Source organism: Streptococcus sp. Marseille-Q6488 (genome assembly GCF_946902925.1).
Classification (GTDB): domain Bacteria; phylum Bacillota; class Bacilli; order Lactobacillales; family Streptococcaceae; genus Streptococcus.
The window spans coordinates 226,754-271,275 of sequence record NZ_CAMPPZ010000008.1; the positions used below are offsets into that span (position 1 = coordinate 226,754).

The 44,522-nt window shown below is 42.1% G+C and carries 29 protein-coding genes and 1 riboswitch (1 of these 30 cut by a window edge); of the genes, 23 read left to right on the plus strand and 6 right to left on the minus strand.

Going from position 1 to position 44,522, the window contains the following annotated elements:
- From mapZ to tig, 15 genes are all read left to right on the plus strand, one after another.
- Positions 1-499: the end of a cell division site-positioning protein MapZ gene (gene mapZ, locus OVN23_RS04325; protein ID WP_267240665.1), read on the plus strand. Its footprint begins 890 nt before the window's first position; the window shows 499 of its 1,389 coding nt (coding positions 891-1,389); its start codon lies beyond the left edge, outside the window; the stop codon is at positions 497-499.
- 75 nt (positions 500-574) lie between these two features.
- Positions 575-1,999, plus strand: a complete 1,425-nt coding sequence (gene gndA, locus OVN23_RS04330; RefSeq protein WP_000158778.1) for an NADP-dependent phosphogluconate dehydrogenase — start codon at positions 575-577, stop codon at positions 1,997-1,999.
- A gap of 11 nt (positions 2,000-2,010) precedes the next feature.
- A complete protein-coding gene (locus OVN23_RS04335; protein WP_173253055.1) occupies positions 2,011-2,700 on the plus strand; it encodes a DNA-binding response regulator in 690 nt (229 codons plus the stop codon).
- Between the two features lie 99 nt (positions 2,701-2,799).
- Complete coding sequence (gene cbpF / locus OVN23_RS04340) at positions 2,800-3,765, plus strand: choline-binding protein CbpF (protein ID WP_173253056.1); 966 nt, start codon at positions 2,800-2,802, stop codon at positions 3,763-3,765.
- 369 nt (positions 3,766-4,134) lie between these two features.
- Positions 4,135-7,518, plus strand: a complete 3,384-nt coding sequence (locus tag OVN23_RS04345) for an SHIRT domain-containing protein (protein ID WP_173253057.1) — start codon at positions 4,135-4,137, stop codon at positions 7,516-7,518.
- Positions 7,519-7,693: 175 nt separating this feature from the next.
- A complete protein-coding gene (gene mvk, locus OVN23_RS04350) occupies positions 7,694-8,572 on the plus strand; it encodes a mevalonate kinase (protein ID WP_267240666.1) in 879 nt (292 codons plus the stop codon).
- On the plus strand, positions 8,554-9,507 hold the full coding sequence (gene mvaD, locus OVN23_RS04355) for a diphosphomevalonate decarboxylase (protein ID WP_173214184.1): 954 nt from the start codon (positions 8,554-8,556) through the stop codon (positions 9,505-9,507). The genes mvk and mvaD overlap by 19 nt, the downstream gene beginning before the upstream one ends.
- Entirely contained in the window at positions 9,494-10,501 is a 1,008-nt protein-coding gene (locus OVN23_RS04360; RefSeq protein ID WP_173214186.1) for a phosphomevalonate kinase, read from the plus strand. Before mvaD ends, OVN23_RS04360 begins: the two co-directional genes overlap by 14 nt.
- The gene (gene fni, locus OVN23_RS04365) at positions 10,485-11,495 is read left to right on the plus strand and encodes a type 2 isopentenyl-diphosphate Delta-isomerase (protein WP_173214188.1); all 1,011 of its coding nucleotides are present in this window, start codon (positions 10,485-10,487) and stop codon (positions 11,493-11,495) included. The genes OVN23_RS04360 and fni overlap by 17 nt, the downstream gene beginning before the upstream one ends.
- Positions 11,496-11,571: 76 nt before the next feature.
- Complete coding sequence (liaF, locus tag OVN23_RS04370) at positions 11,572-12,270, plus strand: cell wall-active antibiotics response protein LiaF (protein WP_173214190.1); 699 nt, start codon at positions 11,572-11,574, stop codon at positions 12,268-12,270.
- Positions 12,267-13,262 (plus strand): sensor histidine kinase, encoded by a 996-nt coding sequence (locus tag OVN23_RS04375; protein WP_173214193.1) that lies wholly within the window; start codon positions 12,267-12,269, stop codon positions 13,260-13,262. Before liaF ends, OVN23_RS04375 begins: the two co-directional genes overlap by 4 nt.
- 13 nt (positions 13,263-13,275) lie before the next feature.
- Positions 13,276-13,908 (plus strand): response regulator, encoded by a 633-nt coding sequence (locus OVN23_RS04380; RefSeq protein WP_173214195.1) that lies wholly within the window; start codon positions 13,276-13,278, stop codon positions 13,906-13,908.
- 274 nt (positions 13,909-14,182) lie between these two features.
- Positions 14,183-15,082 (plus strand): C40 family peptidase, encoded by a 900-nt coding sequence (locus OVN23_RS04385; RefSeq protein ID WP_173253064.1) that lies wholly within the window; start codon positions 14,183-14,185, stop codon positions 15,080-15,082.
- A 94-nt stretch (positions 15,083-15,176) separates the two neighbouring features.
- Positions 15,177-16,361, plus strand: a complete 1,185-nt coding sequence (locus tag OVN23_RS04390) for an N-acetylmuramoyl-L-alanine amidase family protein (RefSeq protein WP_173253065.1) — start codon at positions 15,177-15,179, stop codon at positions 16,359-16,361.
- Positions 16,362-16,582: 221 nt separating this feature from the next.
- Positions 16,583-17,866 (plus strand): trigger factor, encoded by a 1,284-nt coding sequence (gene tig / locus OVN23_RS04395; RefSeq protein WP_173253066.1) that lies wholly within the window; start codon positions 16,583-16,585, stop codon positions 17,864-17,866.
- Positions 17,867-17,913: 47 nt separating this feature from the next.
- Here tig and OVN23_RS04400 read toward each other — a convergent pair whose 3' ends face one another.
- From OVN23_RS04400 to rnhC, 3 genes are all read right to left on the minus strand, one after another.
- Positions 17,914-20,280 (minus strand): ATP-dependent RecD-like DNA helicase, encoded by a 2,367-nt coding sequence (locus tag OVN23_RS04400; protein ID WP_173253067.1) that lies wholly within the window; start codon positions 20,278-20,280, stop codon positions 17,914-17,916.
- 279 nt (positions 20,281-20,559) lie between these two features.
- On the minus strand, positions 20,560-21,174 hold the full coding sequence (gene lepB / locus OVN23_RS04405) for a signal peptidase I (protein ID WP_001083986.1): 615 nt from the start codon (positions 21,172-21,174) through the stop codon (positions 20,560-20,562).
- A 3-nt stretch (positions 21,175-21,177) separates the two neighbouring features.
- Complete coding sequence (gene rnhC / locus OVN23_RS04410; protein WP_173233463.1) at positions 21,178-22,059, minus strand: ribonuclease HIII; 882 nt, start codon at positions 22,057-22,059, stop codon at positions 21,178-21,180.
- Positions 22,060-22,145: 86 nt separating this feature from the next.
- On the opposite strand from rnhC, the gene zapA reads away from it, so the two are divergent.
- The 6 genes from zapA (at position 22,146) to OVN23_RS04440 (ending at position 28,979) form a co-directional block, all read left to right on the plus strand.
- Positions 22,146-22,448, plus strand: a complete 303-nt coding sequence (gene zapA, locus OVN23_RS04415) for a cell division protein ZapA (protein ID WP_000002019.1) — start codon at positions 22,146-22,148, stop codon at positions 22,446-22,448.
- The gene (locus tag OVN23_RS04420) at positions 22,445-22,993 is read left to right on the plus strand and encodes a CvpA family protein (protein ID WP_173233465.1); all 549 of its coding nucleotides are present in this window, start codon (positions 22,445-22,447) and stop codon (positions 22,991-22,993) included. Before zapA ends, OVN23_RS04420 begins: the two co-directional genes overlap by 4 nt.
- 103 nt (positions 22,994-23,096) lie before the next feature.
- Positions 23,097-25,433 (plus strand): endonuclease MutS2, encoded by a 2,337-nt coding sequence (locus tag OVN23_RS04425; RefSeq protein WP_173214203.1) that lies wholly within the window; start codon positions 23,097-23,099, stop codon positions 25,431-25,433.
- 163 nt (positions 25,434-25,596) lie between these two features.
- Positions 25,597-25,685, plus strand: a riboswitch (glycine riboswitch).
- A gap of 90 nt (positions 25,686-25,775) precedes the next feature.
- A complete protein-coding gene (locus tag OVN23_RS04430; protein ID WP_267240668.1) occupies positions 25,776-27,098 on the plus strand; it encodes an alanine/glycine:cation symporter family protein in 1,323 nt (440 codons plus the stop codon).
- Between the two features lie 322 nt (positions 27,099-27,420).
- A complete protein-coding gene (locus tag OVN23_RS04435) occupies positions 27,421-27,969 on the plus strand; it encodes a carboxymuconolactone decarboxylase family protein (RefSeq protein WP_000206765.1) in 549 nt (182 codons plus the stop codon).
- Between the two features lie 110 nt (positions 27,970-28,079).
- Positions 28,080-28,979 (plus strand): TDT family transporter, encoded by a 900-nt coding sequence (locus OVN23_RS04440; RefSeq protein WP_267240669.1) that lies wholly within the window; start codon positions 28,080-28,082, stop codon positions 28,977-28,979.
- Positions 28,980-29,003: 24 nt separating this feature from the next.
- Here OVN23_RS04440 and serS read toward each other — a convergent pair whose 3' ends face one another.
- The 3 genes from serS to OVN23_RS04455 all read right to left on the minus strand — a co-directional run bounded on the left by serS (position 29,004) and on the right by OVN23_RS04455 (position 32,230).
- On the minus strand, positions 29,004-30,278 hold the full coding sequence (gene serS, locus OVN23_RS04445) for a serine--tRNA ligase (RefSeq protein ID WP_173214209.1): 1,275 nt from the start codon (positions 30,276-30,278) through the stop codon (positions 29,004-29,006).
- Positions 30,279-30,491: 213 nt separating this feature from the next.
- Positions 30,492-30,863: a DUF956 family protein gene (locus tag OVN23_RS04450; RefSeq protein ID WP_000079357.1), complete on the minus strand. Its 372-nt coding sequence runs from the start codon at positions 30,861-30,863 to the stop codon at positions 30,492-30,494.
- A gap of 2 nt (positions 30,864-30,865) precedes the next feature.
- The gene (locus OVN23_RS04455) at positions 30,866-32,230 is read right to left on the minus strand and encodes an aspartate kinase (protein WP_173214212.1); all 1,365 of its coding nucleotides are present in this window, start codon (positions 32,228-32,230) and stop codon (positions 30,866-30,868) included.
- 377 nt (positions 32,231-32,607) lie between these two features.
- Between OVN23_RS04455 and OVN23_RS04460 the strand changes: the two genes are divergently transcribed.
- Positions 32,608-33,501 carry a Fic family protein gene (locus OVN23_RS04460; RefSeq protein WP_267240670.1) on the plus strand — a complete coding sequence of 298 codons (894 nt, stop codon included), beginning with the start codon at positions 32,608-32,610 and terminating at the stop codon, positions 33,499-33,501.
- Between the two features lie 301 nt (positions 33,502-33,802).
- A partial coding sequence (locus OVN23_RS04465; RefSeq protein ID WP_267240671.1) for a YSIRK-type signal peptide-containing protein occupies positions 33,803-44,522 on the plus strand: 10,720 nt, incomplete at its 3' end.

Here is a 44,522-nt window from a genome sequence, read left to right on the forward strand (position 1 = left end):
TGGAAATACGGAGCTTGATAAAGTGCTAGATAAGGCTATCAGCCTTGGTAAGAGCCAGCAAACAAGTACTTCTAGCTCAAGTTCAAGTCAAACTAGCAGTTCTAGTCAAGCAAGTTCAAATACGACTAGTGAGACAAAACCAAGTAGTTCAAATGAGACTAGAAGTAGTCGCAGTGAAGTCAATATGGGTCTCTCGAGTGCAGGGGTTGCTGTTCAAAGAAGTGCCAGTCGTGTTGCCTATAATCAGTCTGCTATTGATGATAGTAACAACTCTGCCTGGGATTTTGCTGATGGTGTCTTGGAACAAATTCTAGCGACTTCACGTTCACGTGGCTATATCACTGGAGACCAATACATCCTTGAACGTGTCAATATCGTTAATGGCAATGGTTATTACAACCTCTACAAGCCAGACGGAACCTATCTCTTTACCCTTAACTGTAAGACAGGTTACTTTGTTGGAAATGGTTCTGGACATGCGGATGACTTGGACTACTAAGCAGTCGTTACAAAATTCTTTCTTTTCAAAAGTAAAAATGATAAAATAAAACAAATTAAACAAGAGGAGTGTCAAATGACAAAAGCTAACTTTGGTGTTGTTGGTATGGCCGTAATGGGTCGTAACCTTGCCCTTAATATTGAATCTCGTGGTTACACAGTTGCTATCTACAACCGTAGTAAAGAAAAAACGGAAGATGTAATTGCTTGCCATCCTGAAAAGAACTTTGTACCAAGCTATGACGTTGAAAGCTTTGTAAACTCAATCGAAAAACCTCGTCGTATCATGCTCATGGTTCAAGCTGGACCTGGTACAGATGCTACAATTCAAGCCCTTCTTCCGCACCTTGACAAGGGTGATATCTTGATTGACGGTGGAAATACTTTCTACAAAGATACCATCCGTCGTAATGAAGAATTGGCAAACTCAGGTATCAACTTTATCGGTACTGGAGTTTCTGGTGGTGAAAAAGGTGCCCTTGAAGGTCCTTCTATCATGCCTGGTGGACAAAAAGAGGCCTACGAATTGGTTGCTGATGTTCTTGAAGAAATCTCAGCTAAAGCACCAGAAGATGGCAAACCATGTGTGACTTATATCGGTCCTGATGGAGCTGGTCACTATGTGAAAATGGTTCACAACGGTATCGAGTACGGTGACATGCAATTGATCGCAGAAAGCTATGACTTGATGCAACACTTGCTAGGCCTTTCTGCAGAAGACATGGCTGAAATCTTTACTGAGTGGAACAAGGGTGAATTGGACAGCTACTTGATCGAAATCACAGCTGATATCTTGAGCCGTAAAGACGATGAAGGTCAAGATGGACCAATCGTAGACTACATCCTTGATGCTGCAGGTAACAAGGGAACTGGTAAATGGACTAGCCAATCATCACTTGACCTTGGTGTGCCATTGTCACTGATTACTGAGTCAGTGTTTGCACGCTACATTTCAACTTACAAAGAAGAACGTGTACATGCTAGCAAGGTGCTTCCAAAACCAGCTGCCTTCAAATTTGAAGGAGACAAGGCTGAGTTGATTGAAAAGATTCGTCAAGCTCTTTACTTCTCAAAAATCATTTCATATGCACAAGGTTTTGCGCAATTGCGTGTAGCTTCTAAAGAAAACAACTGGAACTTGCCATTTGCAGACATCGCATCTATCTGGCGTGATGGCTGTATCATCCGTTCTCGTTTCTTGCAAAAGATTACAGATGCTTACAATCGTGATGCAGACCTTGCCAACCTTCTTTTGGATGAGTACTTCTTGGATGTTACTGCTAAGTACCAACAAGCAGTGCGTGATATCGTAGCTCTTGCTGTTCAAGCTGGTGTGCCAGTGCCAACTTTCTCAGCAGCTATTACTTACTTTGATAGCTACCGTTCAGCTGACCTTCCAGCTAACTTGATCCAAGCGCAACGTGACTACTTTGGTGCCCACACTTACCAACGTAAAGACAAAGAAGGAACCTTCCACTACTCTTGGTATGACGAAAAATAAGTAGGTCTGCCATGGGGAAACGGATTTTATTACTTGAGAAAGAACGAAATCTAGCTCACTTTTTAAGTTTGGAACTCCAAAAAGAGCAATACCGAGTTGATCAGGTTGAGGAGGGGCAAAAAGCCCTCTCCGTGGCTCTTCAGACAGACTATGACTTGATTTTATTGAATGCTCATCTGGGGGATATGACAGCCCAGGATTTTGCAGACAAGCTGAGTCGGACTAAGCCAGCTTCAGTCATCATGGTCTTGGACCATCGTGAAGAATTGCAAGACCAGCTTGAGACAATCCAACGCTTTGCCGTTTCTTACATCTATAAACCAGTTATTATTGACAATTTGGTAGCTCGTATTTCAGCGATTTTCCGAGGTCGGGACTTTATCGATCAACACTGTAGTCAGATGAAGGTTCCAACGTCTTACCGCAATCTGCGTATGGATGTAGAACATCATACCGTTTATCGTGGCGAGGAGATGATTGCTCTGACGCGTCGTGAGTATGACCTCTTGGCTACTCTTATGGGAAGCAAGAAAGTCTTGACTCGTGAGCAGTTATTGGAAAGTGTTTGGAAGTACGAAAGTGCGACAGAGACCAATATCGTGGATGTCTATATCCGTTATCTACGTAGCAAGCTTGATGTAAAAGGTCAAAAAAGCTACATTAAAACCGTGCGTGGTGTTGGTTACACCATGCAAGAATAGAAAAGCAGTTGCAGTTGTGTAACTGCTTTTTTTGGAGGTTTTCTATATATTGACATGCAGTCGGGTCTTTGCTACAATCAGTTATGGAGGATAGGTCTAATGAAAATAATAAAAAAATTGATGTCAATCGCATTAGCAATCTTTTTCTTCAGTCTGCTAGCGACAAGTACAGTATTGGCGGATGATGCTGATTCAGAAGGTTGGCAATTTGTCCAAGAAAATGGTAGAACCTACTACAAGAAGGGGAACCTCAAAGAAACGGACTGGCGAGTGATTGATGGTAAGTACTATTATTTTGATCCTTTATCTGGAGAGATGGTTGTCGGCTGGCAATATATACCTGCTCCACACGAAGGGGTTACGATTGGTTCTTCTATAAGGCAAGATATTGCTTTTAGACCAGATTGGTTTTACTTTGGTCAAGATGGGGTACTACAAGAATTTGTTGGTAAGCAAGTTTTAGAAGCAAAAACAGCTACAAATGTCAACAAGCATCATGGGGAACAATATAATAGTCCAGCAGAGAAACGAGTCTATTATTTTGAAGATCAACGTAGTTATCACACCTTAAAAACTGGTTGGGTTTATGATGAGGGGCACTGGTATTATTTACTGAAGGATGGTGGCTTTGATTCTCGCATCAACAGATTGACTGTTGGGGAGCTAGCACGTGGTTGGGCTAAGGATTTTCCTCTTACATATGATGAAGATAAATTAAAAGCTGCTCCATGGTATTACCTAGACCCAGAAACTGGCATTATGCGAACAGGTTGGCAATATCTAGGTAATAAGTGGTACTACCTTCGTTCATCGGGGGCCATGGCAACTGGTTGGTATCAGGAAGGTTCAACTTGGTACTACTTAGACCAGTCAAATGGTGATATGAAAACGGGTTGGCAAAACCTTGGCAACAAGTGGTACTATCTCCGTTCATCAGGAGCTATGGCGACAGGCTGGTTCCAGATCGGTAGTAAATGGTATTACGCCTATAGCTCAGGTACTTTGGCAGTAAATACGACTGTAGATGGCTATTCTGTCAATTATAATGGCGAATGGGTTCAATAAATAATGATAGTATTTTGTAATTTGAGATAAATTTTAAGTAAGAGTGCAGCTTCACGAAGTGATACTGGATAAAAAGTTTTTAAAATCAGAAAACCGCATATTATCAGGCGTCAAAAAATTGGCAAAACCTTGATAATATGCGGTTTATTGTGGAAAGATTTACTTATTTTTAACAAAATTGAGTTTTGCCCAGTTTTACATGACATGTTTTAGAAAAAGGTATATAATGTTAGTGTAATATCAAGTGTTTTTTTGAAAGCATCACAACAATTACAATTTTAGGCTTAAAAATCGAACCTTCTTTAAATACTTAAATATTTAAGGGAGGGGGTATAAGTACCCATTTGTAAAAAAGAAATGAGGTTGAAAATGAACTTTAAGTCAAGAAAATGTGAAGAAAACGGGAAAAAAGTTTTACGCTATTCTATTAGAAAGCATCATTTGGGAGTAGCTAGTGTAGCAGTAGCTTCGGTATTATTTTTTGCAACTGGTGTGGCGACTGTGCAAGCGGATGGACCAGGAGCAGGTGAACCAGTATCAGGCACACCAGCCCCACCAAGTACACCAGGTTCAGCAAGTTCAGCAAGTACAACAAGCACACTAGGCACTTCTGGTGCTAATACTGGTGACACAGAAATAGAAAATACAAATACAGATACAAATACAGCTGCATCAACTGAGAGTAATGGAAATAATAGAGCTGCATTAACAGAAAATGGGCCTATTAAGCCAGAAGATAATGTTGAAGCAAGAAATAATAATGAGAAACCTAGAGGGCTTGAAAGAGCAACAGAACCAGCAAATTATGATGGTAAAGTAAGTCTTATCGGTCAATGGACAAGTGAATCACACGAAAAAAAAGATACTGAAAATACATATAAGAATGCTACAGATAAATTAGGGAGTCCCTTACCAAATACCGGTCTTTTCCGTGCTGCTGCAAAAACTTTTCTTGGTTGGTCTGACAAGCCGCCTGTAGATGGAAAAATTGCAGAAGGAGCAAGACTGTTCTCCCCAGAAGACACTTTAGCCACTGCCTTTCCAGATGGATTGAAAGCTGATTCCAAGCTGTATGGTGTTTATGCCAGTTTAAATGATCAAGATGAGCCTTTCCCTACAGATAAATTTTCTATGGGATTTGCGATTATAGGTGGAATGAATAAATTTAAAATTAACGATAATAAGGTTAATATTGATACAAATGTAAAATCGGATGATGTATTACCCAATACTAAGTTAAACAAAGACACAGAAGATAAAGAAAAAAATACACGTCGTATCATCGATGAGTATAAACCGGACAATAATGATACTACAAAAGTGAATGAAGTGGTTTTAAAAGCTGAGTTTGAAATGGATAAAACTACAGCGATGACTGTGTATAGAAATCCTCATATAGGATATGTTGGTCCTGTTTTATCTAATTCATATAAAGGGAATCAATTTGAATTGGGCGAAAGGAGAAAAACTTACACCTATGTAGACTTAAATGTGAATTTAGACAAAGATTTAGTTGTTCCGGAAAAATTATATGCAGAGTTTAATGGTTATTCATGGAGACCTTTATATGCTCTTGGAATTAAGGAAGATGGAACGAAGGAAATCTTAAATGTGTATTCAAAAGATGGAACAGCGTTAGGAAATGCAAAAGATAGCTTTAATTCAATCGTTAGTAATACGGACCCTAGAGTCACATTTGGTGTTGAAACTAAAGGTAACCATAATATAACATTTAGAATGATTCTTAGATCTTTAAACGGAAATGATAGTAATAGACCGGAAGGTGAACGTAATGAGCGTATAGCTGAGAGTGTAGTAAAACCGGATGAAGGGAAGTCTGTTGCTGAAACAATTATGCGCAATATGACACTTCGCTCTCTTACATCAACAGAACTTAAAGCTTTATTCCCTAATAAGAGTGATGAAGAAATCAATCAGATGGTTGTTCGTATTAATCAAGAAAAAGCCAAAGAGTTAGCAGATACAAATGGTACAACAGTTTTAAAAGTAACAGGTTCTGTTGAGGGTAATGTTCACCCAAATGCAGGTAAAATCGGTTGGTTTAATTCAGCTACAAATTTACCTATTGACAAAGTAGAAGCTAACGTTTTAGAACTAGGTTATGTTACATTTTATAATGTATCCTACCGATTCCAAAGTGGAACAGAGGGAAAAGTATTACCAGCAGTAATCGAAAACTATAAGCCAAAAGATACAGCTACTTACGAAAATGAAGCGAATGTAACACCAACACAACCGACAACTACAGAGTATATAGATGCAGAAAACGATGGGAAATGGGTCTTCAAAGATTATGATGAAGCTAAAAAACAAGTAAACAAAGCAGATGTGGAGTTCATTGGAACATGGGTATTCGAAGCTAATAAGTATGGTGTAACCTACAAATTCCAAAGTGGGACACCAGGTAAGACATTGCCAGCAGCAATAGAAGGCTATAAACCAACAGACCAAAACCGTTATGTAGATAAATCAAATGTAACAACAATTCAACCAACAAAAACAGAGTATGTTGATACAGAAAATGATGGAAAATGGGTATTCAAAAGCTACGATGCTGAAAATAAAGCAGTAAATAAGGCAGATGTAGAGTTTATAGGAAAATGGGTATTCGAAGCTAATAAATACAGTGTAACCTACAAATTTGAAAGTGGGACACCAGGTAAGACATTGCCAGAAGCAATAGAAGGCTATAAACCAACAGACCAAAACCGTTATGTAGATAAATCAAATGTAACAACAATTCAGCCAACAACTAAAGAGTACGTTGATACAGAAAATGATGGTAAATGGGTATTTAAAAAATACGATGCTGAAAATAAACAGGTAAATAAAGCAGATGTAGAGTTTATAGGAACATGGGTATTCGAGGCTAATAAATACGGTGTAACCTACAAATTCCAAAGTGGAACACCAGGTAAGACATTGCCAGAAGCAATAGAAGGCTATAAACCAACAGACCAAAACCGTTATGTAGATAAATCAAATGTAACAACAATTCAACCAACAAAAACAGAGTATGTTGATACAGAAAATGATGGGAAATGGGTATTCAAGAGCTACGATGCTGAAAATAAACAGGTAAATAAAGCAGATGTAGAGTTTGTAGGAACATGGGTATTCGAAGCTAATAAATACGGTGTAACCTACAAATTTGAAAGTGGAACCCCGGGTAAGACATTGCCAGCAGCAATCGAAGGCTATAAACCAACAGACCAAAATCGTTATGCAGATAAAGCAAATGTAACACCAACACAACCGACAACTAAAGAGTACGTAGATGCAGAAAACGATGGTAAATGGGTATTCAAGAGTTACGATGCTGAAAATAAAGTAGTAAATAAAGCAGATGTAGAGTTTGTAGGAACATGGGTATTCGTGGCTAACGCACCGACTCCTAAGCCAGAACCGAAACCAGAGCCTAAGCCAGAACCAAAATCGGAGCCAAAACCAGAGCCTAAGCCGGAGTCTAAGCCAGAACCGAAGCCGGAGCCAAAACCTGAACCAAAACCAGAGCCTAAGCCAGAACCAAAACCGGAGCCTAAGCCAGAGCCTAAACCGGAACCAAAACCAAGCCCAACTCCTTCAGAGAATTGGGATCAAGGAAGTACTGAAGTGCACAAGCGGGATGAACTACCTCAGACAGGTAGTCAACAAGATGAATGGTTGGTAGCTCTAGGTGGCTTATCTCTCCTAGGTGCTTTGACGGTATTTTCTAAAAAACGAGAAGAATAGGATATGATAAAAATCGTTTAAATAATAAAATGATGTAAATATATCCTTATAATGGGAAAAGCGATTGTGAATGGAAACAATCGCTTTTTTTGTGAAAATATAATAAAATAGATAGGAGAGAAGCAATACTTGTATGAAAAAATGAGACGGCTTTTTCGTCTAGTAAAAGGAAAATATGACAAAAAAAGTTGGTGTCGGTCAGGCACATAGTAAGATTATTTTAATAGGGGAGCATGCGGTCGTTTATGGCTATCCTGCCATTTCCCTGCCTCTTTTAGAGGTGGAGGTGACTTGTAAGGTGGTTCCTGCAGCGAGTCCTTGGCGCCTCTATGAGGAGGATACCTTGTCTATGGCGGTTTATGCCTCGCTCGAGTATTTGGATATCAAAGAAGCCTGCATTCGCTGTGAGATTGACTCGGCTATCCCTGAAAAACGGGGAATGGGTTCGTCAGCAGCTATCAGCATAGCGGCCATTCGTGCGGTATTTGACTACTATAAGGCAGAACTACCTCATGATGTACTAGAAATCTTGGTCAATCGGGCTGAGATGATTGCCCATATGAATCCGAGTGGTTTGGATGCCAAGACCTGTCTCAGTGACCAACCTATTCGCTTTATTAAAAACGTTGGATTTACAGAGCTTGAGATGGATCTATCCGCCTATTTGGTCATTGCAGATACGGGCGTTTATGGTCACACTCGTGAAGCCATCCAAGTGGTTCAAAGTAAGGGCAAGGATGCCCTACCGTTTTTGCATGCCTTGGGAGAATTAACCCAGCAAGCAGAAAAAGCGATTTCACAAAAAGATGCTGAAGGACTAGGGCAAATCCTCAGTCAAGCACATTTACATTTAAAAGAAATTGGTGTCAGTAGCTCTGAGGCAGATTACCTCGTTGAAACGGCTCTTAGGCATGGTGCTCTGGGGGCCAAGATGAGTGGTGGTGGTCTTGGAGGCTGTATCATAGCCTTGGCAGACAATTTGACACAAGCTCAAGAACTAGCAGAAAGATTAGAAGAGAAAGGAGCTGTTCAGACATGGATAGAGAGCCTGTAACAGTACGTTCCTACGCAAATATTGCTATTATCAAATATTGGGGAAAGAAAAAAGAAAAAGAGATGGTGCCTGCTACTAGCAGTATTTCTCTGACTTTGGAAAATATGTACACGGAGACGACTTTGTCATCTCTACCGATGGATGCGATAGCTGATGCCTTTTATATCAATGGTCAGCTACAAAATGAGTCGGAGCATGCCAAGATGAGTAAGATTATTGACCGCTACCGTCCAGTTGGAGAAGGATTTGTCCGTATCGATACTCAAAACAATATGCCTACGGCAGCGGGTCTGTCCTCAAGTTCTAGTGGTTTGTCTGCTTTGGTCAAGGCTTGCAATGCTTATTTCAAGCTTGGTTTGAATCGGAGCCAGTTGGCACAGGAAGCTAAGTTTGCTTCTGGATCTTCCTCTCGTAGTTTTTACGGACCTCTAGGTGCTTGGGATAAGGATAGTGGGGAAATTTATCCTGTAGAGACAGACCTGAAACTAGCTATGATTATGTTGGTGCTAGAAGACAAGAAAAAACCAATCTCTAGTCGTGATGGGATGAAACTTTGTGTGGAAACCTCGACGACCTTTGATGACTGGGTGCGTCAGTCTGAGAAGGATTATCAGGATATGCTGGTTTACCTTAAGGAAAATGACTTTGCCAAGGTTGGGGAGTTAACGGAGAAAAATGCCCTTGCTATGCACGCTACGACCAAAACTGCGTCACCAGCCTTTTCTTATCTGACGGATGCCTCTTATGAAGCCATGGACTTTGTTCGTCAGCTTCGCGAGCAAGGAGAATCCTGCTACTTTACCATGGATGCTGGTCCCAATGTTAAGGTCCTCTGTCAGGAGAAAGACTTGGAGCATTTGTCAGAAATCTTTGGTCAACGTTATCGCTTGATTGTGTCAAAAACAAAGGATTTGAGCCAAGATGATTGCTGTTAAAACTTGCGGAAAGCTCTATTGGGCTGGCGAATATGCTATTTTAGAACCAGGGCAGTTAGCCTTGATAAAGGCTATCCCCATCTATATGAGGGCCGAGATTGCTTTTTCTAAAAACTACCGTATCTACTCAGATCTGTTTGATTTCACAGTAGATTTGACACCAAATCCTGACTATAGCTTGATTCAAGAAACGATTGCTTTAGTGGAAGATTTCCTGACTTATCGAGGTCAAACCTTGCGACCTTTTTCTTTGGAAATTCGAGGAAAAATGGAACGGGAAGGGAAAAAGTTTGGTCTAGGTTCTAGCGGTAGCGTCGTTGTCTTGGTCATCAAGGCTCTGCTAGCTCTGTATAAGCTTTCGGTTGATCAGGAACTCTTGTTCAAGCTGGCCAGTGCTATCTTGCTCAAGCGAGGAGACAATGGTTCTATGGGAGACCTTGCCTGTATTGTGGCTGAGGATTTGGTTCTTTACCAGTCATTTGATCGCCAGAAGGTGGCTGCTTGGCTAAAAGAAGAAAACTTGGCGACAGTTTTAGAGCGTGATTGGGGCTTTTCAATTTCACAAGTGAAACCAACTTTAGAATGTGATTTCCTAGTGGGATGGACCAAGGAAGTGGCTGTATCGAGTCACATGGTCCAGCAAATCAAGCAAAATATCAATCAGAATTTTTTAAGCTCCTCAAAAGAAACGGTGGCTACTTTGGTAGAAGCCTTGGAGCAGAGGAAAGCAGAAAAAATTATCGAGCAAGTAGAAGTAGCCAGTAAGCTCTTAGAAAGCTTGAGCGCAGATATTTACACGCCTTCGCTTAGACAGTTGAAAGAAGCCAGTCAAGATTTGCAGGTTGTTGCTAAGAGTAGTGGTGCTGGTGGTGGTGATTGTGGTATTGCCTTGAGTTTTGATGAGCAATCAACTGAAACCCTAAAAAACCGTTGGGCCGATCTGGGGATTGAGCTCTTATACCAAGAAAGGATAGGACATGACGACAAATCGTAAGGACGAGCACATCCGCTATGCCCTTGAGCAGAAAAGTTCCTATAATAGCTTTGATGAGGTGGAGTTGATTCATTCTTCCCTGCCTCTTTACGATCTGGATGAAATCGATCTGTCGACAGAGTTTGCTGGTCGAAAGTGGGACTTTCCTTTCTATATCAATGCTATGACGGGTGGAAGCGATAAGGGAAGAAAAATCAATCAAAAGCTGGCTCAAGTGGCAGAAGCCTGTGGTATTTTATTTGTAACGGGTTCTTATAGCGCAGCCCTTAAAAATCCAACAGATGCCTCTTTTTCTGTCAAGTCTAGTCATCCAAATCTCCTTCTTGGAACTAATATTGGATTGGACAAGCCTGTTGATTTAGGCCTTCAGACTGTAGAAGAAATGCATCCTCTTCTCCTACAAGTGCATGTCAATGTCATGCAGGAATTACTCATGCCCGAGGGAGAAAGGAAGTTCAGAAGCTGGCAATCGCATCTGGCAGACTATAGCCAGCAAATCCCTGTTCCGATTGTCCTCAAGGAAGTGGGTTTTGGAATGGATGCCAAAACCATCGAGAGAGCCTATGAATTGGGCGTTCGAACCTTTGACCTGTCAGGTCGTGGTGGCACCAGTTTTGCCTATATTGAAAACCGCCGCAGTGGCCAACGTAACTACCTCAATCAATGGGGCCAGTCTACTATGCAAGCCCTTCTCAATGCCCAAGACTGGAAAGACAAGGTTGAACTCTTGGTCAGTGGAGGCGTTCGGAATCCGCTGGATATGATTAAGTGCCTGGTCTTTGGGGCTAAGGCTGTGGGATTGTCACGAACCGTTCTGGAATTGGTTGAAACCTATACAGTTGAAGAAGTAATCGACATTGTTCAAGGATGGAAAGCAGATCTACGCTTGATTATGTGTGCCCTTAATTGTGCCACCATAGCAGATCTACAAAAAGTAGACTATCTTCTTTATGGAAAATTAAAAGAAGCAAAGGATCAGATGAAAAAGGCGTAACCACCGCCTTTTTTCCATCTTCAGACCGAGGTGACTTTTTTGAATTGTGATAAAATAGAAGGGAGAGGATGAACCAATGAGAAAATTTAAAATCTTTTTATTTATTGAAACCTGTCTGTTGACAGGAGCTCTGATTTTGATGGTATCAGAGCATTTTTCGCGTTTTCTGCTGATTCTATTCCTCTTTTTGCTTTTGATTCGCTATTACACTGGTAAAGAGGGCAATAATCTTTTTTTAGTGGTGGCAAGCATTCTCTTCTTTTTCATCGTCATGCTCAATCCCTTTGTGATTCTAGCTATTTTTGTTGCGGTTATATACAGTCTCTTTCTTCTTTATCCGATGATGAACCAGGAAAAAGAGCAGACCAATTTGGTTTTTGAAGAGGTTGTGACGGTTAAGAAGGAGAAAAATCGTTGGTTTGGAAATCTCCATCATTTTTCAAGCTACCAGACTTGCCAGTTTGATGATATCAATCTCTTTCGTTTCATGGGCAAGGACACCATTCATCTGGAGAGGGTGATTCTAACCAATCATGACAACGTCATTATTCTCAGAAAGATGGTAGGAACGATCAAAATCATTGTACCTGTGGATGTGGAAGTCAGTCTCAGCGTTAATTGTCTATATGGGGATTTGACTTTTTTCAATCAGCCCAAGCGAGCCCTCCGCAATGAACACTATCATCAAGAAACAAAAGACTATCTCAAGAGTAATAAGAGGGTCAAGATTTTCTTGACCACTATGATTGGAGATATTGAGGTGGTTAGAGGATGAAAAAACAAGCCTATGTAATCATTGCTCTCACCTCCATCTTGTTTGTCTTATTTTTCTCCCACAGCTTGCTGGACATCCTTGACTTTGACTGGTCTATCTTTCTGCACGATGTCGAAAAAACAGAAAAATTTGTCTTTTTGTTGTTAGTATTCAGCATGTCCATGACCTGTCTCTTAGCCCTGTTTTGGAGAGGTGTTCAAGAGCTTTCTCTAAGAAAGATGCAGGCTAATCTCAAGTGTTTATTGGCAGGGCAAGAAGTGGTTCAAGTTGCAGATCCAGATTTGGATGCCAGTTTCAAGTCCTTGTCAGGTAAACTTAACCTTTTAACAGAAGCTCTTCAAAAGGCTGAAAATCAGAGTCTTGCTCAGGAAGAGGAAATCATCGAGAAAGAACGAAAGCGGATTGCTCGGGATTTGCATGATACAGTCAGCCAGGAGTTGTTTGCGGCCCACATGATTTTGTCAGGTATCAGTCAGCAGTCTTTGAAATTGGATAGAGAAAAGATGAAGATCCAGTTGCAGAGTGTCACAGCTATTTTAGAAACTGCCCAGAAGGACTTGAGAGTCTTGCTCTTACATTTGCGACCAGTTGAGCTGGAGCAAAAGAGTCTGGTTGAGGGAATCCAAATCCTCTTAAAAGAGCTTGAGGACAAGAGTGATCTCAAGGTTAGTTTTAAGCAAAATGTGACGAAATTGCCTAAGAAAATCGAGGAGCATATCTTCCGTATCCTGCAAGAATTGATCAGCAATACTCTCCGCCATGCCCAGGCATCTTGTCTGGATGTCTATCTCTATCAGACAGATTTTGAATTGCAGCTGAAAGTGGTGGATAATGGGATTGGTTTCCAGTTGGGTAGTTTAGATGATTTGAGTTATGGACTTCGCAATATTAAGGAGCGGGTTGAAGATATGGCAGGGACGGTTCAGTTATTAACAGCTCCCAAGCAAGGGCTGGCAGTTGATATCCGTATTCCCCTGCTCGATAAGGAATGATAAAGGAGTAAAGATGAAAATTTTACTGGTAGATGACCATGAAATGGTCCGATTGGGCTTGAAAAGCTACTTTGACCTCCAAGACGATGTAGAAGTTGTGGGCGAGGCGTCCAACGGATCTCAGGGGATTGACTTGTCCTTGGAATTGCGTCCAGATGTCATTGTCATGGATATTGTCATGCCTGAGATGAATGGGATTGATGCGACCTTGGCTATCCTCAAAGAATGGCCTGAAGCCAAGATTTTAATTGTGACTTCTTACTTGGACAATGAAAAAATCATGCCGGTCTTGAATGCTGGTGCTAGAGGCTATATGCTTAAGACTTCTAGTGCAGACGAACTACTCCATGCCGTCCGTAAGGTGGCTGCTGGCGAGTTGGCCATTGAGCAAGAGGTCAGCAAGAAGGTCGAATACCACCGCAATCACATAGAACTACATGAGGACCTGACTGCGCGTGAGCGAGATGTTCTCCAACTCATCGCCAAGGGCTACGAAAATCAGCGCATCGCTGATGAACTTTTTATCTCTCTCAAGACGGTCAAGACCCATGTGTCCAATATCCTAGCCAAACTTGAAGTCAGCGATCGTACCCAGGCAGCGGTCTATGCCTTTCAGCATCATTTGGTAGGGCATGAAGAGTTTTAGTAGTTATATAAAATAATGTTGGAGAAATGACTTGATTTAGTACCAAAGAAACGAGTAAGCACCTCTAGCGTGATAAAATAATTTTTTCACAATATTTTTATGTTATTTGTTGACATTCATTTTATAGAGGAGTAGAATAGAGTTAGAAATATTTAGATTAACATATATATTATAAAGTATAAAAAATCCAAAAGGAGGTTAAAATCATGTCTCCGTAAATTATCAAAATAAGGTCACTAGAGCGTTAAGGAATTTTGAAGAAAGGATTTTTGTCATGAAAAAATATATTACTTATGCAGCTTTATTACTTACTTCAGGAGCTTTGTTATCAACTACTTATGTAGTTAGTGCAGAAACTACAACGTCTACCACTAAAGTGACTACATCACAAACAACTTCACAGTATACAAGCGAGAAAGAAGCAATTGATCAACTTGTTAAAGAAGGTAAAATTAAGGTTGAAGATGCAGAACAAGTTAAGTTGGTAGGATTTTCTCCTAGAGAATTAACTCAAGAAGAAAGTAATCAAGAAAAAATAGCATTTAATCAAAACCGAGATGATAAAGGAACTTGGATGCTAACAGATGGTCGCTGGTGGTTCAAATATACTTCAGGTGGGTATGCTAAACATTGGGAATACTTAGATAAGAAATGGTATTATTTTGATGATCAAGGTTGGATGAAATCAAATGAGTGGATTAACCCAGATGGTAATTGGTACTATCTTTCAAATGATGGTTCCATACTAACTGATTACAATAGAGTTAATGGGAAACCTTATTTCTTCAGACCTAACGGTGTTTGCGTAGAAAATCAGGGGCAGGCAATCGCTGAGTGTGCAGAAACCTTTGTAGGTAAAATCCCATATGTTTGGGGTGGGGCAGACTTGGATAAGGGTGTAGATTGCTCAGGATTTACGATGGCTATTCATGCTAAGTTCGATATTTATATTGGTAGAACAACTGGAGAACAAGCTGAAGGAGGGAAATTTATATATAGTGGCTCACAACTTCCTGGAGATTTAATATTGTACAATACCGACCGAGGTTCAAATCAACATGTAGGTATCTACGTTGGAGGTGGAAAAGTTGTTCATGCCCCAATTGAAGGTCAGAAAGTTTCTTATATGAATCAATACGGAATGGATCAAAATACAATCCGTAGATATTGGTAATATTGTCTAATCTTTCATAATGAACAGTATTAGAATATAGCTAAATAAAGAGGGTAAGTCCTCCTATAGCTATTCAATAAAGGAGGAAATGGCTATGAAAAAATCTAAATTACTCACACTTGGTTTGCTTGCAGGTGCTGGTCTGCTTTTGTCAATCAACCAAGCACAGGCTGCAGATACTTGGGTTAAAAATGGCGCTGATTGGAATCTTTCTCAAGATGGCAGCCTAGCTAAAAATAAGTGGGTGCAAAATGCTGGCTCTTGGTATCATTTCGACGGTTCTGGTAACATGCAGACAGGCTGGTACAAAGAAGGTAATACATGGTACTCACTAGCAGATAGCGGGGCTATGCGTACTGGATGGTACAAAGAAGGTAGCACATGGTACTCCCTAGCAGATAGTGGCGCCATGCGCACTGGATGGTACAAAGAAGGGTCTACTTGGTACTATCTTCGTTTTAGTGGTTCTATGCAGACAGGTTGGGAGTGCATAGATAATAATTGGTATTATTTCGAACAATCAGGTGCAATGGCCTCTGATAGAGTTGTAAATTCTAGTGATGGCACAGGCTATATTCTCAGCAAGGATGGCCATATGTTCACTTTACAAAATAGCCCTTATAAAGATGATGATATTGTCCGTTTAGGTGATGGATATGAGTATCTGATTACATCAAAATTTGACGGAAATAACTTTACTGATGTTATCGTGGCTAAAAACACTTGGTATATCAAGCCTGAAATCAAGAAGTTTTCCGACAAATATGGGGATGAAGTTTCAAATACAATCTTAGCTTTAGTAGATAATAAAGAAGAAGGACAAGAAATTGATCCTAAAGCTGTTATTCGTAATTTCCAAAATCTACCAGGTCGATATTACTTTGGAGCAGATGGTCGTAGAGTATTACCACTTCCAGAGATGACAACTAGATCAGAAATCAAAAAAGTTGGCAATGATCTTTATCTAGAAGACCCAGGTGTACGACTTAGACTTCCATCTACTAACTTCACAATCAATAACAATAAACTATACCATTTAGATAATGGACAAGGTAAGCTTAAAACAGGTTACTTTGTATTGATTGATGACGGTATGTCTACAACCCACTATCATTTCCTTGTATATGCAGACCAATCTGGTGAGGTTCTTAAGATGAAACGCTTGCCATCAGGATTTTCAGATTATTTTGATAAAGAAATCGATGGTTTCTATGGTCAAAAAATTAAGATTACACAGCCAAATAAGTATGAATATTACAAGGTTCTTGTGGTTAAATAATACAAAACGAATCGCCTAATGAGGGATGTGTGGGCGATTCGTTTTTTACTGTAATCAGCCATCACTAAACATCTTTTATAAGATTATATTCGAAACCTAAAGAAAAACAAGAAGAAACCATACTTCCAGCATGATTGAAAAGCGCAGTCATTACTTGAAAAAATTCGCTCGTTTATGTTATAATAGACTGTATTTAAAAAATTTTAAGGAGAAATGACAGAATGTCTGTATCATTTGAAAACAAAGAAACAAACCGTGGTGTCTTGACTTTCACTATCTCTCAAGACCAAATCAAACCAGAATTGGATCGTGTCTTCAACTCAGTGAAGAAATCTCTTAATGTTCCAGGTTTCCGTAAAGGTCACCTTCCACGCCCTATCTTCGACAAAAAATTTGGTGAAGAGTCACTTTACCAAGACGTTATGAACGCTCTTTTGCCAAACGCTTATGAAGCAGCCGTAAAAGAAGCTGGTCTTGAAGTGGTTGCTCAACCAAAAATTGACGTAACTTCAATGGAAAAAGGTCAAGACTGGGTTATCACTGCTGAAGTTGTTACAAAACCTGAAGTAAAATTGGGTGACTACAAAAACCTTGAAGTATCAGTTGATGTAGAAAAAGAAGTAACTGACGCTGACGTTGAAGAGCGTATCGAACGTGAACGCAACAACTTGGCTGAATTGGTTATCAAGGAAGCTGCTGCTGAAAATGGCGACACTGTTGTTATCGACTTCGTTGGTTCTATCGACGGTGTTGAATTTGATGGCGGAAAAGGTGAAAACTTCTCACTTGGACTTGGTTCAGGTCAATTCATCCCTGGTTTCGAAGATCAATTGGTAGGTCACTCAGCTGGTGAAACTGTTGATGTAGTTGTAACATTCCCAGAAGACTACCAAGCAGAAGACCTTGCAGGTAAAGAAGCTAAATTCGTAACAACTATCCACGAAGTAAAAGCTAAAGAAGTTCCAGCTCTTGACGATGAGCTTGCAAAAGACATCGATGAAGAAGTTGAAACACTTGCTGAATTGAAAGAAAAATACCGCAAGGAATTGGCTGAAGCTAAAGCAGAAGCTTACAAAGATGCAGTAGAAGGTGCAGCAATTGATAAAGCTGTAGAAAACGCTGAAATCGTAGAACTTCCAGAAGAAATGATTCACGAAGAAGTTCACCGTTCAGTAAACGAATTCCTTGGAAACTTGCAACGTCAAGGTATCAACCCTGACATGTACTTCCAAATCACTGGAACTACTCAAGAAGACCTTCACAATCAATACCAAGTAGAAGCTGAGTCACGTACTAAGACTAACCTTGTTATCGAAGCAGTTGCGAAAGCTGAAGGATTTGACGCTTCAGAAGAAGAAATCCAAAAAGAAATCGAGCAATTGGCTGCAGACTACAACATGGAAGTTGCACAAGTACAAAGCTTGCTTTCAGCCGATATGTTGAAACATGATATCACAATCAAAAAAGCTGTTGAATTGATCACAAGCACAGCAACAGTTAAATAATCTTAATAAACAAAAATCCCACCTGATTAGGTGGGATTTCTTATGCACTATTTTCCAAAAATCTCTTTGAGCTCTGCGTCTGTAATCCCAATCATGGCTGGGATGCTATCCCAGTTTTCTTCGGTTAGGATGTAGGATTGTTCAGATGCACTTGATGTGGCAGTTTCAGAGATAGCTTGTTGCTTTTCTTCAACATTCTCCAGTAGATCACTGAAGCGTTCAATCAGATAGGTTTTTCGGGCAGTTCCGATGTGCTGGGTAGCATAGTCAAAGGCCTGTAATTCACCTAGTAAGATAAGCTTGCTTTTGGCACGTGTAATGGCTGTATAGATGAGATTGCGCTCCAGCATACGCCTACTAGCACTAGTAATCGGTAGGATGACAACAGGGAACTCACTTCCCTGTGATTTATGGATACTCATAGCATAGGCCAGGCGAATCTTGTACCATTCATTACGTGGGTAAGAGACCTCGTTGCCATCAAAATCAATGACAATCTCGTCTTGTTTCGACTCGGTGTATTTCCCCGGAATCAGGTCTGTGATAGCTCCCAAATCTCCATTAAAGACATTGATTTCAGCATCATTGACCAAGTGAATGACCTTGTCGCCCTTACGATAGTGACACTGGGGAGCTTCAAAACTGAGTTGGTCTTTTTGTGGTGGATTGAGCAGGTCTTGCATGAGCTGGTTGATGGCATCAATCCCTGCTGTCCCTCGGTACATGGGAGCCAGAACTTGGATATCACGGGCAGGAATGCCACTTCTGAGGGCAGCGCCTAAGATTTTCTCAATCGTAGCAGGAATATGGCCACTAGCAATTTCAAAGTAGGAACGGTCAGCTTTTTTCTGGGTGAAATCGGCTGGCAAGATGCCTTGTCGAATTTGACTAGCTAGGGTGACGATGGTTGATTCTTCGCTTTGCCGGTAAATTTTTTCCAAACGAGTCTGAGGAATCAAAGGAATATGAAGGAGGTCAGCTAGAACTTGTCCAGGGCTGACAGAAGGCAACTGGTCGCTGTCACCCACGATGAGGATTTTACTGTTAGAAGAGATGTTTGAGAAGAGTTGATTGGCCAGCCAAGTATCCACCATGGAAAATTCATCCACGATGATAAAGTCGGCATCCAGATAATCTTCCAGATGACTGGTATCATCGTCACCTGTCATTCCTAAATGGCGGTGTATGGTCGCGCTAGGCAAGCCTGTCAATTCATTCATGCGGCGAGCGCCTCGTCCAGTTGGAGCAGCAAGAAGAATCGGCAGGTTGCTTTTCTTCCTGAGGTCAAGTCCTTCTAAAAGGGCATAAACAGCGATAATCCCATTGATAACAGTTGTCTTACCAGTACCAGGTCCACCAGTCAGGATAAAGACCTTATTCTGGATAGCATCACAAATAGCCTGTTTTTGAATGCTATCATACTCAATTCCCAGCTCTTCCTCGACAGTAGTGATATGTTTTTGAATGGTTTCTAAATCCTGGCTCTTCTGTTTTCCTTTTTCAAGGATACGAACCAAGTGACTGCGGATGCCTTCCTCCGCGAAAAAGAGGCTGTTGTCAAAAATCTTGGTATCAATCTGCTGGACCTTGTCTTCTTCAATCAGGTAGGAGAGCTCTTGGGCCACTTGGCTGGGATCCAGTTCCACGGGGCGGGAAGACTCAAGGAGAGTAAGAGTTTGTTCCAGCAAATCCCGTGCTTCAACATAGGTGTCCCCTGTTTCCATACAGGCCTGAAAAAGACTATGAACCAGACCGGCACGGAAGCGCTCAGGGGCTTGACTTTCGATGCCTAGTTCTTCCGCTAATTGGTCAGCAATAGTAAAGCCCAAACCCTTGATATCTTCAACCAGTTGGTAGGGATAATTTTCAACCACATCAAGGGTTTCTTCCTTGTAAAAGTCTTGAATCTGAAAGGCTAGTTTGTTGGGAATGCCGTAGTTGGCTAGTTTAGCCAAAACCATCTCCGTTCCGTAGTTGAGACGAAGAGTGGAGACGAAAGCCTCGCGATTTTTGGCAGAGAGTCCTGAGATACTTTCTAGCTTTTCTGGGTGTTGCAAAATTTCGTCAATGGTATTGTCGCCATAGGTATCCACAATTTTCTGAGCTGTCTTGAGACCAATTCCCTTGAAATGGCTACTTGAAAAGTACTTGACCAAGCCCTTGCTAGTTGGTTTTGCGCGTTCATATCGGCTGATTTGCAGTTGTTCCCCATACTTGGAGTGCTGGACAATTTGCCCCCAAAAAGTATAGTCTTCTCCCTCAATCACGTCAGCCATGGTGCCGGTGACAATAATTTCAAAATCATCAAAATCTTCTGCGTCCGTATCTTCGATTTCTAGGAGGAGGATGCGATAAAAATTGCTGGGATTCTCAAAAATAATCCGTTCAATGGTTCCTGAAAAATAAACTTCCATAAAATTCCTTTGCATGAATAGGTGAGAGTTAATACTCTTCGAAAATCTCTTCAAATCACGTCAGCTTCGCCTTGCCGTATATATGTTACTGACTTCGTCAGTTCTATCTACAACCTCAAAGCAGTGCTTTGAGCAACCTGCGGCTAGCTTCCTAGTTTGCTCTTTGATTTTCATTGAGTATAACTTTGTTTCTATCTTAATCAAACTGGATAGTGAATAATCATATTCTCACGATAGAAGAAGAGGCTGAGATTGGTGATTCTCGGCCTCTTAGGTCTCTTAAAATGTTCCGATACGGGTGATTGGCCAGAAGCGGAATTTAGCTTCCCCTGTGATATCTTTTGCTTTAAAGGTACCTACGTGACGGCTATCGCTCGAAACCAAGCGGTCGTCTCCGAGGAGAAGGTATTCTCCTTCTGGGACAGTAAAGCTGAAGTTAGTATTATAGTTGACATCAACTGTGAAGGCTTGGGCTTTTTGAGCGATACTTCTAAAGAAAGTTCCTTTATTTCCTTCAAATCCCTTGCCTGAGTAAGTGCTTTGGAGTTTGTCATCCTTGAAACGTTTGATGTAGTCAGCTAGGTAAGGTTCGTCCGTTTCTTTATCATTGATGTAAAGTTTATCATTTTCGTAACGGATGGTATCGCCAGGCATTCCAATCACGCGCTTGACAATGTCCTTATTACCGTCTTCCTCATGGGCTACCACGATATCAAAACGGTCAATAGGGAGGTGTTTGACAACAAAGAGAATTTCGCCATCCGCTAGGGTAGGATCCATGGAGTGTCCTTCTACGCGGACATTACTCCAAAAAAAGATACGGCTTAAAGCTAATAATGACAGAATCAGGAGGAACAATCCCCACTCTTTTAAGAAATTTTTAAATGAATTCATAATTTACCTTTCTAAGCGTTTTTTCGCTTTTTCAGTATTTTTAAAGTGCAGTTTGGCGCAGAAGTTAAGTCCCTGCATACCATAGGCTTGTAAAATCTGGCTAGCCACCTTGTCAGAAGCCGTTCCAGCCCCACTTGGGAGTTGATAACTCAGTTCTCGTCCCAGATTTTCAAGATTTTCCAGAAAGAGATCACGCGCAATGATAGAAGAAACTGCGACAGCCAAGTATTTGCCCTCAGCCTTTTCTTCTAAGTTGATAGGATTGCTGAAACGATTGGCCTCTTGTGCCAAGTACTTGTCATAATTTTTAGCACTGGTAAAGGCATCAATCACAATTTTCTCAGGCTGAACGCCTTTTTGAAGGAGGAGATAGATAGCCTGATTATGGAGGGCAACCTTAACCGAAACAGCATTGTAGCGGTCTCCGATGACTTCGTTGTACTTGCTTGGTGAGAGAAGCAGTGCCTGATGCTGGATTTTTTCCTTGAGAATAGGAGCAATAAGCCGAATCTTTTGGTCGGTCAGAGTCTTGGAATCCCCCACACCGAGTTTTCGCAAGAAGTCATGCTGGTCAGGTGTGACAAAAGAAGCCACAACTGCAAGTCCACCAAAGTAGGAACCATTTCCCACCTCATCTGTCCCAATCAAAGGGAGATTTTGTCCGCTGGTTTCCTCTAAAACCTGATAGCCAAAGAAACGAGCATATTTCTCAGCCCCTTCACCCTGAAGTAAGATCTTTCCAGAAGTATAGATAGAAACCGTTGCTTGAGGTAGTCGCAAAAAGTAGCGAATATAGGGATTCTTGCTGGGAGCCAGACTGGTCTGATAGTGTTCAAGAAAAGCCTGAATCTCCTTTTCGCTTGGTGTGAGTGTTATACTTGCCATAGTTTCTATTGTACCATAAAAGCAGGCAAATTTGTAAAAACTGACAAAATTAGCGAATTTTGGTATAATATCGTGAGGTGAATTTTATGGCAAATCTAAATCGATTCAAATTTACATTCGGGAAAAAATCATTAACCTTGACAAGCGAACATGATAACCTTTTTATGGAGGAAATCGCCAAGGTTGCGACAGAAAAATACCAAGCAATTAAAGAACAAATGCCTAGCGCAGATGATGAAACAATCGCTCTTTTGTTGGCAGTCAACTGTTTATCAACTCAGCTCAGCCGTGAGATTGAATTTGATGATAAGGAGCAAGAATTAGAAGAACTCCGTCACAAGCTTGTGACTTGCAAGCAAGAACAGAGCAAGATTGAGGATTCCTTATGATTTCACTCCTTCTTCTATTGGTCTTGGCTTGGGGATTTTATATCGGCTATCGGAGAGGTCTGCTCTTACAGATTTATTACCTGATTTCAGCCCTGGCATCGGCTTTTGTGGCTGGCCAGTTTTACAAGGGGCTTGGAGAACAATTCCATTTATTACTCCCTTATGCAAATCCGCAGGAAGGTCAGGGAACTTTCTTTTTCCCATCGGATCAACTCTTTCAGTTGGATAAGGTCTTTTACGCAGGGATCGGCTACTTGTTGGTTTTCGGGGTTGTCTATAGCATAGGTCGTTTGCTTGGTCTCCTCTTACACTTGATTCCTAGTAAAAAACTGGGTGGTAAGTTGTTCCAAGTTTCAGCAGGTATCTTGTCCATGTTGGTGACCTTATTTGTCTTGCAAATGGCTTTGACCATCTTGGCGACCATCCCCATGGCAGCTATACAAAATCCTCTTGAAAAGAGTATCGTCGCAAAACACATCATCCAGAGCATACCGGTAACAACTAGTTGGCTCAAACAAATCTGGGTGACAAATTTAATCGGATAAAAAGGGCAGGAGTTTTCCTAGCCCTTTGTTTACAGATTTGACTCGAATCTATCAGAATATAAAAAGCTACCACACCTAGACATTCAAAGACAAGGAAATAAAGATGAATAAGAAAATATTAGAAACATTAGAGTTCAATAAGGTCAAGGCCTTGTTTGAACCCCATTTGTTGACCGAGCAGGGCTTGGAGCAATTGAGACAGCTGGCTCCGACTGCTAAAGCAGATAAAATCAAACAGGCTTTTGCTGAGATGAAGGAGATGCAGGCTCTTTTCGTAGAGCAACCGCATTTTACTATTCTCGCAACTAAGGAAATTGCAGGAGTCTGCAAGCGGTTGGAGATGGGAGCAGACCTCAATATCGAGGAGTTCCTCCTCTTGAAGCGCGTGCTTCTTTCTAGCAGAGAACTGCAAAGTTTTTATGCCAATCTGGAAAATGTCAGTTTGGAAGAGTTAGCCCTTTGGTTTGAGAAATTACACGATTTTCCGCAATTACAAGGAAATCTCCAAGCCTTTAATGATGCAGGTTTCATTGAAAATTTTGCCAGTGAAGAATTGGCGCGCATCCGTCGAAAAATCCATGATAGCGAGAGTCAGGTACGCGATGTTTTACAAGACTTGCTCAAGCAAAAAGCGCAGATGTTGACAGAAGGAATTGTTGCCAGCAGAAATGGCCGTCAGGTTCTACCTGTCAAAAACACCTACCGCAATAAGATTGCAGGTGTCGTTCATGATATTTCTGCCAGCGGAAATACCGTCTATATCGAACCTCGTGAGGTGGTCAAACTGAGCGAAGAAATTGCTAGTCTGCGAGCAGATGAGCGCTATGAAATGCTTCGCATTCTCCAAGAAATTTCGGAGCGTGTCCGCCCTCATGCGGCTGAGATTGCCAATGATGCTTGGATTATCGGTCATCTGGACTTGATTCGTGCCAAGGTCCGCTTTATCCAAGAAAGACAAGCGGTCGTTCCTCAGCTGTCAGAAAATCAAGAGATTCAACTGCTCCATGTCTGCCATCCTTTGGTTAAAAATGCTGTCGCAAATGATGTCCATTTTGGCCAAGATTTAACAGCCATTGTCATTACAGGACCCAATACAGGTGGTAAGACCATCATGCTTAAAACTCTGGGCTTGACACAGGTTATGGCTCAGTCAGGTTTGCCGATTTTAGCAGATAAGGGAAGTCGTGTTGGTATTTTTGAAGAAATCTTTGCCGATATTGGCGATGAGCAGTCTATTGAGCAGAGCTTGTCTACCTTCTCTAGCCACATGACCAATATTGTGGATATTCTTGGCAAGGTCAACCAACATTCACTATTGCTCTTGGATGAGTTGGGGGCTGGTACAGATCCCCAAGAGGGAGCTGCCCTTGCCATGGCCATTCTGGAAGACCTTCGCCTGCGTCAAGTCAAGACTATGGCGACTACCCACTATCCGGAACTCAAGGCCTATGGTATCGAGACAGCCTTTGTGCAAAATGCCAGCATGGAGTTTGATACTGCGACTCTTCGTCCGACCTATCGCTTTATGCAGGGTGTTCCTGGCCGAAGCAATGCTTTTGAAATTGCTAAACGTTTAGGACTATCTGAAGTTATCGTAGGGGATGCCAGTCAGCAGGTCGATCAGGACAATGATGTCAATCGTATCATTGAGCAACTGGAAGAGCAGACGCTGGAAAGCCGCAAACGCTTGGACAATATCCGTGAGGTGGAGCAAGAAAATCTCAAGATGAACCGCGCTCTCAAAAAACTCTATAACGAGCTCAATCGTGAAAAGGAAACCGAGCTTAATAAGGCGCGTGAACAGGCTGCTGAGATTGTGGACATGGCTCTGAGTGAAAGTGACCAGATTCTTAAAAATCTCCACAGTAAATCTCAACTCAAGCCCCACGAAATCATTGAAGCCAAGGCCAAGCTGAAAAAATTAGCTCCTGAAAAAGTAGACTTATCTAAAAATAAGGTTCTTCAAAAGGCCAAGAAAAAACGAGCTCCAAAGGTGGGAGATGATATCGTTGTTCTCAGTTATGGACAGCGTGGTACCTTGACCAGTCAACTTAAGGACGGTCGCTGGGAAGCCCAAGTTGGCTTGATTAAGATGACCTTGGAAGAGAAAGAGTTTGACCTTGTTCAAGCCCAGCAAGAAAAGCAAGTCAAGAAGAAACAGGTCAATGTCGTGAAACGAACTTCTGGTCGTGGCCCACAAGCCAGACTGGACCTTCGAGGCAAGCGCTATGAAGAAGCCATGAATGAGCTAGATGCCTTTATCGACCAAGCCCTGCTCAATAATATGGCTCAAGTTGATATAATCCATGGTATCGGAACAGGTGTCATTCGTGAAGGTGTTACTAAATACCTACAAAGAAACAAACATGTCAAGAGTTTCGGCTATGCCCCACAAAATGCTGGAGGCAGTGGTGCGACTATTGTGACATTTAAAGGATAGAAGTATTCCGAGCTTTATACAGTAAAAACTGTTGAATTAAGTTTTACTAATAAACACATTGACAAAAGCCAACATTTTTTGTAAAATAAGAATCAATTAAATACCAACACCGAATGAAGTTTAATAGAAGTGGGGAATCGTTTGATTTTCCATGACTGTAAATGGACGGAACTCTGGAGAGACCGTAAAGGCACCGAAGGGGCAAGGCAGGCAACTGCTCAAACTCTCAGGTAAAAGGACAGAGCTAGGATAGACCGCTTTTTAGCATTTATCTAAGCATTCCAGAGTACATGTATCTTGCATGTGCTCTTTCTTTTGGGGTTGAAACGATAGGAGAAGGAAATGTTAGAATTGCTTAAATCAATCGATGCTTTTGCTTGGGGACCGCCCCTCTTGATTTTATTGGTCGGAACAGGGCTTTACCTAACTATTCGGCTAGGACTCTTGCAGGTTTTGCGTCTGCCCAAGGCCTTCCAGCTTATTTTTATCAAGGACAAGGGACACGGTGATGTATCCAGTTTTGCAGCTCTGTGTACAGCCTTGGCATCAACTGTTGGAACAGGAAATATCATAGGAGTTGCGACGGCTATCAAGGTTGGTGGACCAGGAGCTCTATTTTGGATGTGGATGGCGGCTTTCTTTGGAATGGCTACCAAGTATGCGGAAGGACTCTTGGCCATCAAATACCGCACCAAGGACGACCATGGTGCAGTAGCGGGAGGTCCCATGCACTATATCCTTCTAGGGATGGGAGAAAAGTGGCGACCACTTGCTGTTTTGTTTGCAGTAGCAGGAGTATTGGTTGCTCTCTTGGGAATCGGAACCTTCACCCAAGTCAACTCGATTACAGAATCTATCCAAAATACAACGATGATTTCACCAGCCATCACAGCTCTCGTTTTGTCTGTTTTTGTAGCGATTGCAGTCTTTGGCGGACTCAAGTCCATTTCAAAGGTTTCAACTACTGTTGTTCCTTTTATGGCTATCATTTATATTTTGGGAACTCTTACAGTTATTTTCTTTAATATCGAAAAAATCCCTGCCACAATCGCTTTAATCTTGACATCGGCTTTTAGTCCAGTTGCTGCGGTAGGTGGATTTGCCGGTGCTAGCATTCGGATGGCTATTCAAAATGGTGTTGCGCGTGGTGTGTTCTCAAACGAATCTGGTCTGGGTTCTGCTCCCATTGCAGCTGCTGCAGCTAAGACAAATGAACCAGTAGAGCAAGGTTTGATTTCCATGACAGGAACCTTTATTGATACCCTCATTATCTGTACTCTGACTGGTTTGACTATCTTGGTAACTGGGGTTTGGAGTGGTGATTTAAATGGGGTTGCCTTGACTCAGTCAGCCTTCTCAACAGTCTTTTCACACTTTGGACCTGCCCTTTTGACCATCTTCCTTGTACTTTTTGCCTTCACGACGATTCTAGGTTGGAACTATTACGGAGAACGTTGTTTCGAGTTCCTCTTTGGGGTTCGCTTTATCTGGCTCTACCGTGTGGTTTTTGTGCTCATGGTCTTGCTAGGAGGATTTATCGAGTTGGATATGGTTTGGATTATCGCAGATATTGTCAATGCCTTGATGGCTCTGCCAAACTTGATTGCCCTCTTAGTCTTGTCGCCAGTCGTTATTGCTGAGACTAAAAAATATTTTGACAAATAATGAAATCACACATGGCGTGTGATTTTTTTGCCTATAAATGATTTTTATCAAGCTGATATATAATATATATTATGCAAATGATTGAAAGTGTGATAAACTAATACTCAATGAAAATCAAAGAGCAAACTAGGAAGCTAGCCGCAAGCTGTACTTGAGTACGGTAAGGCGACGCTGACGCGGTTTGAATTTGATTTTCGAAGAGTATAATATACAACGAAAATCTTATGAGAGAATAAAGCTTTATCTTAAATAAACTTAGGAATCAGGATTTTATAAGATTTTCCAATAATATTAGTGTCAATAACAAGAAAAGAGGTATCTTATGACAACATTTACAATTCATACAGTCGAATCAGCACCAGCGGAAGTGAAAGAAGTTCTTGAAACAGTAGAAAAAGACAACAATGGCTATATTCCCAACCTAATCGGTCTCTTGGCCAATGCCCCGACTGCTTTAGAAGCCTACCGAACTGTTGCATCTATCAACCGCCGCAACAGCCTGACACCCGTTGAGCGTGAAGTGGTGCAAATCACGGCAGCTGTGACCAATGGTTGTGCCTTCTGTGTCGCAGGTCACACAGCCTTTTCCATCAAACAAATCCAGATGAATGATGACTTGATTCAAGCTCTTCGCAATCGTACTCCAATTGAAACAGATCCTAAATTGGATACCCTAGCTAAGTTTACCTTGGCAGTTATCAATACCAAGGGTCGTGTAGGAGATGAAGCCTTGTCTGAGTTTTTAGAAGCTGGTTACACTCAACAAAATGCCTTGGATGTGGTTCTTGGTGTCAGCCTAGCAAGCCTTTGTAACTATGCCAACAATCTAGCCAATACCCCAATTAACCCAGAATTGCAACCTTATGCTTAATTTATATCTGAGTAAAAAATGAAGTCTAAAATAATCGGACTTCATTTTTTATCCCCTCATTTAAGCGCTTTTATGCTATACTGAAACTAACATGATTATTGGAGGTTAGGATGAAAAAACTCCCCTTAGTATTTTCTGGTTGTTTGCTAGGTTTAGCAGGAGCTGGGAATCTCGTTTTAGATACGTTGTCGGTTCTGTCCCATCTTTTTAGTCTGACAGGTTTGATTTTGTGGATTTACTTTCTGCTTCTGCATCTCTTTAATTGGAAGGAAACTAAGCAAGAATTGACCAAGCCCCCTCTTTTATCAGGAATGGCCACCTTTCCCATGGCTGGGATGATTTTATCGACCTATGTCTTTCGCGTCTTCCCTCATCTTCCTTTGGTAGCACAAGTGATCTGGTGGTTTTCATTTCTCTTGGATTTGGTCTTGATTGCTGGTTTCACCATCAAGTTTGCCTGTCCAGGTAAGAGAGTCAATGCGACTCCAAGCTGGACTGTTCTCTATGTAGGGATAGCAGTAGCAGCCTTGACCTATCCTCTGGTAGGCATTATCGAGATTGCCTATGCGACCTTGAGTTTTGGTTTTCTTCTTACCTTCTATCTCTATCCCCTTATTTATAGCGATTTAAAGAAACATCCACTCCCACTAGCCTTGCTTGGGCAAGAAGGAATCTACTGTGCTCCTTTCTCTCTACTCTTGGCTTCTCTGGTTCGAGTTGGAGGAGCTAGCCTACCGACTTGGGTCTTGATTTTCATGCTTTTGGCTTCCCAATCCTTCTTTTTCTTTGTTTTGACTCGCCTGCCCAACATTTTAAAACAAGGCTTTCAACCAGCCTTTTCAGCCCTCACCTTCCCAACCATTATCACAGCTACTTCGCTCAAGATGGCTCAGGGAATCTTGAAACTTCCATTTCTGGATTATCTGGTACTGGCTGAAACTGTTATTTGCCTAATCATTTTGCTCTTTGTATTAGGCGCTTATCTGATTTGGTTACGAAAAAAGGTCTAGCTAGAAATAGCTAAACCTTATTTTTTATGGTTTGATGACTTCAGCTCCACCCATGTATGGACGAAGTGCTTCTGGAATGGTTACAGAACCATCTTCATTTTGGTAGTTTTCAAGAATAGCAGCCACTGTACGTCCAACTGCAAGTCCAGAACCGTTCAAGGTATGGAGCAATTTCACCTTGCCATCTGCTTCATCACGGTAACGGATTTGGGCACGACGGGCTTGGAAGTCTTCTGTGTTTGAACAGCTTGAGATCTCACGGTAGGTATTTTGGGCTGGAATCCACACTTCCAAGTCGTAAGTCTTAGCAGCTGAGAAGCCCATATCTCCAGTAGAGAGCGCAACGACACGGTATGGAAGGTTGAGTTTTTGAAGAATGTTTTCAGCGTTGGCTGTCATTTTTTCCAATTCCTCATATGACTCTTCTGGTTTGGCAAATTTGACCATTTCAACCTTGTGGAATTGGTGCAAACGGATCAAGCCACGCGTATCACGACCAGCTGAACCAGCCTCAGAACGGAATGATGGACTCATAGCAGTGAAGTAGATTGGCAGGTCTTTACCGTCCAGGATTTCATCACGGTAGTAGTTTGTCAGAGGAACTTCAGCAGTTGGAATCAAGACAAAGTTGGTATCGCTGAGTTCAAAAGTGTCTTCCTTGAATTTTGGATATTGACCAGTCCCAAACATAGAATCATGGTTAACCATGTAAGGCGTGATGACTTCTGTATAGCCTTCTTTTCCATGTTCATCCAACATAAAGTTGTAGATAGCACGTTCCAAACGAGCACCGAGACCTTTATAGAAGAGGAAACGAGCGCCTGTTACCTTACCACCGCGTTCCCAGTCAAGGATACCAAGGTCTTCACCAAGATCCCAGTGAGCTTTTGGCTCGAAGTCGAACTCGCGTGGAGTGCCCCAACGGCGAACTTCCACATTGTCATCTTCATCAGCCCCAACAGGAACACTGTCAGCTGGGATGTTAGGAAGAGTCGTTGTAAATTCTGTTAATTTAGCATCGATTTCTGCCAATTCAGCATCCAAGGCTTTGACTTCAGCAGATAGAGTTTGCATGGCAGCAATCTTGTCATCTGCATTTTCCTTGTTGCGCTTAGCTTGGGCAATCTCAGCAGAAACTGTGTTGCGTTCTGCTTTGAGAGTTTCAACCTTGACCAAAATATCACGACGTTTAGCATCGATTTCTTTCATCTCGTTTAAGATAGCAGCATCTACGCCACGTGTAGCCAATTTTTCTGCGACAGCATCAAAGTCTGTACGAATACGTTTGATATCTAACATAAGAACTCCTTTATGAAAAAAGCACACCTGACAAAGCGTTGGAGTGGCAGGGCCACGGTTCCATCCAACTTCACAGGTGTGCACTTGATTGTGTATGTAATTGTTACTAACGGTAGAATTTCACCTATCCCTCCTATCTGCTCGCAGCACCCGCAGACTTTCTGAAAGAAGAAGATAACCTACTTATCCGTTGCTATGATTATACTAAAGTTTCTACTTTTTTGCAAATAGATTTTTAAATTTTTGACCAATTGTCTGAATCAGGGTCGGAAGTTTGACGACCTTGTCATTACCCAGTTTTTCACGAGCAATTTTGAGAATAGCACCTGAGTCTTTTGAAGCAAAGAGGAATTTTCCTTTGTCTGTAAAGACTTCGAAGTGGCGACTGATTTTCCTCCCAGTGACATTGGCTCCAATCTGGTTGATATGGCTCCAAGGAATCTGGATAAATTGTTCGACATTGACATCGGGGTAAAATTCTAAGGCCTGATCTCCGACCAGGAATTTCCCAACTTTCCCAGCGATAGAGAGGTAGGAAGTGCCTGTCGTGCTGAGAAGCACTGTTTTGTTAAGAGATTGGGCCATGGTTAGTCTTCCTTACTTTCACCGAAAAAGGCATTGTAGAGGGCTTTGATTGCTGCTTTCTCTTGGTCTTTATTGACAACGAACATGATAGAAACTTCACTAGAACCTTGAGACATCATCTGGATGTTGATCTTGTTTTCAGATAAAGCGCGTGTCGCAGTAGCGGTGACACCGATATGACTCTTCATTTTTTCTCCAACAATCATAATGATTGAAAGGTCGTGTTCGATTTCTGCATGGTCTACTTCAGCCTTTTGAACCAACTGACGCAGGATTTCTTCTTCCTTGATAGGAGTTAGTTCGCGAGAACGGAGGATGATTGAAAGATCGTCGATACCTGTTGGCATATGTTCCCAACCGATGTTAAGATCTTCAAGGATTTGCAGAACCTTACGACCAAATCCAACCTCGCGGTTCATGAGGTATTTCGACATGTTAATGCTAACAAAGCCTGAGTCACCAGCAATTCCCACAACTGGAAATTCATCACTACTATGTTTTAGAACGATACGAGTACCTGGATGGTCAGGATTATTGGTATTCTTGATAACCAGAGGGATTTTTCCACGGTAGGCAGGAAGAAGAGCTTCGTCATGAAGGACTGAGAAGCCTGCATAGGCCAACTCACGCATTTCACGGTAGGTTAACTCAGGAATCGAGTGTGGTTGGTGGATAATACCTGGGTGAGCCGCAAAGATACCATCAACGTCCGTAAAGTTTTCATAAAGGTCAGCTTTGACACCAGCAGCAATGATAGAACCTGTAATGTCTGAGCCTCCACGTGAGAAGGTACAGATTTGATTGTCCTTGGTAACTCCAAAGAAACCAGGAATGACAAGAACTTCATTTGTATTTGTCAATTCTTCAATCTTGTCATAACTTGATGGAATGATGCGAGCGTGACCAGGTTCACTTGTTACCACAATACCAGCTTCTCTAGGGTGCACATAGCGTGCATCAATCCCGTTTTGGTTAAAGTAGGCTGCAATCAATTTAGCATTGTTGTTTTCACCGGCTGCTAGGAAGGTATCATAGAGAAATTCATTTTCTTCAATAGGAAGAGTAGCCAAGGCACGAATGCTTTTAGAAATTTTTTCTAGCACAGCTGGTTTAAGACCTAGTTCACTAACCATAGCAGCATAGCGGTCGATAATCCAGTTTTGGCTCTTGCTAATATCGTTACCAGCAACATAGTCGCGGTAGTATTTAATCAAGGCATCCGTAACCTTAGTATCCTCAGCATTGCGTTTACCAGGTGCAGAAACAACTACAAAACGACGCTCTGGATCGCTTTTTACGATGTTTAAAACTTTTTCTAATTGACTAGCAGAGGCAAGAGAGCTACCTCCAAATTTAACAACCTTCATAAGAACTCCTAAAGTAAGTATTTTATACGATTATAGCAGAAAGAAAGGCTTTTTTCAATGAAGAAAATGCTATCTTGTTTGGGTGTTTAAACTGCTCGGAATTAGTGTCTATACATCATTATTTTAATCTACTATATTATTTTAGTGTGTAATGTATCGAGGAGATTGAGTCTGTAATACTACCATATAATTTCTCAAATATTGTCATAAACTAGTTTAAATTCCCTAATTACTTTGTTCACATTTACCTTCGATATATTATATCCCATAGTTATAGTGGAAAATACTATTGTTCCGATAAGTGATAGATGTTGTTCCGACTTCCTTGCTATTGTTCCGACAAGGTGATATAATGTGACAGAACGGAGGGATAAAAGATGTATATTACAGTGAAAGAAACCGCTGAAAAGCGGGGAATATCTGACAGAAGAGTAAGAATTTTGTGCTCAGAAGGGAAGATTCACGGTGCATATCAAGAGGGAAGAACTTGGAAAATCCCATGTGACGCAGTAAAGCCGACAGATGGGAGATATAAGACTAAAGAATCACTCACTCTAGTCTTGGAAGATAAATTAGAAAGTCTAAAAAAACGACGTCCTTTAACTGAAGGGGAAGTAGAAAGATTAAATGAAGAATTTTTAGTAGAATATACATACAATTCTAATGCTATTGAAGGGAATACACTGACTTTACGCGAAACAGATATGGTTCTTAGAGGACTTACAATTGACCGGAAATCCTTAAAAGAGCATTTGGAGGTCATTGGGCATAAAGATGCTTTTGATTATGTAAGGCAACTTGTTAGTGAAGATGCTCCAATTTCTGAAAAGATTATAAAAGATATTCACTATTTGGTTTTGGCAGACAAGAAAGAAGATAGGGGTGTGTATCGAAGAGTTCCGGTTCGAATCATGGGGGCAGCTCATGAACCTGTGCAACCCTATTTAATTGTTCCTAAGATGGAAGAGTTACTGGAACGATACGAAAATAGCAAAGAAGATATGGTTACTAAACTTGCCCGTTTTCATATTGAGTTTGAATCTATTCATCCCTTCATTGATGGAAATGGAAGAACAGGGAGGTTATTGGTTAATTTGGAACTGATGAAAGCAGGTTATCCACCTATTGATATAAAATTTACTGATAGATTAAAATATTATGAAGCTTTTGACCACTATCATTTAAGGGATGATTTATCAGCCATGGCAGATATGTTTGCTCTATATTTGAATCAGAAACTAGATTTATATTTATCTATTTTAGATAAATGAGAATAAAAGAATTCCGTAGAACTTCAAATTTTTGTCAATAGAGCTCTTTTAAGATAATCTGATCTATAGACTAGACTTGCTCGGTATCTTTCTGAAAAAAATCCTTAACAAACGCCAGCAAAAAGTTAGCGTTTTGCTGTTCAAATTTGTAAAAATAGTATATAATAATACTGTCTCAAAACTTGTCTTTTGACAAGCCTGGGAACAAAAAGAAAAAAACATATCCTTTCCTTAAATACTAAAATATTTAAGGGGGGGGTATTTTTTAGTACCTCCAGAAAGGAAAATGAGAGGTAAGATAATGAGAAAATCATATCGTGATGATAACGGGGAAAAGATTTTCCGTTACTCCATTCGTAAATATCACTTTGGTGCTGCCAGCGTTGCTGTTGCGGCCTTGATGTTTTTTGCGAATGGGGCTGTGGCGGCGAGTGAGACAATTACTCCAGCTACGACAAGTGATGTCGTTACGGCAGGTTCTGATGGCAATGCAGATGGAAATCCGGCATCCTCGGATGAGGAAGACTCCAAGAAAGCTCTGACTGACCAGCCAGCTGAAATAAAAGCACCTGATGAGGTGAAAACGAAAGAAGCGCCAGCTGAGGAAGCCAATCAAGGGCAAGCAGCAGCTGAACCTGCTGAGGTAGACTCTAACTCTAGCCAGCCAGAGTCTGCTCAAGAAACTCCTCAAGCAGAGGGAGAAAAAGAGCAAGAAGAGCCAGCTGCTGCTAATACAGAGGCAGCCAAATCAACCCAAAGCAATCTGCAAGCTTTGTTGGCAAAACTAACGCTTAGCTCAATGCAGGAACTCCATGCTGAAGTGGAAGCGCGCCTAGCAGCAGCTAAGGCAGTTTTGGAAGATCCAAAAGCGACGCAAGCGCAGGTTGATGAGCAAGCAAGGCTGATGGCTGAGCTTATGAGCCGTGTCAATCAAGCCTTGACACCTAGCCTAGAAACTCCAGCAATCTTGGAAAAGGCGAGTTTTACATCTACAGGTCTAGCTACTTCAGATGGTTTTGTTTCCAACCAAACAAGCAGCACCAGCCTCCTCCAGCCGCGGACGCTCAAAAACAATCAGCCTGACTATGACCCTATTCCACTTGGCGATGATGAGGATGACATAAGAGATGAGCTGTTTTCTTCGGAAAATCCAGTAACCACTATCCAACCACGGAGTCCTCGCTCTGTAACCAGTCGCTCAGTTCCGCCGAAAACAACTGGTTCTAGCCCTTATAACGATAAGTATCGCTACTACTTCGAAAAAGGGCAGGATCCAGAAAACAGCCGACTTCCGCGTTACACCTACGCTTTCTTTAATGAGAGAGCCTTAATCGGTCGTGGAAACCCGGATAAGGTTTCTCGTATCAAGGATTATTTAAAGGAAGAAGTTAAATCGACTGCAGATGGATTTAGCTGGAAAGTTACTGTAAACCAAGGGAGACAAAACTTAGATGGGATTAGTTTCCTATTCTCTGTGCCTAATGGACAAAGTCTTGTTCCAAATAGCGTCACTGTGACACAGGTAGATGGTGTTGGGACTACAGCTAAAAGTTCGGATCCTAGGGATGGAAACGATGATTATGTCACAGCCTCTTTGAAAGCTACTAATGCCAAAGAAGTAACGAAAGGGACTCCTACTAATACAAATGCAAGAGGTAAAGGGGGAAGGTTTGGACCAAATGGGTCTTATGACGTTTCTTCACTTGATAGAATTTGGGGAGACACAGCTGGTCAAGGAAACGACTCCTTCCACTCTCGAGGGAATAGAAATGATAGCAACGCTGCAACAGGTCTTCAGAATGATGAAGAACGCAGACTTGGAGATTCTAAAAAAGACATCGTTAATCAGTCAGGAGGGACAGTCTACTCTGGAAAAATTGCTGGAAATACCAGCTATACAATCACCTTTAAGACTAGAGGAAACAATGACCTAGACAAGTTGGTTTACTTTTCTGCTGTAAAAGGTAGTAGTAGTAGTAGTAGTAAGACCTATCTAGCTATGTTGCTGCATGCTCGCACGCAAGGTGAACGCGGTTTTGCTGATAAGACTCGCTTCCGCCTCAAGGGCAATGGTTACTATCAAGTGGAGCAAAACACAGCCTATTACACCAGCACGGTATTGAATAGCACTGGTCAGGAGATTAAGAAAGACGGTGCCAATACAGCTTACTCATACTCTAAATATAAGGATAAACCTCTTGATAATGGAGTCAAAGGAGTATTGACCGGCAATGATACAAATGATACAGATAAAGCCTTTGACTTGGATGAATATTCATATAGTGAGTACGTTAATGACCAAGATCAAGTTTTAAACAAGGATGATTTGTCAGTGCAGCTAGGAGAACAGCAGCAAACAATCACCTGGTATAAGGGTGATCAACAAATCAGTAAATCTGATTTGACAAAAGATGCTATTTCCAGCTCTGGGGTTCATACCTACAGGTATCGCGTTTCCTATAAGGACAATTCCTTTAATGAAGGAGAAATCCATTTTGTAACAAAACCGAAGAAACCAATTATTGATACAAACTTGAGCACAGCGGCTGGGACAACTACGAATATTAGAGTATCCAATGTGGATAGCAATACGACTGTTGAACTCTATAAAAAAGGCGGTGAGGGACAAAACGACACCCTGGTATCTAGTATCTCTTCAGGGAACCAAGGAGGAACCGTTACTTTTAACAATGTCGCTGTTGACTATGCAAATTATTACGTCAAGCAAAAGGCTAACGGCACTTGGTATGAACAGAATGGTACAAAACGTGAGGGTGTCTATTCAGACCGATCGTCAGAAAAAGATGCATCGGGAATTGTTATAGAGCGTATTAGTGCTATTGGCGGACAAAACGATACAAGATGGAAGAATAAACCTGCTTTAAATAACAATACGGACTTTAACCTACCAGCCGGAAGTGACGTTTTGATAGGATTTAGAGCTAAGAGTCCAAAAGGGCTTAAGAGCTTGAATGTCACTGTTTTGGGTGGGCTAAAAGAAGAAACTAAAGAACATTATGGACAACAAGGCGACACGACACTAGGGGTCAACTTAAGATCTCCAGGAGGAAACTCAGGTGGTTATTCTATCGTCGTCGCTGCTACTGATAGTTTAGGGAATGTAAAAGAATACCGAATGAATATAAATTTCCCGCCAAACTCAGGTAGCTTTGACAAAAATCCAGCAGAAGACTATGTCGCCACTCCAGAAAAGCTCAAGGGTAAGGCTCTGGTTCCTCTTGCAACAGAACAGCCACCAATTGTTATTCATGCTAAAGGAATCAATGTTAGTAACGCTCGTGGCATTGACAATAAACATAAATGGAAGGCTTTCTTAGTAGATGGTGGTCGAAATGTTGACGATTCAGATTCTGGTAGTAAAAAAGCAGTTGACTTTAAAGATCATATTGTAGCAGAGACAATAGTTAAAGAAGGTGGAATTGCTGAATTTATATCTGCTAGAGCAGGGGACTTCAAGCGGGAACAATTGAAAAGGAAACCCTTGCATCTGGTTGTGGCTATGGTCAATACTGATACAAATCAAATTGTCGATAAGTACGTCTCTGCTTTGAGTGATGACACTCTGGAAGCTACTTACCCTCAGTTTACCAAGAGTCCAGAACTAGACAAGGGAACGAATGAAATTACAGCTTCTATCGGTCACTTACAAGCGGATAAGGCGCAAGTTCGCTATACAGATGAAGCTGGAATTGACAAGACTGTTGGTTTTAGCAAGGTCAATAGTCGTTGGGAAAAAGACAATCCGAATCAAGATACCACTATCGTCGTAACAGAAGATGCTGGAAATACAGGAACAGCAACGGTTCATATCCCTTACGGTACAGCTAAGAGAGGAACAGAAATTTTTGCTAGCCAAAAAGTAGATGCCAATACAGAATACAGTGAGGAAAGCAAGATAGAGGTACCGACAGGTCCAACGGTTCAACATCCAAACAAACCAGAGATTAGCCAAAGCCCAGAAGACTTGGGCGTAACCATAAAAGTAGGACAAGGAAACGCGGATAAGGCAACTGTATTATTTAGTGATTTAAGGAACTCTTTCCGAACTTTCATGCTTTCTAAAAAAGGAAACAGTTGGGAGAAGGATCAAGCGCAAGCGACCCCAGAGGTCTCTGTTACAAGTAGTGACGATGGAACAGCCCTAGTTCGTATCCCATATGGAGTAGCTAAAATTGGTTCGCAAGTCGTAGCCAATCAGAGAAGAGAAGGACAAACCAAACCATCTGAGAATGCCTTTCATAAAGTTTTAGGACGCTTGGAAGGCTTGACGAATGTAGCCCAAGCAGATGGTTCAGTTGATATTACTGTACCAGATACGGCTACCAAGTTTGATTTGACCTACCGCAACCAGCGAAATAATACAACTGAAACACTTCACTATAGCAAGGACACCCAAGGACGTTGGGGAAATGTGACAGGTATTACTGCTAATGGTAATCGCTTTACCTTGCCAAAAGGTTTGGTGGCTGACGGAACAACCGTTTCAGTCATCGCATCAAATAACGATAGAACAACTACTACAGTAGAAAGTAAAGCCAAGTTTGAACAACCGAGCGCAACGACTAGTGCTACACGTCAAAATGGAGATGTAGAAGTTACCTTACCAACAGATGCAGAAGATGTGACCTTAACTTATAAGAATAAACAAAATACCAGCACCACAGTAACCTTGACTAAAGAAGGAACGAATTGGACATCTAAAACAAACTTACCAGATGGTGTCAGCCTGGCAAATGGCAAGGTTACATTTGACTACACAAAAGTAAATAGAGATACAGCTATCACAACAGCCTCTACTAGAGGAAAAAATGATGTTCAGTCTCAAGCAAATAGCGTAAATCACAACATCCCAGAACACACAGCTCCAACAACCCAAAACGTTGTTATCGCTGCGGGTGCGACACCTACAAATGAGCAATTAGCTACAGGTGTAACAGTCGCAACCAAACAATCCGTTGTAGCTAAAAATCCACAAACCGCTATTGTTGCAGGAACGACTAAAGTTGTTGCAACTACCTTGACTTACCAAGATGGGTCAAGTGAAACTGTGAATGTAACAGTTATCTCTAAACCAACAGCACCAACGGTGAATGATTTAGAGAGTCGTCCGAATGTAACACCAGGTCTCTTGTCAACTGCACGTACCATTTCTGGTCAGGCTATGCCAGGTGCAGAAAAAGTGAAATTGACCTTACAAAATGGTAGTATCAAAGAAATCATTCCTGAAGCAGACGGTAGTTGGACTTATAAGCTTGGAGCAGATGAGTTCCTAACACAAACAAGCTCACGCTTTAATGCCAAATACACCGCTACTCCAGTGAGTCTTGTGCAAGTGAAAAATAATGTAGAGTCTGAAGCAACGAATGTTGGTGTTGTAATGGGACGTGCAATTATCGATACACCACTCCAAGCAGGACGTAAGATTACAGTTCACATTCCGCATGATACAACTTCTGGATACATCCGTATCGGAGGAACAACTGCTCGCGGTGGAGTGGATATCGGTCTGAAGAAAGATGGCGACACATGGACGCTATCTACGGATGCAGATAAGGCGAACAAACTAGAACTAGTAAGTGAAGCAGATCCGGATAATCCATCTATGACTAAGGTTACCCTCCAGGTCAAAGATACAGATGCTGCTTTGTATAGCTCACCGTTTACTATTGGTTCTGATAGAGGAAATGTGAAGTTCCGAGCTCACTACTACAATGGTGGAAACATCAATGGACCGGTTTCAGTTGGGCGTGTTTCTGACCTAGATTGGATTTTATCTGAAGAACCAACTAATACCATTCCGACAGTTTCTTGGGAAACTGGCAAAGAAGTACAAAACGGGCAAAAAATCCCATCGCCTACTGTAGATGAGTTGAAAGACTTGTTCAAGGGAGAGGATGTGGAAGATGATAACGGACTGACTGTAGGTTATGCCGCTTCTAACAGAGGAAGACTTCGTGTTCGTGTATTCACTGGTCGAGATATTGCTAATAATATTGAAGGAACTCCTGTCAGTGCTCAAGCAAATGGTCGAATCGCTCCAGGTAACTATACTCTTGTTTTGTCAACGATAGATGCTGCAAGAGCAGAGTCTAATCTTCTTGAAAGAAATGTCGTGATTCAGAGCCATGCGGACTATTATCGTGACACTGTCAAGTACCCAACAGCTGAAGAAAAAGTCACCTATAATGATGCAGCAATCACGAATGGTAACTTTACACCAACAGCCAAAACAAGCTTTAAAGATAAAATCCAAGAGCTAAATGGCACGGTGCTTCCAGCATCGACAAGATATACAGTAGGAACTACGGACGATAAGGCGAAAGTAGCTGTGATTAACTTCCCGGATGGTTCTACTATTGATATTTCTCATGCGGTTGTAGCCAAACCAGAAGTTCCGACAGTTACGTTTACTCATGATAATAAGCTGTCAGATGCTGACCGTACAATTTCAGGAACCGCTCTTCAGAATGCGACCAAAGTAACTATTCAATTCCAAGATGGACGAGGAACACAAGGTCGAGTAGACGTAACTCCTGTAAACGGACAGTGGAGCTATGCATTGCCTGAGGGGCGCTATCTACGTCAAACAGAGCAATCAAGTCTACCAGGTTCTTCAACTGTACCAGTAAGGGTGACTCAAACCGTCTTTGATGCGACGAGCGATGCAGCTTCTGTATATGTTGCAAAAGACCGTAACTTTACAGGGAAGACAATTACGGGTGTAAGAGGTAGCGCAGAACTTGAACAATTGAAATCAAATCCGAAAGATGGAATTTCTTATACTGAAAGAGGGGCTGAACAGACGTTCCCAAGTGATTTTGACGCTACGTGGAAAACAACGCCAGATGTGACAAGTATTGGTACACGTACTTACATTGCAAATATCTTTGAGAAAGATAAGGTTGATAGAGTTAGCCAAGAGGTTACAGTTAAAGTTGTTGTCAAACCAAGCACCCCAAGTCTTGTAAGTGCAGTCGGTAAGAAAGATGCAGGCAGCGTTACAGTGAATGGCGTGAATAGTGGTACCACGGTAGCCCTCTATGACATGACCAATCCAGCTAACCCAATTGAATTGGGACGCACAGATGTACCAAAAGATGGCGACTTTGCGCTCAAAGATGGAGTAGCGATTAACCTAGCACCAGGTAAGAGCTTGTCTAAGGATATGCCGATCGCGGTTCGTAGTATTTACAAACCAACCGTAGCGACTGAACGAGTTGAATCAGACTACGGCACAAGCTTGAAGGTAACAGAGGGTCTAAAAGCCAAAGACTACCACTTGATTAAGGGAGAAAACCCAACGGGCGAGTTGAAAGATCGTCTTCAATACAAGGATGGTACAGCTCTTCCACCAGGCTCAACAGTAGAATGGAAGAACATTCCAGACTACAGCCGTGTAGGGGATGCGACTTACAAAGCGACTGTAACCATTCCAGGATCAGGTAGCACAGAAGTGACGATTCCAGTGCATGTCTATCCAACGGTAGCTCTAGCTAGTCCGAACGGCTATAACAATAAACAAGGAACCTTGTCACATGGAAGTGACGCAGAAAGGTATGTCGTCTTCAAAGATGGCAACCAAACAGTCGCTAAACCAGCAGGTGTAACCGTCCGTTGGCAAGGCGGCACTGCACCAGCTATCGCAACAGCTTCCGCAAGCCATGTCGGCCATATCGAGGTAGAATACCCATCAGACAATGCGGCAGGTAAGACGGTTGAAACCTTAGACGTAGCCCTTCCAACTTATCATGCAGTAGCCAAGGCAACAGAAGTAGTCCGTACAATTGATTCAACCTTTGCCTCAACAGAAGCTAGCGCTTATGTGAAGAAAGCAGAAAATGGACCAGACCTTCCACAAGGTACAGAGTACACATGGCAGACAGATGAAACAGGTAATGCGGCATACGGTTCAGGTACTTGGGGCAAAGTCAACGATGACTGGCTTGGTAAGAAGACCAACAAGGTTAAAGTTTACTACCCACAAGTAGACGGTGGTAATCCGAAAGAGGACAGTCTGGCAGAAGAGACAGAGGAAATCACCTTTGTGACGAAACCAGCGACTCCAAGCATTATGACTGACTTGACAGGAAGCGCCGGTACAAGAAAAACCATCCGTATTGCGAATGCGACACCAGGAACCACTGTTGAGCTCTACAATGGCGATACGAAAATTGGTTCTGTAGAGGTGCCGAAAGCTGGTACGACTCGCTACAGTGATCTAACGACAGTTGATCTAACGATGACCCAAGACATCCCAACATCAACCACCATCACAGCCAAAGCCGTTTACAAACCAACCGAAGCAACAGAACGCGTTGAATCAGATGCAAGTGCTGCGAAAGCTTCAACTTTCATCACTCTAAGTGCTAAAGGCAGCATCCAAACCATGAAGGGAACAGGCACTCTTACTGAGTTGGATAACTTGAATGAAACAACTCTGGCTAAGTTACTCCGTCGTTCAGACGCAGCTACGGACTTCACAGGCGCAACAGGTCGCTGGAAGAACCAAGATGCGACTAGAAAAACGGCAGATGCAGGCACTCGAACAGAAACCCTTCTAGTGCGCCTAGCAGGTCAGACGAAGGAGCAAGAGGTCAACTTCACCTTCACTACTTTAGCGCAACCAATCGCCAAAGCTGTCGTGAGAAGCAATGGTCAAGATATTACTAATGATAACTTGAGCGACTATGTGACAGCAGACGGCAACAATGGCTTAAGTTGGGAAAACCAACCAGCTAAGGTAGAAGTCGGCAAAGCTCTTCCACGTATCCAAGTTACTTACCCAAGTAATGGAGTAGCGGTATCAGACGTTACGACCCAATACGTGACACCAAAAGTATACGCTCTAGCAGAGAACCCAACTCCAAGTATTGATGCGCATAAAGGTAGCCCACTTTCAGAAGACGCTTCTGACTATGTAAAACCAGCATCAAACACAGAAGGTTTCCCTAATGGCACGACTCATGCATGGAAGAATGGAGACAAACCAAGTACCGACCATGTCGGAGAAGTGACGAAGACCGTTGTGACCACTTATGGTCAGGGCGATGATGTACCAGCTGAGCTTCGAGGTAAGGAAGTAGAAACACCGGTGACTATTACCGTTGTCCCAGACAAGCCAGTCGTGACTCCAAATACTGACGGAACAGTTGATGTAACGGTTCCAGAAGAAACAACGAAGGTTGAAGTGACTTACACACCAGAAGGACAAGACGCTCCAACAACCGTAGCGGTTACGAAGAACCAAGATGGTAGCTGGACAGCTCCAGCAGATAGCGGCATCACGATTAGCCCAGACGGCAGCAAGATTACGGTATCAGCGGACAAGTTGAAAGATGGCGCTGGCGTCACAGCCAAAGGTATCACGACAATTGGTAATAAAGACTTTACAAGTCAGCCAAGTGACAGTGCAGATGCCAAAGCACCACGCTTAGGAGCCCCAACGATTAGTCAAAACGCAGACTACGGCATTGAAGTTGAATTGGATGACAAGGCAACTCATGCGGAAGTAGACTATGTGGATGCGGCTGGAGTTGCTCGTAAATTAACCTTTGCGAAGCAAGCGAATGGGGATTGGACGAAGACAGATCATGTCGCTATCGGCACAGTCGTGACAACAGGTAACAAGATTGTGATGCAGGCCAATACCGCCAAGGCAGGCAGCACCGTAACAGCTACTCAAAAATCAGCTTTATCAGATTCATCAGAAGCAGCTGACCACAAGGCAGTGGGCTTACTGAACAGTCCAGTTGTGACTCCACAAATTGATAGTGGCGTCCAAATAGAAGCTCCAAGTGACGCGACAAGTCTTGAAGTAACCTACACACCAGCAGGTTCTCAAGCGCCAACTAAAGTGACACTTACGAAGGGCACAGATAACAACTGGACAGTACCAACAGGCTTTGAAGTTGGAACAGATGGCAAACCAGTCTTGAAAGCCAAGACAGCGGCAGCCGGAACTGAGGTAACGGTACAAGCTAAGGCTGAGGATATGGAAAGTAAGCCATCCACTGGCAAAGTGAAGACAGCTCAACCATCAACCTTTACTCCAGAAAGTAAACAAAATGGGGATGTTGTGATTCCATTACCAGCTGATGCGGATAAAGTCGTGATCAACTACCCAGAAAGCGATACGGTTACGAAAACAGTAGAGCTTACCAAGGGAGCAGATGGCAACTGGAGTGCACCAGCAGGAAGCCCAATCACAGTTGAAGCTGGCAAGGCAACTGTTAAACAAGGAACAGCAAGCAGTGGTAAGTCTATCACAGCTCAAGCAACAGCCGGAACTGGCACAGATGTCAGCGCGGCACGCGAAGCGACTATAACTGTTCCAAGTCATACGAAGCCAACTGTTAGCACCATTACGGTAGAAGCAGATAGTCAGCCAACAGCAGAGGCTATTGATCAAGCAGTAACAGCTGACAATAAGAAAACTGCGGTAGCTAAAGCAGCTCTTCCAACGGTCGCTGCAGGTACCAGTCAAACTGTGGGAGTGACCGTCACTTATGACGATGACTCTACAGAAGATGTAGAAGTTACAGTCCAAGCTAAAGAAGCAACACCGACAACAGCCACAACTAAACAATGGCAAAATGGTGATGTTGAAATCGGCTTACCAGACAATGCGGATAAAGCAAGCTTGACTTATACAGATAAGCAAGGAAGCAGTCAAACTGTTGAGCTCAGCAAAGGAGCGACAGGCTGGACGGTAACAAGCGGTGATGCGAGTCTATTAGATAACGGTACGTTACGCTTGAAACCATCAAGCTACACAGCTGGTCAAGCAGTAAGTGTTAGCGCAACGAAGGGAAGCGACGCTACAACCAGTCAGGCATCAAGTGCAAGTATCACTCCGACAGAGCATACAGTGACTACAAATACACTAGTCAAACCATACAAACAAAATGTTACAGATAATGATTTGTTAGACGCTGTAAATGCTGAACACAAACAGACTGTTAATCTGAAAGATGGAACAAGTTATCCTACAACAGATGGTT

What these genes read in the sequence shown, in the direction of transcription:
- lepB (WP_001083986.1), bottom strand. Translation starts at nt 21,174, where the DNA reads ATGAATTCATTTAAAAATTTCTTAAAAGAGTGGGGATTGTTCCTCCTG.
- cbpF (WP_173253056.1), top strand. Translation starts at nt 2,800, where the DNA reads ATGAAAATAATAAAAAAATTGATGTCAATCGCATTAGCAATCTTTTTC.
- mvk (WP_267240666.1), top strand. Translation starts at nt 7,694, where the DNA reads ATGACAAAAAAAGTTGGTGTCGGTCAGGCACATAGTAAGATTATTTTA.
- mvaD (WP_173214184.1), top strand. Translation starts at nt 8,554, where the DNA reads ATGGATAGAGAGCCTGTAACAGTACGTTCCTACGCAAATATTGCTATT.
- OVN23_RS04375 (WP_173214193.1), top strand. Translation starts at nt 12,267, where the DNA reads ATGAAAAAACAAGCCTATGTAATCATTGCTCTCACCTCCATCTTGTTT.
- OVN23_RS04345 (WP_173253057.1), top strand. Translation starts at nt 4,135, where the DNA reads ATGAACTTTAAGTCAAGAAAATGTGAAGAAAACGGGAAAAAAGTTTTA.
- OVN23_RS04380 (WP_173214195.1), top strand. Translation starts at nt 13,276, where the DNA reads ATGAAAATTTTACTGGTAGATGACCATGAAATGGTCCGATTGGGCTTG.
- OVN23_RS04385 (WP_173253064.1), top strand. Translation starts at nt 14,183, where the DNA reads ATGAAAAAATATATTACTTATGCAGCTTTATTACTTACTTCAGGAGCT.
- OVN23_RS04420 (WP_173233465.1), top strand. Translation starts at nt 22,445, where the DNA reads ATGATTTCACTCCTTCTTCTATTGGTCTTGGCTTGGGGATTTTATATC.
- OVN23_RS04425 (WP_173214203.1), top strand. Translation starts at nt 23,097, where the DNA reads ATGAATAAGAAAATATTAGAAACATTAGAGTTCAATAAGGTCAAGGCC.
- OVN23_RS04460 (WP_267240670.1), top strand. Translation starts at nt 32,608, where the DNA reads ATGTATATTACAGTGAAAGAAACCGCTGAAAAGCGGGGAATATCTGAC.
- OVN23_RS04430 (WP_267240668.1), top strand. Translation starts at nt 25,776, where the DNA reads ATGTTAGAATTGCTTAAATCAATCGATGCTTTTGCTTGGGGACCGCCC.
- tig (WP_173253066.1), top strand. Translation starts at nt 16,583, where the DNA reads ATGTCTGTATCATTTGAAAACAAAGAAACAAACCGTGGTGTCTTGACT.
- OVN23_RS04435 (WP_000206765.1), top strand. Translation starts at nt 27,421, where the DNA reads ATGACAACATTTACAATTCATACAGTCGAATCAGCACCAGCGGAAGTG.
- OVN23_RS04455 (WP_173214212.1), bottom strand. Translation starts at nt 32,230, where the DNA reads ATGAAGGTTGTTAAATTTGGAGGTAGCTCTCTTGCCTCTGCTAGTCAA.
- OVN23_RS04335 (WP_173253055.1), top strand. Translation starts at nt 2,011, where the DNA reads ATGGGGAAACGGATTTTATTACTTGAGAAAGAACGAAATCTAGCTCAC.
- serS (WP_173214209.1), bottom strand. Translation starts at nt 30,278, where the DNA reads ATGTTAGATATCAAACGTATTCGTACAGACTTTGATGCTGTCGCAGAA.
- rnhC (WP_173233463.1), bottom strand. Translation starts at nt 22,059, where the DNA reads ATGGCAAGTATAACACTCACACCAAGCGAAAAGGAGATTCAGGCTTTT.
- OVN23_RS04400 (WP_173253067.1), bottom strand. Translation starts at nt 20,280, where the DNA reads ATGGAAGTTTATTTTTCAGGAACCATTGAACGGATTATTTTTGAGAAT.
- OVN23_RS04440 (WP_267240669.1), top strand. Translation starts at nt 28,080, where the DNA reads ATGAAAAAACTCCCCTTAGTATTTTCTGGTTGTTTGCTAGGTTTAGCA.
- zapA (WP_000002019.1), top strand. Translation starts at nt 22,146, where the DNA reads ATGGCAAATCTAAATCGATTCAAATTTACATTCGGGAAAAAATCATTA.
- liaF (WP_173214190.1), top strand. Translation starts at nt 11,572, where the DNA reads ATGAGAAAATTTAAAATCTTTTTATTTATTGAAACCTGTCTGTTGACA.
- OVN23_RS04450 (WP_000079357.1), bottom strand. Translation starts at nt 30,863, where the DNA reads ATGGCCCAATCTCTTAACAAAACAGTGCTTCTCAGCACGACAGGCACT.
- gndA (WP_000158778.1), top strand. Translation starts at nt 575, where the DNA reads ATGACAAAAGCTAACTTTGGTGTTGTTGGTATGGCCGTAATGGGTCGT.
- fni (WP_173214188.1), top strand. Translation starts at nt 10,485, where the DNA reads ATGACGACAAATCGTAAGGACGAGCACATCCGCTATGCCCTTGAGCAG.
- OVN23_RS04360 (WP_173214186.1), top strand. Translation starts at nt 9,494, where the DNA reads ATGATTGCTGTTAAAACTTGCGGAAAGCTCTATTGGGCTGGCGAATAT.
- OVN23_RS04390 (WP_173253065.1), top strand. Translation starts at nt 15,177, where the DNA reads ATGAAAAAATCTAAATTACTCACACTTGGTTTGCTTGCAGGTGCTGGT.